Below are 56,025 nucleotides of genomic sequence, written 5' to 3'. Positions count from 1 at the left end.
GCCGGACCGCCGAATCCTGCCGCCGGCCCGGAATTCAGCACCCACCCACGTGTGGCAGGAGCGGGGGACCCAAGGTAAGTCCGCCGAGCCCGGAATTCCGGGACCGGCTCGGGGTTAAGTCGCGTCACCACGCGGCCGGGCATCTCCAGCCCGAACCCGACAGCTCACCTCGCAGGCGCCGGAGAGGAATTCGCCATGCCCGCCAAGGGTAAGCACCGCCGTCCCAAGTCCAGCACGCTCACGCGTGGTTTCGTCGCCGCCAGCACCGGTGGCGCGGCCATCGCCCTCCCGCTGCTCGGCGCCACCGGTGCGCACGCCGCGGAGCAGAGCGCCGCGCCGGCGACCGCTCCGCAGCAGGTCGTCGCCGCCGCGCAGACCACCCAGGCCGCCGCCAAGCCCGCGCCCCGTACGTACACCGTGGTCGCCGGCGACTACCTCGCCAAGATCGCCCACAACAAGAACGTCAAGGGCGGCTGGCAGAAGCTGTACAAGGACAACCGCGAGGTCATCGGCGAGGACCCGTCGCTGATCCTGCCGGGCATGGAGCTCACCCTCGGCGCCAAGGCCGCCCCGGCCAAGGCGAAGCCGAAGGCCGACGAGGACCGCAGTGAGGCCCGCGCCTCCCGCTCCGCCGCCAAGCCCCAGGCCCCGGCGGCCAAGGCCGCCCCGGCGCAGTCCGCCCCGAAGAGCAGCGCCTCGGGCTTCACCGCCCCGGTCGACTCCTCGATCACCACCCCCTACCGCGCCTCCGGCTCCATGTGGTCCTCCGGCTACCACACCGGTGTCGACTTCGCGGCCTCCTCCGGCACCAGCGTCAAGGCCGTCGGCCCCGGCACCGTCGTCTCGGCCGGCTGGAGCGGCTCGTACGGCAACGAGGTCGTCATCAAGCACACCGACGGCACCTACTCGCAGTACGCCCACCTCTCCCAGCTCTCCGTCTCCTCCGGCCAGAGCGTGAGCGGCGGCCAGCAGATCGGCCTCTCCGGCTCCACCGGCAACTCCACCGGCCCGCACCTGCACTTCGAGATCCGCACCAGCCCCAGCTACGGCTCGGACATCGACCCGCTGGCGTACCTGCGCCAGCACGGCGTCTCGATCTGACGCACCGTCGGCACACCGCCGATCCCGCCCCGCCCGGCACCGTGCCCCACGGTGTCGGGCGGCGGCGTATTCCGGCTTGGGTGAATCTTGACCGGTGGCGTATCTCACGCTACGTCAACCCCTCCTTACGGTCGCGTAGGTCACATGGAAGGAGGCAGGATGTGCTCCCGTGGCAGACGATTCGACCTTCAGAGACAGTGGCGTATTCGGGTCGTACGTGGCGATCGGTGACAGCTTCACCGAAGGCGTCGGAGACCCCGGACCCGACGGGACGTTCGTCGGCTGGGCCGACCGCCTGGCGGTGCTGCTCGCCGACCGGCTGCCCGAGCCCGACGACTTCCGGTACGCGAACCTCGCCGTACGCGGCCGGCTCCTCGACCAGATCGTCGAGGAGCAGCTCCCGCGGGCGAAGGAGCTCACCCCTGACCTGGTGACCTTCTGCGCGGGCGGCAACGACATCATCCGGCCGGGCAGCGACCCCGACGACGTGGCCGAGCGCTTCGAGCGGGCCGTCGCCGATCTGACCTCGGTGGTCGGCACCGTGCTGGTGACGACCGGCTTCGACACCCGCGGCGTGCCGGTGCTGCGCCATCTGCGCGGCAAGATCGCCACGTACAACGGCCATGTGCGCGCCGTGGCCGACCGCTACGGCTGCCCCGTGCTGGACCTCTGGTCCCTCAAGACCGTCCAGGACAGGCGGGCTTGGGACGCGGACCGGCTCCACCTGTCCGCCGAGGGCCACACCCGTGTCGCCCTGCGCGCCGGGCAGGTCCTGGGCGTGGAGGTGCCCGCCGACCCGGACCAGCCGTGGCCGCCCCTGCCGCCGCGCGGCACCCTGGAAGTGCGCCGCGACGACATCCAGTGGGCCCGCGAGTTCCTGGTGCCCTGGATCGGCCGCCGCCTGCGCGGCGAATCCTCCGGCGACCACGTCTCGGCCAAGCGCCCGGACCTGCTGCCGCTGTAGCGAGCCGGACCCGCACCCCCGGCTGTCACACCCCCCGCCCATAATGGGAGGCCCGAGCCCTGGAGGTGCCGTGACCGGCTCCGACGCCACGCCCACGCGACCGTCGTGGTCCCGGCCGCGCCCGCTGTGGCCCGCCGCCTTCGGCGCGGACCCGGCGGGGGAGCGCCTGGAGCGCATCCGCCGCTCGCCGCACTTCGCGGACGGGGTGTTCCAGAACCCCGTGGGCGCCCGGCACAGACCCTCCGGCTCGGCCGTCGAGTTCGCGAAGACGTACTTCGAGAAGGAGGGGCGCAGGCGCCGCTCGCCGGCGGGCACCATCCCCGTGCACCCCACCACCGTCGCCGACCTCGCCCGGCCCCCGGCGTCCGGGCTGCGCCTGACGTGGCTCGGGCACTCCAGCGTGCTCGCGGAGATCGACGGCGTCCGCGTCCTCTTCGACCCGGTGTGGGGCGAGCGGTGCTCGCCGTTCCCCTTCGCCGGACCCCGGCGGCTGCACCCCGTACCACTGCCCCTGGCCGCGCTCGGCCCGGTGGACGTGGTGGTGATCTCCCACGACCACTACGACCACCTGGACCTGCCTACCATCCGCGCCCTCGCCGCCACGGACACCCTCTTCGCGGTCCCCCTCGGCGTCGGCGCCCACCTGGAGCACTGGGGCGTGCCGGCGTCCCGCCTGCGCGAGCTGGACTGGCACGAGTCGACGGAGGTCGGCGGCGTACGGCTGACCGCCACCCCGGCCCGCCACTTCTGCGGGCGCGGCCTGCGCAACCGGCAGCACACGCTCTGGGCGTCCTGGGCGGTCGCCGGACCGGAACACCGCGTCTACCACAGCGGCGACACCGGGTACTTCCCGGGCTTCCGGGACATCGGCGCCGAGCACGGCCCGTTCGACGCCACCATGATCCAGATAGGCGCGTACAGCGAGTTCTGGCCCGACATCCACATGACCCCCGCCGAAGGCGTCCGCGCCCACCTGGACCTCCAGGGCGGGACCGCGGCGGGCGTGCTGCTCCCGATCCACTGGGGCACGTTCAACCTGGCGCCACACCCGTGGGCGGAGCCGGGGGAGTGGACGAGGGACGCGTCCGAGGAGGCCGGCCAGGCGGCGGCGTTCCCGCGGCCGGGTGAGCCGTTCGAGCCGACGGGGCGGCTGCCCGAGGAGCCGTGGTGGCGCGGGGTGTCCCACCCTGTCGCTCACCCGTGGCGCCGGCCCCGGCCGGCGAAGGCACCTTCCGAGGCACCCGGGCACGATCTCGACCTTGCGGGTGGTCGGTGACGCCGAGCGAGGGATGACCTCGGCGGGATCGTAGGCGCTGTTTCCATGGCGCTTCGGGGTCCAGGGCCACGACACGCACGGTGCCGCAGCCCCAGCCCCGCTGACCTCGGTTGCGCGCCCGGTCAGGCGATCACACTGAGGGAGCGGTACAGCGCGTAGAGGATCGCCGGTAGCGCTCCGATCAGACCTGAGACCGCCACGATGACCGTGGGGAGCCGGTGCGTGGCACGCAGCGACTTCACCAGGTGGGCGACGAGTGCGAAGTAGGCCAACGAAATGATCACGCCGGCCAGCAACCCTGCTGTCGAGCTCGTGACTTGCATGAGAGTGCGCTCTCCTAACGTCCGAATGCCCAGTCCGTGATGGCATCGACACGCTGTGGGAGAGCTGCGTCAGCGGACCCTTGGCTAGAGGACCCTCGGCACCCTGCAACGGCGTGACGATGCTCTGACGGTAGCTCAAAGCCGCCCGCTCGCAATAGAGTTGAGAGAAATTGGTACGCCAAGGACCCCGGGAGGCCATCCCGGGGTACCCTTCGCGACGCGTGATCCTCCGGACTGGGCAGTCTGGTGGTGGACGTCAGGTCAACCATGCTGGCCTTTGGGGATATACGAATGGTGTACGTCCTGCATACGGGCGGGGCGTCGTCGGAGGAACCGTGGTCCGAGACGATGTGACAGCCGCAGACGAGGCGAATCTGAGGTTCGCGGTGCTCGGCCCGCTCCGCGCCTGGCGCGGATCCGACGCCCTTCCCTCCGGCTCCCCTCAGCAGCGCGCCCTGCTCGCCGTCCTCCTCCTGCGAGACGGCCGTACCGTCACCGCGCCGGAACTGATCGATGCCGTTTGGGGCAATGACCCACCGGCGCAAGCCCTGGCCGTCATGCGCACCTACATGTCCCGGCTCAGGAAGACTCTCTCAAGTGCGCACCTCGTGACGGAATCCGGTGCCTACGCCCTCCGTCTTCCCCCGGGTTCGCTGGACCTCGGTGTCGCCCAGAGCCTCGCCGCCGAGGCTGAATCGGCCCGCGCGTCCGGTGACCGCGAGGCCGCCCGCATGCTGTTGGACCGCTCGCTGAGCCTGTGGGACGGCGAGCCTCTCGCCGGTGTGCCTGGTCCGCGTGCCGAAACCGAGCGTGCGCGGCTGGTCGAGTGGCGCCTGCAGTTGCTGGAGGTCCGCATCGAGCTCGACCTGGAGGTCGGCCGCCACGCGGAGGTGGTACCCGAACTCACCACTCTCACCGCCGCCTACCCGCTGCGGGAGCGGCTGCGTGAACTGCTCATGCTCGCCCTGTACCGCAGCGGCCGGCAAGCCGAGGCGCTCGCCGTCTACGCGGACACCCGTCGGCTCCTCGCGGATGAGCTCGGCGTCGACCCGAGCCCCGATCTGTCCAAGCTCCAGCAGCGCATCCTGCAGGCCGATGCGGACCTCGCCCGCGCTGAGGCACCGAGTACGCCTGCCGGCGCCGTCCGCGTACGACCCGCCCAACTGCCCGCAACCGTCCCTGACTTCACGGGTTCCTCCGGCCTCGTCGAGGAACTCAGCGACACCTTGTCCGCGGGCGCCGAGGGCCGGGTCATGGTGATCTCCGCGCTCGCCGGAATCGGCGGCATCGGCAAGACCACCCTCGCCGTCCACGTCGCGCACGCCGCCCGCCGGCACTTTCCCGACGGCCAGCTCTACGTCGACCTGCAAGGCACAGGACGTCGTCCAGCCGAACCCGAGGCCGTTCTGGGTGACTTCCTGCATACCCTGGGGGTCCGTTCAGCCGATCTCCCCGACAGCTTGCAGGCGCGATCCGCTCTGTACCGATCGCTCCTCGACGACCGTCGCGTCCTGGTCCTGCTCGACAATGCTCGCGACGCCGCGCAGGTCCGCCCGCTCTTGCCGGGCACCGCCGGTTGTGCGGCTCTGGTCACCAGCCGCGTGAGGATGGCGGGGCTGGCCGGGGCGCACCTGGTCGACCTGGACGTGATGAGCCCAGAGGAGGCGCTGCTCCTCTTCACCCGGATCGTCGGCGAGGAACGCGTGCGTGCCGATCGGCAAGCCGCCCTCGACGTTGTCGAAGCATGCGGCTTCCTGCCGCTCGCCATCCGCATCGCGGCATCCCGTCTCGCCGCCCGCCGCACCTGGACCGTCGCCGTCCTTGCGGCCAAGCTCGCCGATGAGCGTCGCCGCCTCGACGAGCTTCAGGCCGGCGACCTCGCCATCAAGTCCACCTTCGAACTCGGCTACGGCCAATTGGAGCCGGCCCAGGCCCGCGCCTTCCGCCTCCTCGGCCTCGCCGACGGACCCGACATCTCCCTAGCCGCCGCGGCCGCCATCCTCGACCTGCCCGAACAGGACACCGAGGACCTCCTCGAAAGCCTGGCGGACTGCTCCCTTCTCGAGTCGGTCACACCCGGCCGCTACCGCTTCCACGACCTCGTACGCCTGTACGCGCGCGCCTGCGCCGAACGTGACGAGCAACCGAGCAGCGAACGGGAGGCGGCGCTGGAACGCCTCCTGGGCTTCTACCTGGCCACCGCTACCGGCGTCTACGCTCTGGAACGCCCCGGCGACCGACTCCCCGCGCACCTGTCCGATCCCCGCTGCCCCGGACTGGTCTTCGCCGAGCCGCATGCCGCCCAGGACTGGCTCTATCGTGAGGCCCGCCCGCTGCTGGCGTGTGTCGAACAGGCCACCGGACGACCTGGGATGCTGCGCAGAGCCGTGGACCTACTGTGGGCGGCCAAGGACCTCGTTGAATCCGGAGCCCATTCCAAGCAGTACGAAGCCGTCGCCCTGGCCCTGCGCGACGCCGCCTGCGCCTCCGGCGACCGGGGTGCCGAGGGGCGCGCCCGCGCCGCCCTCACCAACGTCCACCTGGTCGCCGGGCGCTTCACCGAGGCCGACGACGAAGCGCGCCAGGCCATGGAGCTCGCCGACGAGACCAACGATCCCCTGCTCAGGTGCTGGGCTCCCAACGACCGCGGAATCATCGCCGTCTATCAGGGACGTTACGACGACGGCGAGCGCTACCTGCTGGATGCCGTCGACGGGTTCCGGGCTGATGCCAACACGGTGGGCGAAGCAAGCGCTTTGTGCAATCTCTCTCGCGTCCATGCCGCCGTGGGACGACTCGACAGCGCCATCGAACTCGCCGAGCAGGGCATCGCCATCTATGAGCGGATAGGCCTACCTCTGCGCCTGGCCAACGGCCGTTACGCGCTCGGGGTCGCCCTCACCCAGGCCGGTCGGATCGACGAGGCGACACATCAGCTCAGCGAGGCCTTGCCACTCTTCCGCGACGGTCACCAGCTTCTGTGGGAGGGCATGACGCACCTCCGGCTCGCTGAGGCGCACCTGGCGGCGAACCGGCCGTCTCCGGCTGCAGCACACGCTGAGCAGGCCCTCGTCCTGCGTGACCTCGGCGGGAAGTGGCGCCTGGCCAACGTTCTCGTCGTTCTCGGGAAGGCTCTCCATGCGATGGGCGCCGCTGATCGTGCGCGTGCCTGCTGGCAGGAGGCGGTGGACGTCTTCGACGCGATCAACGCCTCTGAGTCCGACCACGTACGTGATCTACTGGCGGCCGGGACCGGCCCGGTTCTTCACACGGGGACCAAGGCCGGTTGAGCCCGTCGTCCGCCGGTCTGCTCGCGGATCGGCGTCACGGTCCGCGCCTTGGTGTGGGACGGGGGAGTGCGCGTGATCGCTGAGGGGCGCGGAGCCCCCGCCGCCGTGCGGGTCGCCGGCCGATGAGATCCGCCTGCGGCGGTGTCACTTCAGTGGGTCGTGGCCCCGGTTCATCAGGGAGTGCCGCCACCGGGTGTCCCGCACGTCGCCCGAAGGGCGCTGGGCCAGGTGGCGGCGGACGTAGCCGACCACCTTGCGCATGTGCTGGTAGTCGTCGTCCGAGAGGTCCCCCTTCTTCGACCGGAGGATCTCCAGGATGTGGCGGCCTGAGGCATGTCCGGTGGACTCCGCCCCGTCCTTGTGCTGCCCGGCGCTGCGCGACTCGTCGGAGGCCAGCCACCGTTCCAGCTCGCCCGGAGCCATGTTCACCAGCTCACGGAAGTCGTCCCAGGTCTCCTGCCGCTGCTCGCCGTCCACCACCCGGTCTCACTTCTTCTTCAGGGCGGACGGCTTGTGCACCGCCGACTTGCCGGACTTCTCGCTGCGTACCTGGTACTGCGGGTCGTCCGGCGAGGCGTCCACCGTGCGGCCCGCCGCCTCCGTCCGCTCGGTGATCTTCTTCTCCACCTCGCCCTCCGCCTGACCGCCGTGGCTGCGCCAGGCGACCTTGTCGCCCTTCTTCAGGTTCTTGGCCTCACCGCTGCTCTTCGCCATGGCTGCGCTCCTCTCCCGTGTACACGTGACCATCCGGTGCCGCTCTTCCAGCCTGCGGGTTCTCCGCCCAGGTCGCAGCTCGCGGGCCGTCCACGCGAGTGCGACGCCCGGCGGGCCGGACCAGCGCGCTGCCGCACCGCCGGGACGTCAGCTCGCGGCGCCGTGGAGGTACTCGGTCAGGGCCTTGCCCGGTCGAAACGCCGCCGTGCCCTCGGCGTGGTCGAAGGCGCGGCCGCCGCACGTCGGCCGGGCCGTACGGGAGCGCCGACCGCGCGCGTACGGTTTCACGCTCCCCCGGCGGCTCGTGGCCCCACGGCGTCCAGCGCTGGGGCGATGACGGCGAAGGCCCGGTCCAGCAGCGCGGCCGGGTCCTCGGCGCCGTCGCTGTCGCTCCACCGCCGCAGTACGGCGTCGTAGGCGGCCAGCGCCATCCCCGCGGCCAGCCGCGGGTAGAGATCGGCCGCCAGGTCGAGCCCCTGGCGGCGCGCCAGCTCCGCCGCCAGGTCGTCGCGCCACTGCGCCTGGCGCTCCAGGAAGCGCGCGAGCAGAGCGGGCGTGCGCAGGATCAGCTGGACCACGCGCAGCGCCCTCTCCGCGTGGTCGGAGCGGTCGCCACAGGCGGCCATGGGCACCCAGACCGCGTGCCGCAGCGCCACCGACGGCGGCTCGCCGTCAGCACGGCCTGCCAGCTCTGTCCGTATACCGGCGCCCATATCGGCCAGGAACTGGACGACCACGTCCTCCTTGGACGCGAAGTACCGGAAGAAGGTGCGCTTGGACACCCCGGCGGCGGTCGCGATCTCGTCGATGGTGACCGCGTCGAACCCCTTCAGCGCCAACAACTGCAGCGCCGCTTCGGTCAATTCGTTGGCGACGAGCTGCCGCTTGCGCTCGGCCATGGTCACTTCTGGACGGGAACTCACCCGGCCATCGTAGCGCCATGCCGTACGTGTCACTGGGTGATGTCTTGACACTTGGTGCCATCACGGGCAGCGTGTGTCGCATGACAGAGCAGATGCAGCGCTGGGCCGCCGAGCGGATACCCGACCAGACCGACCGCGTGGTCGTCGTCACCGGAGCCAACAGCGGCCTCGGGCTCGCCACCACCCGGGCGCTCGCCCGCCGGGGCGCGCACGTGATCCTCGCGGTGCGCGACGAGGCGAAGGGGCGCCGCGCGGCCGCGGAGATCACCGCCGGGCTGCCGGCCGCCCGCCTGGAGGTGCGCCCCCTCGACCTGGCCGACCTGGACTCGGTACGGGCCTTCGCCGACCGGCTACGCGCCGACCACCCGCGGCTGGACGTGCTCGTGAACAACGCCGGCGTGATGGCACCCCCGAGGTCCCTGAGCCCGCAGGGCCACGAACTGCAGTTCGCCGTCAACCACCTCGGCCACTTCGCCCTCACCGGCCTCCTGCTCGACCTGCTGAGCGCTGGGCGCGACCCTCGCGTCGTCACGGTCACGTCCCTCAACCACCGCAAAGGGCGGCTGCACTGGGACGACCTCACCGGCGAGCGCGCGTACGCGCCCATGGGCTTCTACAACCAGGCGAAGTTCGCCAACGCCGTCTTCGGACGGGAGCTCCACCGACGGCTCACCCGGGCCGGCAGCCCGGTGCGCAGCATGCTCGCCCACCCCGGCTACACCGCCACCAACCTCCAGACCAGCGGCCCGGTCGGCCTGGTGAAGGTGCTCTTCGGCCGCCTCCTCGTCCCGCTCGCCCAGGCCCCGGCCCAGGGCGCGCTTCCGCAGTTGTACGCGGCGACCGATCCGGGCGCGGAGGGCGGCGAGCTCTTCGGCCCGGACGGCCGGGGCGAGTTGCGCGGCGCCCCCACGCGGGTGGCGCTGTCCCCGGCGGCCGCCGACGCGGAGACCGGCCGCCGCCTGTGGGAGGTGTCGGAACGGCTGACCGACGTACGGTTCGCCTTCCCGACCCCGGCCTCCTGAGGCCGCGTCAGACCGCGTCCGTACGAGCTGCGGGGTCGCCGGATCGCACCGGGGCCCTGCAGTTTTCGTCAACTCCGTGTTTTCGGGCTGGAGTACGAGGCCTCATACCAGAGCGGGACGCTTGGCGGGCAAGTTTGTCAACTGCCCATCGGACGTGAATGTATGCCGACTACCGTGTGTGGCCGGTGATCAACGGTGGGCTCATCGGACGCCTGAGGCGTTCGCCGCAGCGCCACGGTCGAACACCCGCAGCATCCGCACCACCACAGCACCACAGCACTCCACACACGCACGTCCGTACCTCCACGCCGATTCCCGGGGCCCCACGTACCAAGGACGCTGATGTCTCAACTTCGCGCACCCGCCGCGCGGCCGGACCGCCGTGAAGGCGGGCGGCACGGCCGGTCCGGCGCCCGCCCCCTGCCGCACCACGGGAGGCCGAACCCGCCCGGCCCGTCTCCCGAAGCCCGTATACGCTCCCGACTCCTGGGCGCCGCCGTGGCGCCCGCGGTCGTCGTCGCCCTCGGCGGCGTCGCCGCGGTGCTCCTCACCATCCGTTCCACCGGCGCCAGTCCGTCCCCCGCCCTGTGGGCCACGCTGACCGCCTGCGCGGCGCTCGCCGTCGCGGCCATCGCCGCGGCCGCCCTGAGCGCCGACCGCGTGGCCACCTCCGTGCTGGACCGGTGCGCCGTCCTGCGCCGCACCGCCGCACGCAGCCAGAACGACCTCCAAGCCCTGGTCGCCCAGCTGCGCCGCGGCGAGCGGCCGCCCCCGCGGCCGGGCACACCGCTGCCCGGCCCGGGCGCGGACGAGTTCGACGTGCTCGCGGCCGAGCTGACCCGCGCCCACGAGGCGGCGGTCACCGCCGTCGTACAGGCGTCCCAGCTCTCCAGCAGCGTCGGCAACGAACAGAAGGTCGAGGTCTTCGTCAACCTCGCCCGCCGCCTCCAGTCCCTCGTCCACCGCGAGATCCAGCTCCTCGACGAGCTGGAGAACCAGGTCGAGGACCCCGAGCTGCTCAAGGGCCTCTTCCACGTCGACCACCTGGCCACCCGCGTCCGCCGGCACGCCGAGAACCTCGCCGTCCTCGGCGGCGCCATCTCGCGCCGCCAGTGGTCCAACCCGGTCACGATGACGGAGGTGCTGCGCTCCTCCATCGCGGAGGTCGAGCAGTACCCGAGGGTCAAGCTGGTGCCGCCGATCGAGGGCACCCTGCGTGGGCACGCCGTCGCCGACGTCATCCACCTCCTCGCCGAACTCGTCGAGAACGCCACACTGTTCTCCTCGCCGCACACCACCGTGCTGCTGCGCGCCCAGTACGTCACGGCCGGGCTCGCCGTCGAGGTCGAGGACCGCGGGCTCGGCATGTCGGCCGACGAGCAGCACAAGATGAACGCCCTGCTCAACGACCCCGACCAGGTCAACGTCGCCCATCTCCTCCAGGACGGGCGGATCGGCCTGTACGTCGTCGCGGCACTCGCCCGGCGGCACGGCATCGCGGTCCGCCTCCAGACCAACATCTACGGCGGCGTCCAGGCCGTCCTCGTCCTGCCGCAGGGACTCCTCGGCGCCGATTCCGCCGCGGCCTCCCAGCCTGCCGCGACCCCCCAGGCCGCCTCGGCCACGGGAGCCGCAGCGGCGGAGGTACCGGCGACGGGCGGGGCTCCGGCGCCCCCCGCGCCGCCGGAGACCGCGCGCCCCGAACCCGTACACCCGCGGCCCGCGCCGCCCGCCCTACCGCCGCAGCAGCCGGCGCCGTACGTACCGGCGGACCCCGTGCCCCTGCCCGTACAGGAGGAGCACGGCGACCGGCCGCGCCTCCCCAAGCGGCGCGCGCAGGAACACCTGGTCCCGCAGCTGCGCGACGCGCCCGTGGCACGCCGCCACGACGACGACGTCCTGCACGACCCGGGCCTGATGGCGGCCTTCCGGCGCGGCATCGGCCTGGCGGAGCTCGCGCACGCCGACTCCGACACCGACCCGGCCCCCGCCCCCGCGCCCGATTCCGTACGACACGACGAAGCTCACAAGGAGTAGATGCACCATGGCGAGTGATGTGCCGACCGGCCATTCCTCGGATCTCGACTGGCTGCTCACCGGTCTGATCCAGCGGGTCCCCCATACCCGCAGCGCGGTTCTCCTCTCCTCCGACGGCCTGGTGAAATCCGTGCACGGCCTCGACGCCGACAGCGCCGACCACATGGCGGCCCTGGCCTCCGGCCTGTACTCGCTGGGCCGCAGCGCCGGCAGCCGCTTCGGCGACAGCGGTGAGGTCCGGCAGGTCGTCGTCGAGCTCGACAACACCCTGCTGTTCGTCTCCACCGCCGGATCCGGAACCTGTCTGGCCGTGCTGGCCGGGCGCGAGACCGACGCCGCCGTCCTCGGCTACGAGATGGCGATGCTGGTCAAGAGCGTACGGCCGTACCTCGTCACCCCGGCCAGACAAGCGGCGGCGGCACCGGGCGCCACGGGGCGCTGAGCCATGCAGTCCTCCCGACCACGGCAACGCACAGGGCAGTGGCAGGACGGGCCCTGGCTCGACGACGCGGCCGGCCGGCTCATCCGCCCGTACACGGTGAGCGGCGGCCGCACCCGGCCGACGGCCGCGCTGGACCTGCTCTCCCTCGTGATGGCCACCGGGGCGGTGCCGCAGGCCCCGCTCGGCCCGGAGCACAACCAGGTCCTCGGGCTGTGCCACGGGCCGACATCGGTGGCCGAGATCGCGGCGCACCTGCGGCTGCCCGCGGTGGTCACCAAGGTGCTGCTCTCCGATCTCGTCGACTGCGGGGCGCTGACCGCTCGGGCGCCCCGCGCGCACGACAACCCCACCGACCGTTCCTTGCTGGAGGCAGTGCTCCATGGCCTACGACGACGGCTCTGAGGCTCGAGACGGTTTCGACGACGACGTCTTCCCCACCGCCGTGAAGATCCTGATCGCGGGCGGCTTCGGGGTCGGCAAGACGACCTTCGTGGGCGCGGTCAGCGAGATCGAGCCGCTGAGCACGGAGGAGTTGCTCACCCAGGTGAGCATCGGCACCGACGACCTCGACGGCGTGGAGTCCAAGACCACCACCACGGTCGCCATGGACTTCGGCCGCCTCACCCTCGACCGGCGGCACGTGCTGTACCTCTTCGGCACACCCGGCCAGGAGCGGTTCTGGTTCATGTGGGACGAGCTCTCCGAGGGTGCCCTCGGGGCGGTCGTACTCGCCGACACCCGCCGCCTCCAGGCCTCCTTCTCGGCCGTCGACTTCTTCGAGCGGCGCGGCATCCGCTTCGTCGTGGCCGTCAACGAGTTCGACGGCTCCTTCCGGTACGCACCCGAGGAGATCCGCGCCGCCATCGACCTCAAGCCGGAGGTGCCGGTCGTGCTGTGCGACGCCCGGATCGCGAGCTCCGGGATCCAGACCCTGGTCACCCTCGTCCAGCACCTGCTGGCGACCAACCCCGCCCCGGCCCCGGCGCCGAGCTACGGAGCACCGTCATGACCTATGACCCGACCCGTCACCTGCTGTTGACCCCGGTCGACCGCGAAGCACCCCTGCGCGTACGGCGGCTGCGCGAACTCGGCCTGGGGGAGCGGCCCGACCCCGCCCTCGACGCGTTCGCCGCCAGGCTGGCGCAGGTGACCGGCGCGCCGTACTCGATGGTCAACTTCATCGACGAGAACCGGCAGTTCTTCGCTGGCCTGCACACCCCGGACGGCACGCACGCGCGCCAGGACCTCAAGTCCACGGCCGCCGCGACCGCCGCGGCCACGGGCGGCGTCAGCCGCTTCATGGCACGCGACCACGGCTACTGCCCGCACGTGGTCGTCCGGCGCAAGGCGCTGGTCCTGGAGGACGTCTGCGACTACCCGCGGTTCGCGGGCAACCCGGTCGTCGACGAGATCGGCATCCGCTCCTACCTCGGCGCGCCCCTCATCGACCGTACGGGCACGGCCCTCGGCACGATTTGCGTGGTCGACACCGAACCCCGGCCCTGGGGCCGGGCGGGCCTGGAGACGATCAAGTCGCTCGCGGCGGAGCTGGTGGAGCAGATCCACCGCCGCGAGGACGGCGGCCTGTGAGCCGCGCCCACCCCGTGGCGCACCGGCCGTGATGTCCCCGCACAGCACCACGCTCTCCACGCTTCTGGGGTCACTGCCGGTGGTTCTCTCTCGCTCTGGTGGCTCTTCCGGTTCCGGCGAAGGCCGTGGTGGGAAGCACGGTCTGCCGGAACCGCGCGTGCGTGCGTGAGGACGGCGGCCCGCTCCGCGGGGAACAGCCGAAGGATTCCCCGGCCGTTGAAGGCATGAACGGCGGCCGCGGACCGGTGGCCGGCGGAGGCGAGGGCAGGCAGCAGCGGGGGAGGGCTCCTCTGCCGCCGGCGGATCTGCGGACCGTCCTGGGGCCGGTGGACCCGTCCTGGGGCCGGTGGACCCGGCCTGGGCGCGGCTGGAGCGTCCGGCCGCCCGCCGACTGCTGGAGGCCGCCGCCCGCAACGAGCTCGCCCGCGTGATCGGTTTCGCCGGTCGTGCTGACGGCCCGCAGGCCCTTGCCGACCGGCTCGCCCGCCGTCTGGCCGACCAGATGCGGCTGGCCGATCAGGGACCCGGCGGGCTGGCTGATCGGCCGGGGCCCGCCTTAGCGCCGACTGTGCGCCGAACCCGGTGCGACGAGGCCGCTCTGCTCGACTCCGGCCGGGACTGCCCGCGCTGCGAGGACGGGCAGGAAGACCGCCGTGCCCAGCGCCGTGCGGCCGCGGCCGCACGCAGCGGCAAGTCGGTGGCATTGTCACCGTTTGACGACTGCTCACCTGATAGAAGCGATGTGACCCTCGGAGGAGGCCCGTCCGCGCCGAGGTGCTGTGGCGACGTCACGCCGGTTGTGTCGCAGCGTCGAGGTTTCCCTCGATGAGCGTCTGTACGATTTGCGGCCGGTCCCAGAGGGACAGGATCTCGTTGGCGATGGCAACGACGGGCAGGTGGTCCTGGTCCCGAACCGTGACGGCTGCGGCCTTCAGGGTGCGCGGGACGGCTCCGGCGTCGAGGAGGACGCGCCATTCGTGGGTGCCGAGTTCCAGAAACTCCAGTCCGGTGAGACCGGCGATCTCCATGGGCTGGGCCAGGGTGCCGGGCGAGGCGGTGAGAGTGCGTAGACGGGGGAGTTCGGCGACTGGCGCGAGGCTGAACGGCGGGCCGTCCCAGGCTTCGATGGACAGGACCTCCAGGGCGGGATGAGCGGCGTCCTGGACGGTCTCAAGACGACCGGTGCCAACCCTGGCTACGGCAGGGAGCTGATCTTCGCGGAGGTCACGGCGTTCCTCGCGCAGTCGGCCGAGAACGAAGTCGGTGAGGGAGTCGGCCACGAGGTCGGCACCGAGGCTCTTCTCGTGATCGACCAGGATGATCTGTCCGAAGTATCCGCCCGGGCCAGGAGTCAGGTCGACGGCGAACTCGTCGCCTCCGTTGCTCCCGAAGCCGATCCAACCCGGTGAGCCGGCCAGGCCCTGCACCGCGGCGTCGGGCGCTGTACTGACCGCGCCCTTCGCGTCCACATCCCAGCTGTGGTGACGGAGCGCTCCGTCGATGGCGTAGAGGTAGTCCAGACCGGAGAGCTCGCAGCCGACCGCGTCACCGGCGCGGTCGGCCTCCTCGAAGTCGTCGTCGTCGTAGTCCACCCGTGTCACCCGGTAAAGCACCTTCAGTTCGTCGGACAACGTGACACCGAGGCGTGCTTCGGCGGCAGCGATCTCCTCTTCAGTCGCGCCGACGGAGTCGGGCAGCCGTTCGCGGAGCGTCCGCTCCAGCAACCTCAGATCTGCCGTAGGTGCCGGTCTGGCCCCAGGCACCGGAGCGGGACTGCGGAGCCAAGGCTCCGGAAGGGCTCCATCAGCCAGAATGAGCACTCCCAGGTCCGGGTAGCCGATAGCCGGTTCCACGACCGGGCTCGGCCAGACAAGGCCGAGTGTGACCTTTCCGGCGGGCTGGACCTCCGCCCGAAACGCGACCTCCTTGACTCCACCCCGCGCGAGCGCCCGCTGAATGTCCTCGACCGCTATTCGCGCTGACGGCGACATCGATCCACGGTGGGCGAGGCTCCAGCCGTACTGGCTGATGCGTCCCGCCACACGCGCTCGCCGACCGGCAGGCCACTCGGTGTCGCCGGCCAACATGAACCGCAGTACGGGCTCCCAGGTCGCGAAATCGCATACCGATGACAAAGGGGGTCTCTGATCAACCATGCGTAGAACGTACGCGGAGCCTATGACAGCCTCAGCGTCACGGTCGTGGCCTTCAGGACGTGCTACCCCCGCCGGGCGCGGGGCGACCCCTCAACGTAGATGCCGGCCAGGGAGACCAGGGGGAAAACCCCCGCGCGCGGGAACGACCCCACCACAGCTTCTGCGACCGTCCTGCGGCCTGGGCTACCCCCTGCGGGGACGACCCGGCCGCGAGCCAGTGGACGGACTTCTGTACCGGACTACCCCCGGCGCGTGCGGGAGCGGCCTCCCCGACCGGACGGCTGCGGAGTGGTCCGAATCATCCCCGTTCGCTCAGGGACGACTCGACGTCGACCTCGCTAGTCTCCAGCCTCTACGGAGTAGCCCTGCGGGCGTGGGGACGACCGCGGGCAGTCGTCGCACGGCATCCGCCCGGGCAGCGGTGGGCCGGCGCAGCCAGACGTGGGACTACCCCAGCACTTGCGGGGGAGCGGTAGCATCGCGCCTCCGTTGGCCGCCGAGGAGAGGACTGTGGACGTGACACGACCCCGCGTGGGCGTCGCTGTGCTGACGATGGGCAATCGGCCCGACGTCTGCGGTTGCTGCTCGACTCCGTCGCCAAGCAGGATGAGCAGCCCACGATGACGGTCGTGGTAGGCAATGGCTCCTGCCTACCGCCGCTGCCCGCTGGGGTGACCGCAGTGGAACTTCCCCAGAACCTCGCGGTTTCCGGCGGCATGAACCCACCAGGACGCAGCGAGCCGTTGGGGTTGCCGTCCGGGTAGCGGAAGGCGACCCGGCCCTCCGCCTCCAGCTCGTCCAGCACACGCTCGTCGGCGACGTACCGGCCGTCGATGTTCTTGAGGGGTATGTCGTGACCGAGCACTCCACCGACGAGCGGACACGCATCCGTGCCGCCATGGACCGGCTACTCACCGGCCGGCCCACAGCCTCCGACGGCGCACTGACCGTCGTCGCTCTCGCGGCCGAAGCCGGTGTTCACCGCATGGCCCTCCAGAAGCGCCATGCGGACCTGAAGGCTGACTTCTACGAACGCGTCCGCACCGAGACGAAGCAACCCCCGGAATCGGAAAAGCGGCTCCGCAAGACCGTGTCCGACCTGAAGGAAACCGTTGCCGCGCAGAAGGCCGAAATCACGGCGCTCCGGCATCAAGTCACTCAACTCGCGCTCGCCAACGCCGTCCTCACTCGCCAGGGTCACAATCTGAGCGAGAGCTCGGCGGAGGCACCAGCCAATGTCGTACGCCTCCATCCGAAGGGAGAATGACCAGACGGGCACTTCCGAGCGCAGGTCTGGGCCACCTCTCTACCGATAGCACCTGGGCATCGAAAACCAGGAGCCATTCGGTAACGCTCCAGGCAGGATGCCTCTGTGAACCATGTTCTGTGCGGGCTTGCCGCCAACGTAAGCCTGCCGTCCGAGCTGGTCGACCGGCTGATCGCGGTCGCGGACTCCGAGATCGCTGCGGACCTCGCGCATCGGGTCGACCTCAGCCACGCGCAAGCGGTGGTGCTGGCTTCTCGTGTCGAGGAAGGCGCTGTCTCGCTTGCGTATGCAGGCCTGCTGACCGCCGCAGACGTTGATCCCGCGACGCAACCGGACGTCGCGCTCGCACTGCTGGCCGAGCGTGCGGGACGCCCGGAGTGGGCGCGCCTCCTCGCGGAAGATCCAGTCGTCGAGCGCCGGGAGAAGCTGGCCGCCTGCTCCGGCCTTCCTCTCGATGTGGTGGAGATGCTGGCCACCGACTCGGACGTACAGGTCGTCGCGGAGCTCGCGTTGTGGGCGGCACCGGAGACAGCCACCAGACTTGCGGCGCATCCGCACGCCGAGGTCCGTCGCGCGGTGGCGGCCAACGAGGCGACGCCACCGGCCGTACTGGCGGCGCTGCTCACCGGCGAGGGCCTGCCACCCGCACAGCGGTGCCTCGTCTGCGACCGTGAAGAGGCGCCGTTCGTGCACGATCCGCAATGCTCGCGACTCGACTGCGATCTGCCGTCCGGTGCCTCCTGCGACGGCTCCCACGCGTCCACCAGGCACGACATGCAGCAGATGGCGATTCGGAACCCGGCCACACCCACGGAAGCCGTCGTCGGCTTCGTCAGCCACCCTTCGCTGCTGTTGCGCTGGGCGCTCGCCGGCCGCCCCGATCTGCCATCGGAGGTCTGCGCTCGGCTCGCCGTGGATCCGAATCCCGGTGTTCGAGCAGACCTCGCCGAGAATCCGGCGATCGAAGACGCCTTGATCCGCGCACTGGCAGCCGACCGTGACCACGAAGTGCGGCGCAGGCTCGCACACAACCCGCTCGTACCGCTCGACGTGCTGACCGACCTGGCCAGCGCTACCAGGATCGGCGCCACTCTGCTGCCGCGGATCGCCTCGGCATCTCCCGACGAGGTCGAGAAGCTGGCCGAATCACAGAACCCAGCCGCGCGGATGCTCGTAGCCCAGCGCCGCGATCTGTCACCCGCTATACGCGACGCGCTGGCCGCCGACTCCGACGCAAAAGTGGCCAAGTCCATCGCTCCACACCCGGGCCTCTCGGAAGGCCAACTGCGCACCATGCTCGACCGGCACGGAGTCCGAGTCGTCGCTAAGGTGGCCGCCAATCCGGACGCGACTCCGGCACTTCTGGAAGACCTAGCCCGGCACGAACCATCGGTGCAGAAGGCGTTCCGCGAGATCGCCCGGCATCGCAATGCGTCGGCACCGGCGCTGCTCGCCTGCCTGGCAGACGCACAGGCGAGGCCCATAGCCGCCAGTCATGCGGCACTTCCGCCGACGATCATCGAAGAGCTACTCACCGACGCCGACTGGCAAGTGGTGGAGGCGGCAGCCGCCAATCCCTCGCTGTCCCCCGCTGTCATGTCGGATCTGATACCCCGGCTGTAAGCCCTGGCCGCCAATTGAACTCTCTGCCCCGCCAGTCACATCCTGGGAGGCCCTTCGAAGGACCTCCTATTCTTGAACACAAGAACGTGACTGGGAACACCCCTCCGTCGGGTAGTTCACGAGGCCAGCAGCGGACAGAGCGGCGGCCAGAGCGACCCGGTTCGTCCAGGCGTGGCTGCTGATCGAGGTTGCATGCATGTAGCAGGCGCCGTCGGATTCCTCCGGGCTGGCGTTCGCGCGCGTGCCCATGTCCAGCGCCTCGGCGAACGGGTAGAAGTTGGGGCCGCCGGCCCGGTTCCTGGAACGGCAGCCAGTTCGCCACCAGGGTCGTCGAATCGGGATGGTCGGGGCTGACGAACGCGTACACGTCCGATGTGTCGAACGGCGGCTGCCCGGATATTGGAGGCGCCTCGCGGTGGCTCGTCGCGGCCGCCGTCCGCGGCTGAGCATGCCGGCCCCGGCGGCGGCCAGGCTCGCGGCGGCCAGTGCGGCACAGGCGAGCCGAGTGATGTTCCTGCGCGGCCGTGCTCCTCGCCCGGTACGCCTACTCTGGGGGGTTGCGGTCGTCTCATCCGGCCGCGTCGGACACCGCGTGGCGAGCGTCGCGGTACCGGTCGTTCACCCGGCCGGATCGGAGGTGGTGGCGGTCGGCGGGGGCACCGATCCGAGACCCGTCGCCACGAGGGCCCCCAGGGCCAGCACACCGGCCGACCACAACACCGACCGGGTGCCGAGGCCGTCCGCCACCCTGCCTCCCGCGAAGGCGCCGAGAGCGATGGCACCGTTGAACACCCCCACGAGCAGGGCCGTCGCGCCCTCCCTCGCTTCCGGCGCCGCCAGGGCCAGCCACGTCTGGGTGCTCACCGACACACCCCCGTAGGCCAGGCCCCACAGGATGAGCAGGATGCAGGCGCCCGCCACAGACAGCCCGAGCAGCGGCATCAGCAGCACGGATGCGGCCAGGGCGGTGCTGATCACCAGCAGCGGGCCGCGCACCGACCGGCCCAGCCGGGCGCCGGCCAGGAAGTTGCCGGCGACACCGGCGATTCCGTATACCAGCAGCAGCGTCCCGATCAGCGAAGCCCTGACGCCCGAGACCTCCTCGAGGAGTGGCCGCACATAGGTGTACGCGGCGAAGTGGCCGGTCACGAGGAGGGTCACCACCACGAGCCCGGTCGTCACCTGCGGCTTGCCGAGCAGCCGCAACACGCCGCCCAGCGCGACCGGTTCGTCGGCGGGGAGCGGCGGCAGCGACACGGCCATGGCGGCGGTCACGAGCGCGGCCAGTCCGCCGGTGGCGAGGAACGCCGCGCGCCATCCGGCGAGTTCGCCGACGTAGGCCCCGGCCGGCACGCCCACCACGGAGGCGATCGCGATACCACTGAAGATCATGGAGGTCGCGGGTCCGGTGGACGTGGCCGGTACCAGCCGCACTCCGAGTCCGCCGGCGAGCGACCATACGCCTCCCATGGCGACGCCGATCAGTACGCGGGCCACCATCATGACCGCGAAGTCGGGCGACCAGGCCGCGAGCACGTTGGCGGCCGCCAGGAGCGCCATGAGGGAGCACAGGACCACGCGGCGGTCGGTCCGGCCGACCGCCGCGGTGATCAGCGGGGCCGACAGCGCACCGATGAGGCCGGTGACGGTGAGCGTCAGCCCGGCGGTTCCCTCGCTCACGTCCAGTGAGGTGCTGATCGGTGTGAGCAGCCCCACCGGCAGCATCTCGGACGTGACCACGGAGAAGGTGCCGGCCGCAACGGCCGTCACCGCGGGCCAGCCGCCCTTTGCAGAGGCCGAGGGGGCGGGCTTTGGTGCCCGCCGGTTGTCCACGTTCGTCATGGCTCCACACAACTGCGGCCCAGGGAGCGGAACAAGCGCGAACTTCTCATGCTTCCATGAGGTGGACTCATCGATGACGCCGCATACGCCACGCGGTGCCGGATGGAAGCGGGCCGGGCGGAGGAGCATTGCCATGACAGTCACGAGCCGCGACAGCACGGGCGGACGGCGGTCACCGGCGAGCACGGTGGAGATCCGCGAGTTGGAGTGCTTCCTGATCCTCGCGGAGGAGCTGCACTTCGGGCGGACCGGGGAGCGGCTGTACGTGTCCCAGAGCCGGGTCAGCCAGTTGATCCGCGGCCTGGAGCAGCGCATCGGCGGACGGCTGGTGGACCGCACCAGTCGGCGCGTACGGCTGACCGTGCTCGGCGAGGACTTCCTCGTCGCGCTCCGCCCGGCCTACGCCGCGCTGCGCGCCACGGTCGAGGACGCCCGGGCGGCGGCGCTCGGGCTCAGCGGGACGCTGCGGCTCGGGTTCCAGGGAAGCGTGGGATACGGATTCATGGAGGTGGTCGGGGAATTCGAGGAGCGGTATCCCGGCTGTGCCACCCGGATCACCGAGTTGCCGCTGTGCGACCCCTTCGGGCCCGTGCACCGCGACGAGGTCGACATGGCGGTGGTGCTGCTGCCGGTCGAGGAGCCGGATCTCGTGCTCGGGCCCGTTTTCTCCCGCCAGCCTCAGTGCCTCGCGGTGTCCCGTAGGCACCCGCTGGCCGCCCGGGCCGCCGTGGACGCCGAGGAACTGGCCGGGACACCGCTGGTGGGTGTGGCCGCTCCGGCGCCGGACTACTGGCGCGAGGCGCAGGCGCCCACCCGTACGCCGTCGGGCTCCGCGGTGCCGCAAGGGCCGGTGGTCGGCACCCTTCAGGAGGGCCTGTCGCTGGTGGCGGCCAACCGGGGTGTGATGCTGCTCTGCCGCCCCACCACCGAGTACCACCACCGCCGGGACGTGGCCTACGTTCCGGTGACCGGACTGCCCGACTCGGCGCTCGGACTGGTCCGGCGCGCCGACCGCGACAACGCGCAGGTCCGGGCTTTCGCCGAGGCGGTGGCCGCTGCGGACGCAGCGCACCGGCTGTAGGCGTCGGTGGTGGCACCGGCTGCGCGCGGCGGCTCGGTCCGTGATCTGGTGGGCGCGGACGTGGTCGGGGCGGCTGGTGAGCTGGCCGAGGGCGTCGTGTCCCATGACGATGTCGGGCTGGAAAACCCGGATGTGGGCGACGAGGCGGCCGACTGCTTCGTCGAGGATCACGCTCAGCGTGACGAGCTCGTGCTGGCCGGCCGACCCGGCCGACGCCGCCGACGTTACCGCCCACGTCCGGGTGTCGCTGAAGACGGACATCGAGCGCGCCCGGCGCGAGTTCCTGGAGCCGGGCGAGCCGGACCCGGACCCGGCTGCGGCGGCGTCCGCGCTCGCCCTCGCCGCGCTCCAAGCCGTCGAGCCGGCCCTGCCGGAGGGCCGCAGCAGCGCTCTCGGGCGGCTGGGGCGGACTGAGGAAGCCAAAGCGGAGGCCCGGCGGGCGTACAAGACCGAGCAGGTCCGCCCCTGGTTCCAGCCCACCCGAACTGCGCGGAAGCCGTCGAGGCGGCGACGAACGCCGCTGACGCGGCCCGGGTGCGGTCGCCCGCGCCGCCGGGGTCTCCAACTGGCTCTTCTACGCCGAAGATGTGCGCGAGCACATCGAGGCCGCGATGAAGGGCCAGGCCAAGGCGGAACGGCGAAAGGGTCAGGGCGGGGCCAACGCCTCCGCGGCGAGCCTGGCCACCGACCTCACCCTGGTCCGTGAGGAGAACAAGGCTGGCGCCCAGTTGGGCCAGGCCAGGACCAGGGACCTGACCGCCCGGATCGACGAGCTGCTGGCGGCCGTGGGACGGCTCACCCTGGAACGCGACGAAATACGCGCCGAACGCGCCGAGCTGAAAGCCAAGCTCGCCGAGACCGAGGACGACCTGGCCGCCGCCCGCGAGGCCGGCCGACGAATGCTGCGGCACGTCAACCGCACACCATAGGAGGTCCCACTCCAGGTCGGTGACTTCGCGGCGGCTTATACCGCCACCTTGATCCACTACCTAACGATCCCGAAAGGCGGACGCTGGCTCACCCTCATCCGCAACAAAGATCGCCCTGTGAGGAGAACGCACGGGAATGGCGGGCGTGCTCAGGCAGATCGGCGACAGCTGCACCGACCCGGACGAAGATCAGATATGTACCGCATTCCTACGACAGTGCATATCTGTTAGGTTCGTGATCGATTCGGTTGAGCGCTGCTGACCCCAGTGCGTGCCGAAAGGTGAGGCGGCCTTGGAACAGGGGGAAGGGCCATGCCCGAGACCGGGGAAGATGACGTGTTCGGCCGGACACATGCAAATGCCCTAACCACGACAAGCACTCGAACGTCGCCGTCGACTACTTCTGGCACTCGTCGGTACCCAACAACCGGCGTAATAAGGACTACACCCTGTACGGGAACTGCACCTTCCGCGTGAAGGTGGGCGGTAAGACCGGAACGGCAAACCTAGGCTTCCGTTTCACCTACTCGCTGTTCGACGGGATCAGCACGTCATTCTCGGCGCAAGATGGGCCTGCCGCCGAAGACAGCACCGCCTTCTCAAGCGATCTCGACATCGCGTACGACTCCTGACGCGCACCGGCTCTCCGCGCATTGCCCTACGATGCCCGGAGAGCCGTGGTCGAGCCGGCGCCTGATGCAGGACGGCGCACGAACCTGTGGCGGCGGTCTTTTCTGCCGGAGGATGCTGCGGCACGTCAACCGCCTCCCGGGGCGGTGGGCAGCGCGAACTTTGTCGACCACCGCGTCCCCAGAGCCGCCCGGACAGCAACCTGACGCGCGCTGGTCAGGCCTCGCCGCCTACAAGGGGGCGGGTCCAGCGCGAGAGCACGGTCAGGCCGACGGTGTTGGTTGGTGCCCGTCCTGTTCATCGGCGTGGCCCAGCGGAGGGCGTGCCTGCGTTGTCCAACCTCGCGTCAGCGGGAAGCGCGCGCCACGAGTCCGGTCTCGTTCACGAAGCGCGCGAACTCCTCGATGAGGCGGTGTGACGCGGTCCGCATCGCGACCCGGGTCGTGCCCGCGACGTGCGGGGACAGGGTGCAGTACGGATTGTCGGCGAGCACGGAGGAGAAGCGCGCTCCCTCGGACTCGAAGACGTCGACTGCGGCCCGCGAGGGCCCGGAGGCGGGGTCTCGCAGCGCACGATCGAGGGCCTCCTCGCGTACGACACTCGCACGCGCCGTGTTGATCAGGACCGAGCCCGGCCGCATCAGCCGCAGCTCCTCCGCCCCGATAAGGCCCTCGGTCTCGACGGACGCCGGCACGTGCACCGACACCACGTCGCATCCGGCGAGCACGTCGGCCAGGGTCTGCACCCTGCGGCCTGGCCAATCGGCTGCCCGTTCCCGGGTGAACCGCGGCGATCCGAAGACCCACACCTCGGCACCGAACGCGCGCACGAGCTCGGCGGTGCGCCGCGCGACGGCCCCGGAGCCCACCAGCCCCACCCGTGCGCCGTCGAGACTGCTCGCGGGCAGGCCTTCGACCGCGGCGCTCCACGAACCCCCGCGCAGGTCCCGGTCGCGTCGGGCGATCCCGCGCAGCGCGTCCAGCATGAGCGAGACGGTCAGTTCCGCCACGGCGGCTGCGTTGGCGCCCGGGGCCATCCGGATCGCGACTCCCAGGCGCTGCGCCGCCGCGTGGTCGAAGGTGTCGGATCCGGCAGCGGCCCGCCCCACCAGGACCAGGCGGCGTCGCAGGCCGCCCGCGGTCGCGCGCTCCAGCACGTTCCGGGTGAGTGGAATGCCCGCATGGCACTTGAACGCCTGGTAGCCGCGCCCCTCGTCCTCCAGCCGACGGGTCAGTTCCTCCTCGGAGAAGCCGTCGAAATCCACGGTGTCCCAGTCGGCCTCGATCCGGGCGCGCAGCGCAGGGTCTGTCACGCGCCGAAGGTTGACCGTCGGCACCAGGCCCAGGGCGCTGAGGGCGGTGAGCTCCGTCAAGGCCTGTTCGCCCAAGGCCGGGTCCACGACGAGGACCCGGCAGGGTGCGGGATGGCCGTGCGTCGCGCTCACTCGCTCCTCCCGGCTGCCTCGAGGGGCGGCTCCCGAGCCCCTCGAGGACCTTACGCGTTCCGGCGGCACCGTTACAGGGCGGGTTCCATGCGTACGACATCGGCGAGCCGCTCCGACCACTGGCCTTTCGACGCGCCCAGCGCCACCTCGGCGAGGCGCAGCAGCTGGACGTCGGAGGTGCCGGCCGGGGCGAAGATGTGGTGCGCGTCGCGCAGGTAGCGCTCGATGGGGCGGTCGGTGAAGAGCCCGGCGGCGGCGTGGATCTCCATGGCGTCGCGCGCGGAGTCCAGCGCCGACTCGACGTTGACGAGCTTGGCGTTCATCAGCTCCGCGTCACAGGGCAGCCCCTGGTCGAGCAGGTGCACCGCGTGGTAGGCGGCCAGCCGCGCGGTCATCAGCCGGGACTGGATCCGGCCCAGCTTGAGCTTGACGGACGGCAGTTCGTGCAGCGGGGCGCCGTAGCGGTGGCGCTCCCCGCAGAAGCGGGTCGTCTCCTCCAGGATCGCCCGGTGGATGCCGAGCGAGACGGCGGTCAGGTTGGCCCGCCCGTACAGCACGCTGGAGGAGTAGGCGACGGCGAGCCCGTCCCCCTCGTCGCCGAGCCGGTTCGCCGCCGGAACGCGGCAGTCGTCGAAGAACAGCTCACCGAAGCTGAAGCCGTGCAGGCCCATGGTCGGCTTCTGGTCGCCGACGCGGAAGCCCGGACGCCAGGGCTCGACGAGGAAGGCCGTGAGCCCCTTCGCACCGGGTCCGGTGCGGACGACGACACCGTGCAGGTCCCCGACGTGGCTGTTGCCGACGAACACCTTCCGGCCGTTGAGGAGGTAGTCGTCGCCGTCCCGTACGGCGGTGGCGTTCATGCCCAGGACATGGCCGCCGGACTCGGGCTCGGTGACCGCGATCGTCGGCAGGCAGTCACCCGCCGCGATCGCGGGCAGCCAGGTCTTCTTCTGCTCGTCACTGCCGAAGTGCACGATCTTGGCGGCGCCCAGCTGGGAGGCCTGCACCATGGCGCCCATGGCACCGCTGACCCGGGACAGCTCCTCGATGATGATCGTCTTCCCGAGGTGGCCGACCCCCATCCCGCCGTAGTCCCTGCCGATCGTCGCGCCCAACCAGCCCTGCCGGGCGATGAGCCGGGACAGCTCGTGGTGCACCGTCCGGGCCGCCTCCATGGCGGGTATGAGTGGCTGGACCTCGGTCTCCGCGAAGTGCCTGACTTCCTCCCGTAGTTGGTGATGGAGTCGACTGGCGACATACCCGTCCATGCGAGCCCTCCTCTGCGAAACGCCTGCTCGCGGGGTTGTGAGAACAGGTGGTGCATCGGTAGTGGTCCCGTCCCGAACAGGCCGACCACCTCATGGTGCTGATCGTCTCCGACCCTTCAGCGCGATGCTCAACTTTGTCCAGAACACGGTCGGTTGACGTTTCACGAGGACTGTGGTTCCCGTGGTACTGGCCTGTCCGGTCCTATCCGGGGTCCATTCCCCCTGCGCTTCTTTCTGCCACATGCCAAGGGCAAAGCTTTCGCGGGTGTCTCGCCCGAGGGGTGGATGCCGACCTCTGCATTCACAGGGGCCTCAGGTGTACAGCGGGGGCGGATCGATTCGGCGCGGGGCCGACCGAATCCCTACCGTGGATGAGCGGGATCTGCGCTTCGTTGCGCGGACGCGATGGCCCGGGGGAGGGGTGTGCGCACCCTCCGGCGTGTGGGGGCGCACTGGGGCGTACGTCGCGTGACGGGGTCTCCCACGGGATGCGCGGGGGCGCGCGGAGGTGGGACACGCGCGGGGTGGTGCCCGTTTCGAACGTGTGATCGATCTGGAAAGCGGTTCGTGATCACCGCTCGGAGTGCGGTATTGTTCTCATGCACGCCGGGCCGGGGGAAACCCCAGGTCAGACGGGCATCGGGACGTGGCGCAGCTTGGTAGCGCACTTGACTGGGGGTCAAGGGGTCGCAGGTTCAAATCCTGTCGTCCCGACTTTGCGAAGTCGCAGGTCAGGGGCCGCTTCAGAGCGATCTGAAACGGCCCCTTGATCGTTTTTGGGGACCACTTGGGGACCAATGCGCCTTGACCGGGTCAGCGGGCGACCACGATCGGGCTCGGCAGGGACCGGGGAGCGCGGAGCACGCTGAGGTGGGCGGTGAGGGCGGCGCCTGCGGCGGTGATCTGGCGGACGTCGGGGTGCAGGTACCGCTGCGTGGTAGTCAGCGAGCCGTGCCCGGCGATCTTGCGCAGGACGTGCACCGGGACGCCGGCATCGGCGAACCAGGTAAGGCCGGTGTGGCGGAGATCGTGGCGGCGCAGGTGCTCGTACCCGAGTTTGGTGACGACGTCGTCCCAGTGGGTGGCGTCACGCAGGACCGCGGTGGAGATGCGGCCGCCCCGAGGCCCCGTGAACAGGCGGGCGTCTGGATCGGGGCCGGCGGCCAGAACGCGTTGGGCGACGAGCGGGCGGATCTCCTCGATGATCGGGACTTGGCGGGCCCGCTTGCCCTTCGTGCCCTTGTCGACGAGGCCGCCGGGGGCGGGCGTGGTCTGGCGCCGCACGGTCCAGATCCAGTTCGTGGTGTCGATGTCCCCGATGCGGCAGCCGGACACCTCGCCAATGCGGGCGGCGGTGCACGCGGCGAAGAGGACGACATCTCCCCAGCCCTGGTATTGGCGTGCGAGGCAGCCACGAGGGCATCAGCCAGCTCGACGAGCGTCTCCCAGTCGGGCAGGGCCAGCGCTCGCGGGTCGAGGAGCTCGTCCTCAGCCTGCTTGTAGAGCTTCTGCCACCCCGTCACGCGAGCCGGGTTGACCTTGATGATGCCGTCTCGGACCGCCTGCTCCATGACGCGTACCAGGACGGCGAGGGTGTTCTTGACGGTCGAACGGCCGGTCGCTCGCATCTCGGGGTGTTTGCCAAGATGCTGCGGATGCGGGGGCTCTGGACAGGCCGTCGAATGCCGCTTGCACTCGGGGCGATGACGCATGATGTGGAGTGCGTGGCGATTCTGGAGCACGCCTCAAAGGGGGCCTGGCCGGCGGTTTTGTCAATGCGCATTATGGCTGGTCAGGTCACCTGAAGAGCGGCGTTGGTGGGCGAGGAGATCTTCTTGAAGTTGTCTACCTGATGGCGCTGACCAGCGTAGATGAGGCTGTACCCGTCCCTGACCTGGGCAGATGAGCTTTCAGCGTCTTTCAGGTTCGTGCTGCGTTACGCGGTCGATTCTCCCCACGCGCTCCCCAGCATCGTCGACACTCCCCAGATTCTCCCCAAGAGGTGCCGTCGCGGCGGCCTGTGGTGGCATGGGAGGGCAGCCCATCGGAGGTACTGCGTCGGGCACGCTGCGTAACTGCCTGCGGGGCAGGGTGCAACCTGGCGCCGAGCGGATGAACATAGGGCATGGGTTTGACGCCGCTTACGCCCTCGAACCCCGCGCTGCTAGGAGCCGACGTCTATCCGATGACGCACCACGTGTAGTGCGTCGCGATCCTTGAGCAGACCGCGAGGGACTCCCGGCCTGCGGTTTTGTGCGTGCGCATTATGTGCGATGTGGGCGTTACGGGCGATATCTTGACGCTGGAATGACGTTCACGACGCTCATTTGACGCTCGTTCTGATCGAGTGTCAGGCGCCTGTACGGGAAGGTCATGAGGCCCGTCCTGCATGGTTGATGGCAGTGCATTTTGAAGAAAGTGGCCGCTCGGTGGGCGAGTTCCGTTGGGGTCATTTTTCGCGGAAGAGACCAGCGAACCTCGTGACCGGCCGCGTTGGGTGGTTACGAGGTTCGCTGACCCGTGTGGAATGGCCTTTCCGCTATTTCACGCTCGTGCCCGACAACACCGCGTCGGCACCTCGCGCGGCCAGGGCGGCTTTCAGATGCGGGACGCCGAGGTCCTTCAGCTCGTCGGTCTTCTTCGCGTTGCCCTCGACGGTGGAGCTGACGAGGCGGTTCTTCGCGATGACGGCCGGGGTGCCGGTCTCGGTCTTCACGCTGTCCACGCTCCGGGACCTGGCCGCCTGCTGGATAGGGAGCAGGAGTCGTTCTGGAGCCCGCATAAGGTGACAGATTTATAGCGGAATCGGCGTTATGGGATTCCCGCTGTGCCAGCCGCTGGCACATCAGCTACGGATGCCCGTGTCTTGACGTGCGAGGCGGGCCGACCCGCGGCTCACCCCCGCGGTGGCGATGGGCCCCTCCAGTGCCGGGTTCGACTCAGTGGTGGTGGCTGTCTTCGTGCCCGGGCTGCTCGTCGCCGTGGACGTCCTTCGAGGGCGCGGCGGGCGTCGGGGGCGAATCTGAAGGGGCACCCTCAGCAGGCGGATTCAACTCGGTGGGGCGGCTGCCAGGACTGCTGTCCTGTCCTTCGCGGCCGTCGTGTTCCGTGGTGACGCCACCGTGGTGTCCGCTCTCGGGCATGGTGGAGGCGATGTGCCGAAGGCCCACGAAGCTCAGCGCCGCGACCACGAGGACCGCCAGCCCAACGGGGCCGAAGATGCGCCGCCACGGTGCCGGCTCCTCCTTCAGCGTGTAGGCGACGTAGGCGAGGACGATGCCGAGCGGAATCAGCGTGGCGCTGCGCTCGGGTACGTCGGCGAAGTGCTGCAGGCCGCCGCTGAGCATGCCGAGCCCGAAGGACAGCACCGTCGATGTGGTGATCACCTTCAGAACCTGCGGCAAACCGGGCCGCTCTCGCGTGAGGACGAATTCGTTGAGGGCGGTAGCGGCGAGGAAGACGAGCACGCCGTAGCCGGCGATCAGCGAGTAGCGGGCCGGGTCCATCGGATGGTGCACGACCGCGCCGCTGATGAGTCCCGCTCCGACGTAGTAACCGACGTAGCCGAGGAAGCGGGCCGGCAGAGGGGTGCGGCGGGGGGTTTCGGAGGAGGCGGCTCGCCGCCTGCGGGCACGACGAGGCGCGGACGTGTCCTGCTGTGAGGTCGGCGCGTGGCGACCGGCGAGGTCAGAGGGGACGGACAAAGGAGTACCTTCCGAGCAAAAACGGGTTCGATGGGGAGACACGCACGGTCCGGCCGTGTTCGCGGCACCGAAGCGCGCACGAGGAGGCTGTGCGGTGATGAGTCGGAGGGAGCCGATCGGACTGGGACAGCCGACGGCGGGTCGGTTGCCGCCTGTCGCCTCCGCCATGGCCGACAGCGAGCAGCAGTGGCTCAGCCGTTGATGCGGTGCGGGCGGCTGATGCGGTGCGGGCGGCGTCGGGCATGCCGAAGGAAGGGACGGCGGTTCGTGACCGGGGAGACGTGACCCGAAGGATCTAGATTCGGAGGATCGCCGAACCGGTCAAAGGCGGAGACAGCCAAGGCGTGGCGGCCCGTCCCGCAGAGGTCGGCTCGCATGTACGGGGCGGCCGAACCGCCTCCAGCAGGGCCTCACCCGGGGCGGGCAGCGCCGCGCCCTGCTCGGGCTGGCCGGATGCGCACACATGCGCCGGATGCGTGGATCCCGAGTCACCATGCCGCTCGGTCGGCTGTCCGTCCGCATGCCGGTGGGGCGGGTGATCGCCGTGATCGGCCGCGGTGGTGTCATGGGCGTGGATAGCGAGAGCCACCGGTGCGCTGGCACCGTGGTGGGCATGTCTTGCGGCGCTCTCCCCGCTGACCCCATGGGTGTGGATCAGCGCGAGGAGCAGCGTGGCCAGCCAAAACAGCCGCAACGGACCCGCCTTTTGGGAGCGGGACCGGAGCACGCTGAAAACCGGCCGGACCGTCATCACGGCGTGAGCCTAGCGGTACCGCGGCGGTGCGGGGCAGCGGCCCCTGGGGGTGCCCTTGCTGCGGGGCGAAATGTGGCCTTGAAAGTCGTTCTCACTTAGCGTGGAAGGTGATCCTGAATTGCGGATCCGCCCAGGCTGATCCTGTTCGATTGAGGAGACCGCCGCAGATGAGCACCGCAGCGCCCCGCAAGCCGGCACGTCGCCGAGGGGCCCGGGCGGCCGTCGGGGCCCTGGCCATAGCGGCCATAGTGGCGGGAAGCGCCTGTTCCAACGGCGCGACCGGCGCCAATGCCTCGCTCGCCGCCCAGCCCACCGACGGGGACGGTGATCCGATCCGCGTCGTGGCGGCGGAGAATTTCTGGGGGAGCCTCGCCGAGCAGCTCGGCGGAGACCGGGTAGAGGTCACGAGCATCATCGACAGCCCCGACGCGGACCCGCACGATTACGAGCCGACGGCCGCCGACGCACGGGACGCTGCCACCGCCCGGTACGCGATCGTCAACGGCGCGGGCTACGACGCCTGGGCGGAGAAGCTGCTCGCATCCAACCCGGACCCGGACCGTACCGTGCTGGACATCGGAAAGCTCGTGGGCGTCGAGGAAGGCGGCAATCCGCACCTCTGGTACTCGCCCGACTACGTCCACCGGGTCATCCACCGGATCACCGAGGACTACAAGGAGATCAGCCCGGCCGACGCCGCGTACTTCGACCGGCAGAAGAACACCGTGGAGACCAAGGCGCTCGCGCGCTACGACCAGCTCGTCTCCGAGATCAGGCAGAAGTACGGGGGCACACCGATCGGAGCCTCCGAGTCGATCGTGACGCCCCTTGCCGAGGGGCTGGACCTCAAGGTTCTGACCCCGGAGTCCTTCCTGGACGCCATCAGCGAGGGCGTGGACCCCACCGGCAGGGACAAGGCCGTGGTCGACCGCCAGATCGCCGAGAAGGAGATCAAGGTCTACGTCTACAACAGTCAGAACTCCACGCCGGACGTGCGCGCCCAGGTGGAGGCAGCCCGGGGCGAGGGCATTCCGGTCGCGACGGTCACCGAGACCCTCACACCGGCGGGCGCCTCCTTCCAGGAATGGCAGGTCGCTCAGTTGCAGGTGATCCGACAAGCGCTGGCCGAGGCCACGGGGAGGTAGGAGAGGGGAGAGCGTGAATCCCATCGCCCGCATACGCGAAACGGTGCGCCCGGGCGGACCGCCGAGGGCAGCGATGCCCCCGGACACGCGCGGCGCCGATGCGGATGCGCCGCGGACGATCGCCCCGACCGGGTCCTCTCCATCCGAGCCGTACTCTGACTCGGCCCGGCCCCCGGGGCAGCTCTCGGAACCCGTCGTATCACTGCGTAACACCGCTGTCCGGCTGGATGGGCGCGTCGTGTGGTCCGGGGTCGACCTCGACGTGCGTGCCGGGGAGTTCGTGTCGCTGCTCGGCCCCAACGGGGTCGGCAAATCCACCCTCGTCAAGGTCATCCTCGGTGTCCAGCAGCCTGCCGCCGGGGAGATACGCGTGCTGGGGCGACGGCCTGGCCGGGCCAACCATGACGTCGGCTACCTGCCGCAGCGGCGCAGTTTCGATTCCTCGCTGCGCGTCCGCGGTATCGACATCGTCCGGCTCGGCTGGGACGGCGATCGCTGGGGTGTGCCGCTGCCGGGAGCGGCACGGTTCACCGCTCGGGGCCGTGCGGCCCGCGAACGTATCGACGAGGTCATCGACCTGGTCGGCGCCGCGGCCTACGCGAAGCGGCCGATCGGCCAGTGCTCGGGCGGTGAGCAGCAGCGGCTCCTCATCGCGCAAGCCCTGATCCACCGCCCGAAGCTGCTGCTGCTGGACGAGCCGCTGGACAGCCTGGACCTGCCCACCGAGGCGGCTGTCGTGACGCTCATCGACCGGATCCGGCGGGAGGAGGGCGTCGCGGTGGTGCTGGTGGCGCACGACGTGAACCCGATTCTCCCCTACCTCGACCGCGTGGTGTACCTCGCCGAGCGGGGCGCCGTCGCAGGAACTCCCGCCCAGGTGATCAACTCCGAGACGCTGTCGCGCCTGTACGGCACGCCCATCGAGGTGCTGCGCGCTGCCGACGGTCGCCTGGTCGTCGTCGGGCAACCCGACGCGCCCGCCCTCCACACCGACCGGCACACCGGTCCAGGGCCCGGAGTAGGGGATGGCGACGGCTGACGTCGGCCTGCCGGCACGGCCGTGGCACCTGGGCGCCGACCTCGGGGAGATCTGGTCCTACCCGTTCATGGTCAACGCGTTCCTGGCCGGTACCGCCGTCGCCGTCCTCGCCGGAGCGATCGGCTGGTTCATGGTCCTGCGACGGCAGAGTTTCGCCGGCCACACCCTGGCGCTGGTCGGCTTCCCGGGGGCCGCGGGCGCGACCCTGCTGGGCATCGGCGCCGTCTTCGGGTACTTCGCCTTCTGCGTCGCCGCCGCATTCGTCATCGCCGCGATCCCCCGAACCGGCCGGGGCGGCAGCGGCCAGGAGTCCGCGCTCATCGGAACCGTGCAGGCATTCCTGCTGTCCTGCGGCTTCCTGTTCATCGCTCTGTACGAGGGGTTCCTGGGCGGCGTCAACGCGCTGCTGTTCGGCAGTTTCCTCGGCATTACGACGGCGCAGGTGTGGACGTTGGTGGCGGTGACGGCCGGCACGCTCGCTGTCCTTGTGGTCATCGGGCGGCCGCTGCTCTTCTCCTCCACCGACCCCGATGTGGCGGCCGGACGCGGGGTACCGACGCGTGCGCTGTCCACGGTCTTTCTGGTGCTGCTCGGAGTGGCCGCGGCCGGGACGAGCCAGATCACCGGCGTCCTGCTGGTCTTCGCCCTGCTGGTGATGCCCGCCGCCACCGCTCAGACGCTCACCGCGCGCCCCGCCCTCGGCATGGCCTTGTCGGTGCTCATCGGCGTGCTCGTCACCTGGTTCGCGCTGATCGTTGCCTACCACTCGACGTATCCCATCGGGTTCTTCGTGACGACCTTCGCCTTCGGTACGTACGTCCTCGCCCGGCTCGGCGTCCTCGCGCGCTGGGGTCTGCGGGACGCCGTCTCGCGGAGCTCCGCGGTACGGGCCGCCGCCGCGGGAGACCTGCCGTGACGCCGCTCGCGGAGGCCGGGTGGGTGGTTGCCTGGCTGGGCCCTGCGTTCTTCCAGAACGCGTTGCTCGCGGGAACGGCCATCGCCGTGGCAGCCGGGCTGGTCGGCTACTTCCTCGTCCTGCGCGCCCAGGTGTTCACCGGCGACGCGCTCAGCCACGTCGCCTTCACCGGCGCGCTCGCCGCCCTGGCCTTCGGTTACGACGCCCGCATCGGCCTGTTCACGGCCACCATCGCCGTGGCGCTGCTCCTGGGCATGCTCGGCCGCCGGGGCTGGGCCGACGACGTCGCCATCGGCAGCGTCTTCTCCTGGATCCTCGGTCTGGGCACCTTCTTCCTCACCCTGTACATCACCACCCGCAGCACCGCGGACAGTGGCGTGGGTGTGAAGGTGCTGTTCGGCTCGATCTTCGGTCTGTCCGCGGACCAGGCGCGCACGGCCGCACTGATCGCCGCCAGTATCTGTCTGGCGATGCTCGCCATCGCGCGCCCCCTGCTGTTCGCCTCGCTCGACGAGGCGGTGGCGACCGCTCGGGGCGTTCCCGTACGCGTACTGGGCTTCGCTTTCCTTGCTCTCGTCGGTGCTTGCGCGGCGCAGGCCACGCAAGCGGTCGGCGCCCTGCTGTTGCTCGGCCTGCTCGCCGCCCCGGCAGGTGCGGCCATGCGCCTGACCGCCCGTCCCTACCGCGCGCTCGTTCTGTCCGCCGTCCTCGCCGTCGCCGAGATGTGGGCCGGGCTCGGCCTCAGCTACGCGGTACCGAAGCTGCCGCCGAGTTTCGCCATTATGGCCGCGGCCACCGTCGTGTACGCCGCGGCCGTCGCCCTCGGCCGCCGACGGGCCGTAGCAGGGTCCGTGGTCGTGCGCTGATTGCCGCGTACCTGTCCAGAGGGTCACAATGGAGACAGGTTGGGCGTAGGGGCTCACTCTCCGAAGGAGCGCCCGATGCATCCCGCTGCTCTGGCCGGTGCGGCCGCCGGCCGCTTGGCCCATTTCGCCGTGTCCGGCGTGATCGGTGGACTGATCTTCCGCGGTGCGGCCAAGGCCGCCCCCACCGTGAAACCCGTCGCTCGCAAGGCGGTCGTCGGCGGCCTCGCGGGCGGAATCGTGGCGGGCCGGTGGCTCGGCTCCGCGGCCGAGGAGGCCCGGCTGAAGGCGGGGGACATGCTCGCCGAGGCCCGGTCGTCCCTGGGTGAGGAAGCGCCGCCGCCCTCCGCGGTCAGCGTCGAAGGCCACGACCACGACCACGAACACTGATCATGTCCGACATCGTCGTGCGCTCCGTGGCCGCCGGCCGTGTACGCCTCACCGTGCCGTGGCTGCGAGCGCGGCCCGGCTGTGCCGGGCTGGTCGATGACCGGCTCGCCGACCTGCGGGGCTTCCGGGCGCTGCGGATCTTCCCCCGGACCGGGAGCGTGGTGGTCTGGGTGGCACCCGACCACCTGGACGTGGACCGGCTGGTGGCCGCCCTGGACGAAGCACCTCCGCCGACCGCCGTGGCCAAGCCGAGCCGGGCCGTCCCCGACTCCTCCACGGGCGAGGTCGCCCGGCTGGTGGTCGGCGGAGCCGTCCTCGCCCTCGTCGCCGTACACCGGCTCCTGCTGCGCCGCCCGCCCTGGACGGTCGGCGCGCCCCTCGGCTTCCTGCGCGTCGCCACCGTCTTCAGCGGTCTGCCCTTCTTCCGCGGAGCCTTCCACACCGTCCTGGGACGCCGATATCCCGGTACGGACACCCTGGTCACCGCCGCCACCCTGATCTCGCTGGTCCTGCGCGAGAACGTGGTGGCCCTCACCGTGCTGTGGCTGCTGAACATCGGCGAGTTCCTCCAGACCCTGACGCTGCGCCGCACCCGCCGCGCCATCGAGGAGTTGCTGAGCGTCGGTGAGGAGCGGGTCTGGCTCGTACGGGACGGCGTCGAGGTGGAGGTGGCGCTGGAGGACGTCGAGACCGAGGACCTGGTGGCCGTCTACGAACACCACAGGATCCCCGTCGACGGCACCGTCGTCTCCGGCGAGGGCCTCGTGGACCAGGCGGCGATCACGGGCGAGGCCCTCCCCGTCTACGTACGCGAGGGCGCGGACGTTTACGCGGGCACCATCGTCACCAACGGATCGCTCACCATCCGCGCCACTTCCGTCGGCCGCGACACCACCGTCGGCCGCATCATCAGCCGCGTCGAGGAGGCCCAGGCCGACCGCGCGCCCATCCAGACCGTCGCCACCCGCTTCACCCGCCGGTTCGTGCCGGTCTCCTTCGCGCTGGCGGCAGGTACGTACGCGCTCACGCGTGACGCCCGCCGCGCCATGACCATGCTGCTCATCGCATGCCCGTGCGCCGCGGGGCTCGCCACCCCGACCGCGATCAGCGCGGCCATCGGCAACGGAGCCAGGCACGGCACCCTGATCAAGGGCGGTACGCACCTGGAGGGCGTCGGGCGCGTCACCGCCGTGGTCTTCGACAAGACCGGCACCCTCACCCTCGGCCGTCCGCTCGTCACCAGCGTGGTCACCTTCCACGAGGAGTTCACCGCCGACGAGGTGCTCAGCCTGGCCGCCTCGGGGGAACTGCACGCCCGCCACCCGCTCGCCGAGGCGATCGTCCGCCGCACCGAGGAGCAGCACCTGCACATCCCGATCCACCAGGCGTGCGAGGTGGTCCTCGGCATGGGCATGCGTGCCGAACTGGACGGCAGCCGCCTGCTGGTCGGCAGCCCGGCCCTGCTGCGCCGTCACGGCATGCATCTGCCCGACGAGGCACAGACGTGGACCGAACGCCTGCGCTCCCAGGGGGAGACGGTCATCTGCCTGGCGCACGACGACGATCTGATCGGCATGCTCGGCCTGTCCGACGCTGTACGCGGCGGAGCGCACACCGTCGTACGCCAGCTGGAGGACCTCGGCGTACAGCGCATCATCCTGCTCACCGGCGATGCCCCGGAGACGGCCCAGGCGGTCGCCGACGCCCTCGGTATCACGGAGGTCCACGCCCACGCGCTGCCCGAGGGCAAGCTCCAGCTCATCCGCGACCTCCAGGACGAGGGCCACTTGGTGGCCATGGTCGGCGACGGCACCAATGACGCCCCCGCCCTGGCCCTGGCCGACGTCGGCATCGCGATGGGCGCCCACTCCTCGCACGTGGCGCTGGAGACCGCCGACATCGCGCTCGCGGGCAACGACCTGCGGCAGGTGGCCGCCGTCGTCGAACTGAGCCGCCACACGCTGCGCGTCGTACGGCAGAACTACGGTCTGGCCATCGGCGTCAACCTGCTCGGCCTGGGCGCCGGCGCGGGAGGATCCATCAACCCGGTGGTGGCCGCCCTCCTGCACAACACGAGCAGCATCGCCGTCGTCGGCAACTCGGCCCGCCTGGTCAACCACACCCCGCGTCTGCCGGGCGAACACGGTCCCGCCCTGTACGCGGCGCCACTGGAGGACCGCCGCGTGATCTGACCTGACCTCCGACCCGGCCTCCTATTTCGCGGACACGGGACGCCCGGCGCGCTGCTCGCGTCGCTGGTCGTCCTGCTTACGCCAGCCGTACCGAGTCACTCCTCGCGGCTTGAACACCGAGAGGCCCAGCGCGGTGAGCAGGACCACCAGTCCGCCTACGGAGTGGGGGAGCGTGCCGGGCAGTCCGCGCGGATCGGAGCTGGACGCCGCGAGCTCCGCGAGGTGGCTCACCGTCTGGACCTCGATCAGCAGGACGGTGGCGGCGAGGAAGGTGAGCAGGAATTTGACCAGGACCCAGTAATGCCGGAACAAGCCCCATGGGGTGCCCAGCGCGTTGACGATCCCGATGAAGACCGACGCGAGGGCCAGCGGGACGATGGCGTAGAGGGCCGTCAGCTCCATCGCGGTGTAGGCGCCCCGCACCGTCGCCACCTCCTGGCCGGTCACGGCGGTGACGTCAAGGGCGAGGTACGCGCAGACCGCGCCGAGCCAGCCGACCGAGGTAGCGACGTGCAGCGTGAGCACGACCTTGCGGAGGCGCGGCGGCATGGTCATCGGTCGCCGGCCTCGACCTGCTGTGCCTGGGTGACGCCGACGCCCATGTGCCGGCCGGGGCCGTGATCGCCGCCGAGGCCCGTGAGCATGAGGATCGCCAAGAGCAGCACGAGGATGCCGACGACGATCGCGGACACCTTCACCCAGCGCGGCGCCTTGGGAGGTGCGGTGCCGCCGTTGTCGGCGGGGGAGTGGGGTGAGTCAGTCATGGAAGTGCTCCGTGCGCGTGGTCGGCGGATTACTCCGAACACCATCATTTATGAGACAGAGTGTCACGGTGGCGTCAATGCGTACAATGCACGAGTGCCGAAGCTGTGGAACGAGACGATCGAGACCCACCGAAACGCGGTCCGTCAGGCGATCCTGGAGACCACCTGGGCGCTGGTGACCGAGCACGGGCTGATGTCGGTGACCATGTCCCAGATCGCCGAGAAGGCCGGCATCGGCCGGGCGACGCTGTACAAGTACTTCCCGGACGTCGAATCCATCCTGACCGCCCACCACGAACGCCACGTCGCCGCCCACCTCGCACATCTGGCCGAACTCCGGGACCGGCCCGGCACCCCCGGGGAACGCCTCGAAGCAGTGCTGGAGCGCTACGCGCTCATCTCCCATCACCGCGGGCGCCACGGCACCGAAGAACTCGCGGCGCTCCTGCACCGCGGCGAGCCCGTAGCCCAAGCCCAGCGGCAGCTCACCGACCTGTTCCACGGCCTGCTGACGCAAGCCGCGACGAGCGGCGACATCCGGGACGACATCGCACCCGACGAGCTTGCGAACTACTGCCTCCACGCCCTCGGCGCCGCCAGCGCCCTCCCCTCCGAAGCCGCGGTCCGCCGTCTCGTCGCGGTCACCCTGGCCGGGCTGCGCCCGCCGCGCTGACCACGGGCGCGGACGAAGTCAGTGGTAGGCGTGGACGACGGCATGGCCCTTGCCGCGGCCGATCATCCACTTGTTCAGCGGCGTGGTGATGACGAACGCGACGGCGAAGCCGCCGAGCAGCGCTCCCCAGAACAGCCCGTCGGACAGGTGGGCGTCCAGGGCGCCGGGGGTGAGGGCGATGATCAGGTTGTCCACCAGCTCCATGACGGCGATGGACACGGTGTCGGCGGCGAGCGCGGTGCGAACGGCGGCCTTCAACCCGAGGCCCGCCCTGCGCACCGCGTACATGGTGAAGGAGTAGCCGAAGAGGAAGGCGAGGCAGATCGCCAGCACCATGGTGGGAGCGTTGCCCCAGCGCAGGGCGGTGCCGATGACCATGCCCAGGATCTCGCCGAACACGCACCCGGTGAGGCAGTGCGCTGTCGCCCGCGCCGCGGTACCCCAGGAGGCGCCGCCCGCCCCCGCATGTCCGGCGTGATCGTGCCCAGCGTGCCCCTGCGGCCTCGCCCGGCTGCTGGGAGCGACGTGATGAGCGTTGTGGTCCATGCGGTCCATGACGTCTCCCCTCTCACCGTCCCAGTGTCGGGCCAGGGGGAGCCCGGCACCACGGGAGCGCATCACGGCAGGTGCAGCAGGCAGAGTTGGTACTCCTCGACCTGCGGCAGTCGCTGTGCGGCCAGCCCGGCGAGCATGTCCTGATAGGCGGCGGGCTCTGTGGGGGCAGGCTGCTGAGCGTGTGCGAGGCGAGCAGGCGCGTTCCGGGGCGCCACTGGGCGACCTCGGCGGGGTCCGCGCAGGCCCAGCGCATCCGGGCGTCGACCTTGCTCAGCGCGTCGTGGGTGTCCTGGGTGCTGATGATCGTCGGCCCGGCGGTGTCCAGGGCCAGCAGGGATCCGGGGAACCGTTCGGCGATCAGGTCGACGACGTGCCGCACCTCGTGCTCGTCGAGGAAGGGAAGCACTGCCTCGGCGCTGAAGAAGTACGGGCCCGCCGCCGGGCGTGGCCACCTCCGCGGTCCAGGAGTCGTCCGTCACGGAAGCGGCGATCATCTTCCGCCGCGGCTCGTCCCGGAAGAATCGTCGGCGCAAGGCGATGACGTCGGGCAGATCGAGGTCGAACCAGTGAGCTTGGCCGTTGTCGACGCGTTCGAAGCGGGTGTTGAGGCCGGTTCCGATCTCCACGACCGTGCCGCGGGGGTGGGCCCCTAGGAAGTCGGTGACCCAGCGGTCGAAGAGGGCGGTGCGCAGCACCGTTCCGATGAGGCTCGGCAGGTTGTCGAAGCGTGTGAAGTCGTACGGGATCGAGGCCACGATCTCCTCGGCGCGCGCGTCGCGCAGTGCCGCGTCCTTCTTGCGGTTCTCGATTGCCCGGCCGTACAGCGGGATGAGAAGGGTCTCCTGGACCGGGCCGAGGTCCAGGCGTACGTGTCGCTCGGTCATGGCAACCTCTCTCGGTGGCGTCGGTACGTTCCGGGCTGGGCAGTGCCGTGGCTGCGACCACTGCCCAGCCCGGGGTCTTCTCACCGCGGCAGGAGTCAGCCGCTGGGACTGACGGCCGGGGTGCGGGCGGTGGCCGACGACCGCAGCCGCGCCACCAGCCCGTGCCTGGGTGCCAGCAGCCACGCCACGGCGAAGAATCCGGTCAGGACCACGACGACGGAGCCGCCGGCCGCCAGGTCGTAGGCGTAACTGACGTACAGACCCGCGAGGCTGCCAGCGCAGCCGAATGCCGAGGCGAGCAGCGTCATGGCCCATAGGCGTTCGGTCAGCAGCCGGGCGGTGGCCGCCGGGGTGATGAGCAGGGCCAGGACGAGGATGTTGCCGACCGCCTCCAGGGACATCACGATCGTGGCGGTCACGACGACGTACAGCGTCAGGTCGAGGCGAGGGTCTGATCTCCGGGTCCTGCGCCTTCTTGATCTCCGCGGCCAGTTTCTTGACCTCGGCGGGTTGTCGGGAGGTGCCTTTCGACGTGCGGGCAGGACGTGGCGGTGGACTACTAAGGGTGCGCGGGATCGCCGGTTTGGCTAACCGGCGATCCCGCGCTATGTTGCCCCGCTCTGCCGCGACGGCGGTCAGCGCGAACGGCTGGTTGCGGGGCTTGGCCGCGACCGTCGGCATGGCCGGCGGGGTGGTGCCGAGAGTTGTCGCCCGGTCGCGGCCCGCGGTCTGGGGGCGGCGAGTTCCGGTTCCGTGGGCGAGGGTCTCGGAGAGGTCGGCCCGCAGCGAACTCGGAGTGTGCGGGGACGCGGTGAGGGCCCAGGTGGGTCGGTCGGATGCCGGGCCGGCCCAGACGGTCCAGGTGGCGAGGGTCTGGTTCGGATGGTGGGCGGCGAAGGCGTCGAACTGGACCCCGGCGTCTCCGGTGGGGGATGTCCAGCCGATCCATCGCCCGTCCACGGTGTGCTTCCACCCGGCGTCGGAGAGGGGCTTCGTGGCGGTGGTGACGATCTTCTCGTCCACCGGGGCGTCGATGGCTGTGTCCCAGCCGTTTCCGTCGGCGAGGTGATCCAGCAGGGCCTGCAGTACGGGGGCTGGAGTGGCACCGGTCGCGGTGAGGACCCACATGCGCTCTGAGACGGGTGTCTCGTACGCGGCTACGGTCCAGGCGGTCTCGTGGGCGGGGGCTTCGTGGACGCGCTCGATGCGCAGGGTCTGGGACTCGTGGATCGCGTGGGTCGTCTCGTCGGACCAGGTCCGCCACTTCTCCCAGTCACCGTGGGCGTCGAAGAACGCGTCCAGCAGGGCATCGTGGTCGCCGGCATCAGCTGCGTACGCGGGAACCGTTTCCGGCTCGGGGCGTGAAGGCCCAGGTTCAACGGCGGTGACAGCGAGGGATGTTCGGGCTTGGGCGGCGGCGCGCTCGGTGTCGGTCATGGGCGCCGGGCCGGGCCGCATGGCGGCGCCGTGAACCTTCTCGAAGGCGACCAGGGCCTGTGCGGGCGAGTCGAAGGTGTCGGCGACCTGCCGAAGATGGTTCTCGCCGTGGAGATGGACGCTCTTGCCGCTGCCGAGGTAGGTGCCGACCGCGACGGTGGTGTGGCCGTCCTCGGCGTGAGCGTGGATCAGGAGCTGGCCATGGCGGATGTCGTCATAGATCTTCTGGGCCGCGTCGGAGACCTCGTGGATCTCGCTGCGGGTGCACCAGGGCATCGGATAGTCGGCCCACATCCATTCTTCGTCCATGGCTTCCCGGAGCCGCGGGGTGATCTCGACGCTGACCCCGTCAGCGGCCAGTTCCTGGGCCGCCTTTTCGGCCCAGTAGGGCTCCTCGTGATCGATGCGAACCAGGACCAGCGTGTTCTCGGCCACGGCGGTCCAGTCGGCGGCCTCCAGGCCCACGTGGGGAATGTGGGCCTGGGAGCCGGTCAGGACGGCGGTCACGGCACTGGGATGGGTGGGGTGGACGTCGAGGCGGACGTGCGCGTCGACAGGGGTCGTCACGAAGGGTCTCTCTTCTGCCGGTCGCCGAGTCGCAAAGGGCCCGACGACCGGCGGGCTGGGGTTTAGCGCGAACTGCGTACGGCGGGTGGGGCGGTGGTCCGGGGCGGGCCGGCCCGGGGGACGCCCGTGGACTTGACGCGTCCGGGCCTGTCGGCCGGCGCCGGTGAGGGGGAGGTGGCGTGCTGCCATCGGGTGCGGACGGCTGACAGGTCGGCGAGCGCGCGGCGGCTGCCGACGACGAGCTGGTACGGCGTGGTGGCCGGGTCCTGGGTGAACGCCTCGATGCCCCGGCCGGTGTGGTGAGCGGAGGCGAGGACGGCGCGCTGCAGGACGCGCTCGCCCCAGTGTTCGGGGGAGCCGACCGGTCCGGCCAGCAGGTCCAGCAGCTCACGCGGGTCGGCGCGGGTGCCCAGGAGGCCGCGGTGCTGCGCTTCCCAGAGGACGGTTACGGGGTCGACGGGCGTGCCGCGGCGGATCAAGGTGGTCAGGCACTGCCACAGCCCGCCGTGCAGAGGCTGCGTGAAGTCGCCGGGGGTCAGCCACCGCATCTGCTCGATGCCGCTGGGGTACGCGGTCGCGGTCGCGAGGAGCAGCCGCTCCTCGTCGGCCGCTTCCTCGTCGTGGGGTGTGGTTGGCACGGGTACGGGGATGCGGGGCAGGGAGCCGGCGTGTGGTGGGAACCGGGCGGCGATGTCGTCCACCACGGTGGCGAGGGCGTCGGCCGCATCGAGGGTGGTGGCGACGCGCTGCGGGAGTGAGGTGTCGCGGGCGGTGTGCATGAGCCGCTGGGCGGCGGTGGCCAGACGGCGTCGGCAGTGCTCGGCCTCGATCATGCGGGCGTACGCGGGCGCGTGCCGGGGCCATGGGCAGACCTGGATCAGGGTGTGGAGGTAGGGGGCGTCCAGGCCGCGCGCCGTGCTCGCGGGCGGCGGTGAGTACGGCGTCGAGCCACTGCGTGCTTTTGGCGTGTTCGGCCGTGTCGGGGGCCGGCAGGGAGCGGATCGCGGCGAACAGGGCGGCGTGAGCTGCGGTGGAGAACGACTCCGGGCCGATGCCCGCCACATCGCTCAGGCGCTGCGGTTCGAGCAGGAGAGCGCCGAGGAGGGCCTGCTCGACATGGAACACCGCCTGCGGCGGCGGGATCGCGTCGAGGCCGTCCTCGTCGGGATCGGGTATGTGCGGCATCAGGCGGCTCTACCTTCTTGATCGGGTTGATCGAGCCACTCGTAGGGTCGGGTCGCCCAGAGGTGCTGGGTGTGGCTATCAGGCGGCTGCCGTCTCGTGGTTTCCCTGGCTTCGCCGCCCAGCGCCCCACGACGACTCGGCCGCCGATTAGGAAGTGCGAACAAGTCACTGTGTAGAGCAATGCCGGCGAGGTCGTCCGTGGCACGTACAGATCGAAACGCACGTCAGGAGCGCGATGAGCCGGATATGGGCGGGGATCGACAGTGGCAAGGGGCACCATCACGGCCTCGCCCTGGACGCGGACGGCAAGACGCTGCTGTCGCGACGGGTCGCCAACGACGAGCCCGAGCTGCTGAAGCTGATCGGGGATGTCCTGGATCTGGCCGACGGCCGTGAGGGCACCTGGGCGATTGATATGACCGGCGGCGAGCCCGCGCTGCTGCTGGCTCTGCTGGTCAGCCACGGCCAAGAGGTCCTCTACATGCCCGGCCGGCTGGTCAACCGGGCCTCCGACGGCTACCGCGGCGAGGGCAAGACCGACGCCCGCGATGCTTACGTGATCGCCGACCAGGCGAGGATGCGCCGGGAGTTGCGGCCCATCCGCCCCGGCGACGAAGCCGCCGTCGAGCTGAAGCTGCTGACCGGCCGCCGGGCCGACCTGGTCGAGGACCGCACCCGCGTGGTCAACCGCCTGCGCGGCACCCTGCTGTCCACGTTCCCAGCCTTGGAGAGGGCCCTGGACATGACCAACACCGGCCCGCTCAGGCTGCTGACGGGCTACCAGACTCCGGCCGCGATCCGCCGCGCCGGGGCCACTCGGCTGACGAAGTGGCTGGCCAACCGCAAGGTCCGCAACGCCAGAGCCTTGGCCGAAGCGGCCGTCGAGGCCGCCGAACGCCAGCACACCGCCGTCCCCGGAGAGAAGACCATCGCCAAGCTGGTCCACACCTGGCCGAGGAGGTGGTGGCCCTCAACGAGCACATCGCTGAGCTGGACAAGCTCATTGAGGGCCGGTTTCGCGAGCAAGAGCTCGCCGACATCGTCCTGAGCGTCCCGGGCATCGGCACGACTCTCGGAGCCGAGTTCCTCGCCGCCGTCGGGCGGCAGCCTGGACGAGTTCGACTCCCCGGACGCCTTGGCGGCCTTCGCCGGTGTCGCCCCGGCGCCTCGCGACTCGGGCAAGGTCAGCGGTAACCTCCACCGGCCGCGCGTCTATCACCGAAGGCTCCAGCGGGTCTTCTACACCTCCGCCCCTGGTCAGCGTCCGCTGCGACCCGAACTCGCGGAGGTTCTACGACCGCAAACGAGCCGAGGGGAAGAAGCACGTCCAGGCTGTGCTCGCATTGGCCCGCCGACGTGTCAACGTCCTTTGGGCGCTGATCCGTGACCGGCGGCCCTACCAGGTCATACCGCCAGTTGCTGCAATCGCTTGACTTGGACCTGCGACTTCGTCCGAAAGCGATCAACGGGTTGTTCTCTGTCCTGCAAGATGGCAGCGGCCGTGTGGCCATCGCCTTGATTGGAGAACGCTTGTGTCCGATATCCCTGCCGATCTGCGCTTCGCTCAGAGCCACGAGTGGGTACGCCTTGAGAGCGACGGCACCGTATCCGTCGGCATCAGCGACCACGCGCAGGAGGCGCTTGGCGACATCGTCTTCGTCGAGCTGGCCGAAGTCGGGAAGGTCTTCGCGGCCGGCGACGCAGCCGGGGTCGTGGAGTCCGTCAAGGCCGCCAGCGACATTTACGCCCCCGTCGGGGGAGAGGTTCTTACCGTGAACGAGGACCTTGCCGGCAGCCCCGAATTGGTAAACGCAGACCCATACGGAGCGTGGATCTTCAAGCTGAAGCCGTCGAACGTGCAAGAGCTCGACATGCTTCACGACGCCGCGGGCTATCAGGCAGCCATCGGCGAGTGAGGGCTGGAGCCGCCGCTCCAGCAGGAGCTCCAGGCCAGGCCCTGGAGCGAACAACGATCGCTCCAAGACACATTGACAACAGCATGAGTCCCGATCTTTCGTAACGGTCCGTCGGTTCTTTCGGCGGGCCGTTTCGGCTGTTCGGGCTGGTGGCAGCCAGGCTGATGGCCCGGCTGTCGCGTCGGGTGGGCGCCGGGTTCCACGGCTCCGGTCGGGGTAATGCTGCTCGCAGGGACGGGAACGTGCTGCTCAGCCGGGGTTCGGGAGAGCTTCGAGCCGTGCCAGGGCGTCGGTGATCACGCCGGTCCAGGGCCAGTGGCGGGCGAACCGCAGATAGCGGCGGCGGGCGGTCGTGACGATCTGGGCGGCGGCAGAGAGAAGGCGGAACCGGAGGCGGCGGGGCTCCCACCTGCGGATTTCGCCGGTCAGAGCGAGCATCGGCATCCAGGCCAGCAGGTCCAGGGCGAGCTGGACGATCTCCAGCCAGATCCGGTTCTGCGCGGTGTCGTGCAGGGGCAGGTTGCGCAGGCCGGTGGTCCGCGCGGCCCGGATGCGGTCCTCGGCCCGCGCCCGCTGGCGGTGTCGTAGCTCCAGTGCCGCGATCGGCATGACGGTGGTGTTGGTGGCGAAGCAGGTCAGCCGCAGTCCATCGGCGTCGGTGATCCGCAACTGGACACTGGGGTGGGGCCGTTCCTTGCGGACGATCAGCCGCATTCCCTTCGGCCAGCCCTTCAGGCAGTCGCCGGACAGTTCGGCGACCCAGGCGCCGTCGCGGATCTCGCCGCCGGGCGCGATCGCTGCCGTCCAGGCCGTGGCGGGAACTTTGAGGACGGCCTGGTGGATCTGATCGGTGATGGTCATGCCGACCGAGTACGACAGCCACCGGCCGCGCTGGGCGAGCCAGGCGACGAACTCGTGGGTTCCGCCTCCGGAGTCGGTGCGGATCAGGGTCCGGCGTCCGCGCCGGTACTTCTTCGGCAGCTGGGCCAGGGCGAGTTGGGTGGTGGTGATGTGGTCGGTGGCGGTGTTGCTGCCCGCGTTGCCCGGCCTGAGCAGGGCGGCCACCGGCTCCCCGCTCCCGCCGCTTCCGTGGTCGACGAAGGCCATCAGAGGATGGTGTCCGAAGGTCTTCTTCCAGGTCGCGGTGGCGTCCTGCTTCTCGGAGTGAGCCAGCACGAGCACCCCGTCCAGGTCCACGATCACCTGCCCCGCGGCATCCGGCGCCGCAGTGCCGGCCAGCTTCCACACGTGCTCGCGCACGCCGGCCCGAGCGGTCCTGATCGCGGACAGGGCCTTCGGCCCGGATGCGGCGAGGGCATCGACGAGCCGGGAGACCGTGGGGTCGGGAGCCACCGGCCCGAACACGCCGGGCTCGGCCCGCAGCATGCCGACATCCGCGAGGCAGTCCCCGCCCAGCGCGACCGCGAGGGCCACGTCCAGGAGGACCTTGCCTGGATCGTGCACCGCCCGCGGCCGTCGCCATGGCGCAAGCGCCGCTGACATCGCCTGGTCCAGCCCGGTCTTGCGGACCGTCTCGACCAACAGCACGGCCCCGGCCTGGGACACCACCCCACGGCCACCGCCCTCGACGCGGACGCGTTGGTAGGACCCGATACGCTTCTTCACCTGAGAAGTGCCTCCGGCGGTGGCAGGAACAAGGACCTCGACTATCCTCATTCTTGCTGGTCAGAGGCATTTCTCGCTTACCTGCCCACCCGTCGGACAGCCCGCTTCATGAAAACGCGAGGCTAGCGTGGTGCACGCGCCAGTTACATTCAGGGAATGCACAGAAGCGTGTGAAGTGGCAATTGCCAGCGCCCGGACAGGGGTCACCGGGCGCGGGACTGGGGGCGCAGGCTACCGGGCAGGGGCGCCTCTCGCGCCTCTGGCTGCGCGTCGCACCCCGTCGGCCTCAGCGGCATCAGGCCAAGGGTGGAAGACAGTTTGTCTTCGGGTTCGCGCCGTCTCAGTCGGCGGCCGGGAACAGGGGTGGCGTGGGCAGCCCTTCCGGCGTGTGTCACGATCTCCCCCAACCTGTGGGGGGTGTTGCTGAATGGCGCAGGACATTGCGCTGCGGCCGGTGGTGGATCCGGCCCTCGAGGACTCGGAGCGCGCGCTGCTGGAGAAGTCCGCCGACGGACTCTTCCCAGCCACGCTGCCGCTGCCCGAGGAGCCGGGGCTGGGCGGCCGTACCAAGGCGGACATCTGGACGGCCCTGGGGGTCTCCGCGGTGTGCGCGCTACTGCCGGTGACGATCCTGTGGGCGCTGATCGGCGTGTGGGCCGGCCTGGCCGTCGGGCTCGCGGCGCAGGCGGGGCTGATCTGGGTCGGGGTCCAGTTCGGGTTCGAGGCGTTCATCCTGACCGTCGTGGGCGTGCACCTGCTGGCCTGGCTGCTGATCGTCGTCCTTGGCTGCGGGACCGACGAGCGGCAGCGGGTGGCCCGGCTGCGCCACGGCCGCTACTACCTGGCCGAGGACTTCGGCGACGACTCCCTGCGCGAGCTGCTGGGCCACTCGCCGCTGCGCCGGATGGAGCGCGCCCAGGCCGCCGTGACGGCGGTACTCCAGTCGCAGGTCGACCGGGACGGGCTGCTGGACGACATCGCCAACGACGTGACGCTGCCAGCCCAACAGTACGAGATCGCCCAGCGCCTGGCCGAGCTGACCCGGCTGGCGCGGAAGGTGCGCACCGCTGCCGGGGACGCCTCCGGCTCGCGGGTGGAGGAGGTGCTGCGCACTCAGCGGCAGGCGCTGCGGCTGTCGTCGAGCGCGCTGGAGGAGCGGGTGGAGGCGCTGGAGCGGTACGCAGAGAACACTCGCGCGGCGGACGCGGCGTACCGCGAGTGGGAGGCCGTACGAGAGCTGGAGCAACTCGGCGAGGACATGCACGAGCTGGTGGTGAACACGGTGCGCGACGAGCTGGCCGTCGCCGAGATCGAGGGGCTCGCCGACCGGTCCCGGCTCCAGGACCTGCACCGGATGCTGGACGAGGCGCGGGAGGCGGGGCTGCTGGCCACGCGGTTCACCGACGAGCCGGCCGACCGCCGGTCCGGCGACAGCGGCCGGGCGTGAGGGGGAGGACGACATGACGCAGACATCCCAGCCGAGACGCGAGTTCCACTCCGGCCGCGGCAAGAAGACCTTCGACCGGATCCCGGGCGGGTTCTACCTGGTCGGCGCCCTGGTGATCCTCTTCGAGGTGATCACGCTCGGCGCGGTGGGCCTGGCCCTGGCCGTCGGCGACCCGAGCGACGACGGGGCATCCCCGGACAAGGAATCCCGGCGGGTCGAGGTCACCTACATCGCGACGGGCGACCACCCCTCGGTGAACCTCACCGTTGGGGAGGCGAACGGCGACCACGAGCCCCACGGGGTCGTCATCCTGCCGTACCGCAAGACCGTCGAGCTGGCGGCGGGCGCCGACTTCTATCTGGACGTCAGAAGCCGCGAGGACCAGGAAGGGGGCACTCTCACGTGCACCGTGCTGGTCGGCGGCAAGGTGGTCCAGCAGGCGCACAGCACACCGGACTCCTCGTCCGCCACCTGCGCGGGCAGCACCGCGGACGCCCCGCAGCGGGGCATCCCCGTGCCCACTCTCACCCCCGGCGCCTCCCCGCTGCCCGAGGAGCGGCGGCTCACCGGGACCGTCAAGGTGCCGGACTACCCGGGCGAGGGCTCGCCGGTCATCGGCACCGTCACGGACTCCTCCCTGGAGTACGCGGAGCTGGGCGGCACGTGGGACCGGAGCAAGACGCTGGATCCGGTCTTCGATGGCTTCACCCGCAAGCAGGAGGGGCGCCAGCGCGCACTCGTGAAGTCCACGCAGGTGGACGAGGACATCATGGCCGCGGCCGGCGGCACCGGGGAGCTGCGGAGCGTGGCGGGCGCGGTGATGGACGAGCGGCGGCGCTACGAGTACCCCCGCGACCAGGCGATCCTGGTCGACGTCGCCTCGCAGCCGCTGAAGGTCGACGGACATGACGCCTGGCTACTGGTCAGCGAGATCCACTTCCACAAACGCGGGGTGCCGTCCACGATGGACCTGAACGCGGTCCTCGTGGTCGACACCGGGCGGGTCCGCCCCTCGGTGCTGTGGGTCGTACTGCCGGAGACGAACAAGAAGCTTTGGCCGGACCTAAACACTCTGGTCGCATCCGTTCAGGTCCGCTGACCTGCACCGATACGGGACGGGCCCGGGCGCGCGACGCGTCCCGGGCCCGTCCGGTAGAGCGCGACGCTGGCCGGGCACGGCATCGAGTCGGCGGCGACCAGGTCGACGAGCGTGCCCGACGCACGGGTGCGGTGCCAGACGATCGTGCAGTGGCGCGAGCGGAGCCACTGCTCCACGTGCTCGTACGTGGTGGCGGTGGCTGGCCATCCGTAGAGGCGTGCGACGTTCAGGCGCAGCACCTCGCGGTCGCGCTGGGCGGGGACTGCCTCGCGGATGTCGGCATGCTGCGGGCCGAGCCCGGCGTGTTCGGGCCGGTGGCTCCCGACCCCACGGTCTCCCGGCTCGTCGATGCCCTCGCCGCATCCGGGCCGAAGGCCCTGTCCGCGATCAGGACCGCTCGGGCCGGCGTGCGCGAGCACGTGTGGAAGCTGGCTGGCACTGCGGCGCCGGATGCCGCGGGGCAGGTGATCGTGGACCTGGACGGGGTGCTCGTGCTGGCTCACTCCGAGAAGCAGGACGCCACCGCGACCTGGAAGAAGACCTTCGGACACCATCCTCTGATGGCCTTCGTCGACCACGGAAGCGGCGGGAGCGGGGAGCCGGTGGCCGCCCTGCCCGTGGTCGACGAACCCCATCAAGGGGTGGTGCCCGTAGGTCCGCTTCCACGTGGGTACGGCGTCCTCCTTGTCGGAGTGCGAGATCACCAGCACCCCGTCGAGGTCGACGGTCACCGTCCCGCCCGCATCAGGTGCACTGCCCTCGGCCAGCTGCCAGACCCGCTCGCGGGATTGGGCCCGTGCGGAACGAGTCGCCTGCAGGGCCTTCTGGCCGGAGGCGGCGAGGGTGTTGATCAGGCGGGAGACCGTCGGATCGGAGGCCACCGGCCCGAACACGGCCGGCTCGGCCCGCAGCATGCCGACATCCGCGAGGCAGTCCCCGCCCAATGCGACCGCCAGGGCCACGTCCAGCAGGATCTTGCCCGGATCGTGCACCGCCCGAGCCTTCCGCCACGGCGTGAGCGCTGCTGATATCGCGGTGCCCGGCGGGACGTCCACCCACCGGTGGCCGTCGTACGGTCACCTCCGTCTACGAGCTGTTCGCGAGTGCCGAGGTCACCAGGGGCTGAGCCCGGCCGTCAGGCCGTCTCACGGCGCTCCGGTCCCTCCTCCGCGTCGTCCGCCGTGGTGGGCCGGGGAAGGGGGATGCGGGTCTGGCCCTCGATCGGCGCCGGGGTGCGCTCGCCGAGCCGGTCCTCCAGCAGTCGAAGCCTGGTACGCGTCTCCTCGGTCGTCATGTTCCCCCTCCCCCTCACCGCTGCCGCGGACCGGCATCCGACGGACGGTCCTGCCCCTGCGCCGCGGCCGCCGATGCCACGGTCCGGGGATCCTCGCCGGTGAGTTCGACGATGCGGTGCGGCGGAACCCCGGCGGCCGTGGCCCGCGCCAGCAGGGCGTCCCGCTCGCCCGCGCAGTCGCGGTAGGCCAGCAGCTCCTTCTCCACGCGGGCGAGGGCGCCCGGCGCCAGCGCGTGGCGCAGCCGGTTCAGCTCCTCGTCGCTCAACGGAACGGGCAGCTTCTCCGCCCCGTCGGGGATGGCGCCCGTCTCCTCCGGCGGCAGCAGCCGGACCCCCGCGGAGGCGGCGGTCACCTCATGCGCGTCGAGCCAGGCCCGTACGGCGGGCGTCTCCAAGCACGCCAGCTCCCCGACAGCGGCGACGGATGCGCCCAGCGGGGTCGCCGGGTCGTCCACGAGGAACAGGTAGGCGTCGTCGGTCATGCTCGTCTCCTTCGCAGACGCGATGGTCGTGTGCTGTCCTCACCTACCCCCTCCGGCGGGAGCCACCGCCCGGCTCACGTCACCTTCGCCCACGTGGCGCCGGTGCCGCGCACGCCGCCGCCCCGCCCGGCATCCGGTGCCGGTTGTCCGCCACCAGCCGGTAGACGGCGTGGGCGACCCACCGCGCCGGGGGCAGCATGAGCAGCGCGCCCAGCAGCGCCCAGCCCCGGCCCGTGTACAGCAGGATCTTCGCCACCGCCCGGGCACCGCCGTACACCAGGCCCGTGGGGGTCACCCAGAGCACTTCGTGTGCGGCGCGCTCCGGCGTCACGCCCAGCGCGGCGAGATCCGCGAACTGCCAGGGGACGGTCTCGCAGCCGGGGCGGAGGCGGCGTTCGACGAACGACACGCAGGACGTGCAGAAGCCGCAGTCGCCGTCGAAGACGAGCACCGGTCGGGTTCGCATGACTCCATCATGCCGAAACGGAGCCGAACCCTCCGTCCGCGAGGCCGGGTGCGGATGCGGGGGGATGTCCGGCGGTTGAGGGGGCACACGGGCACATGGTGCTCGCAACCACGCTGCCGGGCACGCCATCGGCAGCACACGCGTGGGCGGGCGGACGACGGCAGGTGACAACAGGACGCAGGGAGCGCAGTGATGAAAGTCCGCTCGTGGCCGATCCGGCCGGACCTCCGGCTCACCGCCCACGTGGTGGCCGGTCGTTACCGGCTCGACGACCTGCTGGGCCGCGGCGGCGCGGCCGACGTGTACGAGGGCGTGGACCTGCGCCTGCGGCGGCCGGTCGCGGTGAAGGTCTTCCGCCCGGACGGTGCCGCCGACACGGAGGAGCGGTTCGACAGTGAGGGCCGGCTGCTGGCCCAGTTGCAGCACCCCGGCCTGATCACCGTGTACGACTGCGGCCGGGACGACGGAACGCCCTACCTGGTGATGGAGTTGGTCAGGGGCACGACGCTGCGCCGGCGGATCACCGCGGCTCCGCTGGCGCCCGCCGAGGCGTGCCGGATCGGAGCCGCCCTGGCCTCCGCCCTGGCCCATGTGCACCGGGCGGGCGTCGTCCACCGCGACGTCAAACCCGCGAACATCCTGCTGGACGAAGCGGGCCTCCCCCACCTGACGGACTTCGGCATCTCCCGGCTGCTCGGCACCACGGCCCAGACCGTCCCGGGCGCCCTGGTGGGGACCGCCGCCTACATGGCCCCGGAGCAGGTGCTGGGCCGGGGCGCCGGGCCGGCGGCGGACATCTACAGTCTGGGACTGGTGCTCATCGAGTCCATCAAAGGGGAACTGGAGTACGACGGGGCGCCGCTGGAGGCCGCGATCGCCCGCCTGCACCGGCCCCCGGTCATTCCGCCGGACATACCGGCGGAGCTCGTCGAACTGCTGGCGGCCATGACCGACGCGGAGGAGAGCCGCCGACCGGACGCCCGGGCCTGTGGGCGCGCCCTGGCCGCCCTGGCATCGGAAGGCCCTGCGGGAGCGGCCGACGTGCCCACGGGATCCCCCGTGCTCGCGGCTCCGCCCGTGAGCGGCGAGGACGACGCCGGCGAGCGGAACCCGGACACGCTGAGGTCGCACGGGGCGGGCGCCGCGCTGCGGACCGTCGGCGCCGAGGCCGCCGTCTCCGCGCACGGCGGTCCGGTGCCCGCGCGATCCGCCTCCGGCCGGCCCGCCGCTCGCCGGGCCGGCCGGATCCTGCTGACCGCCGGCGCGGCCATGACCGTCTTCGGCGTCGGACTGGCCGGTTCGGTGGGCGGGCCGTCCGCCGAGGCGGAGAACGCCGCGTCCGGTCCGCCCCGCCCCGCCACGACCGAGCCGGCCGCGACCGAGCCGGCCTCGCCGGGCGCGAACCGGTCGAGCGCGTCCGCCTCCTCCCCGTCCGCGACCTCCCCCTCCGTCTCCTCCCCGTCCGCGTCGGCCTCCCCGACCCCCTCGCCCACCCCGTCGGCCGGAACCGCCGCCGTCTCCGCGTCCGCGCCGCGGTCCCCCTCGTACACCGTGAGCCGGCGGGTCACCGGCGCCGAGGAGACGGCGGTCGACAGCGGTACGCCGTCGGCTTCCGGCAGCTGGGAGCGCCAGCGCGACCGTGCGACCGGTCCCGGAGCAGCCGGCCCGGCTCCCGAGAAGGACGAGGCACGGGAGGGAAAGCCGAAGCCGGCGAAGGGCAGGCACGCGCGGTGACACCCAAGGGCTCCCTGGCGTTTACGCCGCCCTGACGGGGCACCAGACAGGCAACTCGCCGCCCCCGCTCGGGGTGCGGCGGCGGCCGGGTGGCGGCAGGCCCTGAACGGAGCGGTGGTGTCATGACGATCGGTGTACCCGCGAGCGGCTCGGCGCCCGGTCGGAGCGAGCACGGGGCGTACGCCAGGGCCTTGGTCCGTACACCGGTCGCCGTCTGGGAGGACGACCTGACCGACTGGGCGGCGGCGCTGACGTACTACGCGGTGCTGGCCGTCTTCCCGGCCCTGCTGGTGATGATCTTCTCCATCGCGCTGCTCGGCACGGACTCCCCGGAGGAGGTCGTCGCGCAACTGGCCGCCTTCGTGCCGAAGGCGGCCCGTCCGGTCCTCGCCCAGGCCCTGAGCAGCCCGCAGGAGGACTCGTCGGTCCGCTGGCTGCTGCTCGTGGTCACCGCCGGGGCCGCGCTGTGGTCCGCCTCCAGCTACCTGGCCGTCTTCCGGCGGGCGCTGCACGCGATGTACGGCGTTCCCGACTGCCGCCCGGCGTGGCGGACGTTCCCCGCCATCCTGCTCAGGGCGTTGACCGTGCTCGCCCTGCTGGTCAGCGGGGTGCTGACGCTCACGGCCGCCGAGCGGGTCGCCCGGGCCATCGGCCGGGGCACGGGCACGGACCATCAGGCCGCCCTCGTCTGGGCGGGCTTGAAATGGCCGCTGCTGTTCACGGTGGCCGTCGCCCTGGTCCTGCTCCTCTTCCGGTCCGGGCCGCCGGAGACCCGCGGTGTGCGGCAGACGCTGCCCGGCGGAACACTGGCGGTGCTGCTCTGGCTGCTGGCGTCGGCGGGCTTCGCCTTCTACGCGTCGCACATCGCGACGTACAACCGTCTCTACGGCTCCCTGGCGGGTGTGGTGGCGTTCCTGGTATGGCTGTGGCTCTCCCATGTCGTGCTGCTGGCGGGCGCGCAGTTCAACGCCGAACTGGCGCGGGACGGGCGACCGGAGCGGCCCGACCCCTGCTCCTCGCCCACCTGAGGCAGTCGCGCCGCCGGCCTCATCGGCACCACCGTCGACGCGTCACGGCGTGGGGGAGCAGGTGAAGCCGTCGGCGGAGTCGGGGCTGCCGGTGCCGGTGTACCGCGGCCAGGACGGGTGGGCGCACAGCGGCCGGGTGCGGCCGTTCGCCGCGGGGTTGGCGTCGCTGACGACCGGCCGCAGAGGGGCGGTGTCCTTCTCCACCCACGTCTCCAGGGCGGTCAGTGAGTCCCAGCTCGCCGCGAAGGACGCGTCGACGTTGACGTGGTTGGCGCCGGGGACGAGGTAGAGCCGGGCGAAGGCGTCGGTGGCGCGCTCGCCCATGTGCTTCCGTACGCGCTGGAAGTAGTCGACCGTGGAGCGGTGGCTGACGAGTTCGTCGGCCGTGCCGTGCACCATCAGCAGCTTGCCGCCGGCCTCGGCGAACCGGCGCAGGTCGGGGTTGTTGACGTCCTGCAGCGCCGACAGCTCGCTGATGCGCCGCTGCCAGGCGCCGGGGCGGCGCGGGTCCAGGCTCAGGGAGTCGTACGCGGGATCGCGGGTGACGAAGTAGCGCACCCACTGGTCCCAGAACTGCACGCTGTAGCCGCTGGTCTTGGGCATCGGGTGGCCCGGGGGCTCGGTGCCCATGCCCAGCAGGGGCGTGGACATGTCGGCACCCGAGAGGAAGGGGAAACCGGGATAGCCCTTCTCCCCACTGGCGAGGCGGTACGGCCAGCGCAGCGGCGCGGACAGGTCCCGTACGGCGCGGATCTGGGCGTCGGACAGGCAGGTGTCCGATGTGTCCCGGCCGTGCGGGCAGCGCAGTGTGCGCGGGTTGAAGTGGCAGCCGCGTTCGTGGGAGACGACGCCGTCGCGCAGGCCGTCGTCGCCGTCGCAGGCCGCGAGGACACCGCGGTGGAGCAGGTGCTGCTCGGCCGGGTTGAGGAAGGCCCCGGGGCGGGAGAAGACCTGCGCCGTGTAGCCGAAGAAGAGGTCGAGGCTCGCGGCGTTCCAGGCGGGGTAGGCGGCGATGACGCCGTCGAAGTCCGTGGGCCAGCGCTGGGCCACGGCGAGCGCCTCCCGGCCGCCGCTCGATCCCCCGGCGAAGAAGCTGTGCGCCGGAGTGCCGCGGCGGTAGTGCGCGCGCAGGATGAAGCGTGCCGTGTCGCTGGTCTTCTTCAGGGCGTCGCCCGCGAAGTTGCGTACCGCTTCGTCGTTGAGGCCGAAGGACCCGTCGAGCGAGGGCGTCGGCTTGAAGCCGGGTGCGGCCTGATGCCCCGAGTCGCCGGCGAAGACGGCGTAGCCGCGGCTCAGCGGCCGGGGCTGGTCGGTGGGCCCGAACGGCACGTTGGCCGTGACATCGGGGATGGTCCCGTCGTAGCCCCCGCCGCCGAACATCATCGCTTTCCCGTTCCAGTGCTCCGGCAGGGCCACCCGCAGGGTGATGTCGGGCGCCTGCGGGTCCACGGGGTGGATGGCGGCGTCCACCCGGCAGTAGGCACCAGTCGCGGCCGTGCCGCTGCCGGCCGCCGGGACCGGTCGCGCGGCGGTCACCTCGCCGCCCGTGGTGGGCAGGCCGATCGCGGAGGCGGGAATCCGCAGGCCGAGCAGGTCACCGCACGCGGCGGGGGCGCCCGGGGCGGACGCGGCAGGCGGGCTGACGCCGCTGACCAGGGTGAGCGCGAGGCCCGAAGCGGCGATGATCTTCTTCATGGTCGGTCTCCATGCGTGCGCCGAGGGGGGAGCGGGCGCACAGGCTATGGAGCCCGTCCCCCTGGGCACTATGGCCTCGGCACACACTCCTGCCGCTCGCGTGGTGTGGAACAGGCCCTAGGGAGTGTCCGCAAAGTAGCGTCGTCCGCCCGAAGGGCGGGCCTGGCGGCGTCTGGTGCGTGCGATCGCAAGGCGGAGGATGGAGCCACTGCGGAGCATTGGCGACTGACGACAACGCGGCGAGCGTG

Annotated in this window: 47 protein-coding genes, 1 tRNA gene, 10 pseudogenes and 1 riboswitch; of the genes and pseudogenes, 31 read left to right on the top strand and 27 right to left on the bottom strand. The window is 71.1% G+C overall.

Going from position 1 to position 56,025, the window contains the following annotated elements; genetic code table 11:
• Positions 1 to 32: 32 nt before the first annotated feature.
• Positions 33 to 191, top strand: a riboswitch (cyclic di-AMP (ydaO/yuaA leader).
• 4 nt (positions 192 to 195) lie between these two features.
• The 3 genes from AB0A69_RS04615 (at position 196) to AB0A69_RS04605 (ending at position 3,341) form a co-directional block, all read left to right on the top strand.
• Positions 196 to 1,101, top strand: a complete 906-nt coding sequence (locus tag AB0A69_RS04615; protein ID WP_361415312.1) for a LysM peptidoglycan-binding domain-containing M23 family metallopeptidase — start codon at positions 196 to 198, stop codon at positions 1,099 to 1,101.
• Between the two features lie 169 nt (positions 1,102 to 1,270).
• Positions 1,271 to 2,065: an SGNH/GDSL hydrolase family protein gene (locus AB0A69_RS04610; protein ID WP_361415310.1), complete on the top strand. Its 795-nt coding sequence runs from the start codon at positions 1,271 to 1,273 to the stop codon at positions 2,063 to 2,065.
• Positions 2,066 to 2,189: 124 nt separating this feature from the next.
• Complete coding sequence (locus tag AB0A69_RS04605) at positions 2,190 to 3,341, top strand: MBL fold metallo-hydrolase (protein ID WP_361416770.1); 1,152 nt, start codon at positions 2,190 to 2,192, stop codon at positions 3,339 to 3,341.
• Positions 3,342 to 3,463: 122 nt separating this feature from the next.
• On the opposite strand, the gene AB0A69_RS04600 is transcribed toward AB0A69_RS04605, so the two are convergent.
• The gene (locus AB0A69_RS04600; RefSeq protein ID WP_361415308.1) at positions 3,464 to 3,625 is read right to left on the bottom strand and encodes a hypothetical protein; all 162 of its coding nucleotides are present in this window, start codon (positions 3,623 to 3,625) and stop codon (positions 3,464 to 3,466) included.
• A gap of 374 nt (positions 3,626 to 3,999) precedes the next feature.
• Here AB0A69_RS04600 and AB0A69_RS04595 point away from each other — a divergent pair, with 374 nt between their 5' ends.
• On the top strand, positions 4,000 to 6,954 hold the full coding sequence (locus tag AB0A69_RS04595) for a BTAD domain-containing putative transcriptional regulator (RefSeq protein ID WP_361415306.1): 2,955 nt from the start codon (positions 4,000 to 4,002) through the stop codon (positions 6,952 to 6,954).
• Between the two features lie 144 nt (positions 6,955 to 7,098).
• On the opposite strand, the gene AB0A69_RS04590 is transcribed toward AB0A69_RS04595, so the two are convergent.
• From AB0A69_RS04590 to AB0A69_RS04575, 4 genes are all read right to left on the bottom strand, one after another.
• Complete coding sequence (locus AB0A69_RS04590) at positions 7,099 to 7,431, bottom strand: DUF3140 domain-containing protein (protein ID WP_361416767.1); 333 nt, start codon at positions 7,429 to 7,431, stop codon at positions 7,099 to 7,101.
• 9 nt (positions 7,432 to 7,440) lie between these two features.
• A complete protein-coding gene (locus AB0A69_RS04585; protein WP_361415304.1) occupies positions 7,441 to 7,668 on the bottom strand; it encodes a DUF2945 domain-containing protein in 228 nt (75 codons plus the stop codon).
• A 147-nt stretch (positions 7,669 to 7,815) separates the two neighbouring features.
• Positions 7,816 to 7,956, bottom strand: a complete 141-nt coding sequence (locus tag AB0A69_RS04580) for a hypothetical protein (protein WP_361415302.1) — start codon at positions 7,954 to 7,956, stop codon at positions 7,816 to 7,818.
• Positions 7,953 to 8,567, bottom strand: a complete 615-nt coding sequence (locus AB0A69_RS04575; RefSeq protein ID WP_361416764.1) for a TetR family transcriptional regulator — start codon at positions 8,565 to 8,567, stop codon at positions 7,953 to 7,955. The genes AB0A69_RS04580 and AB0A69_RS04575 overlap by 4 nt, the downstream gene beginning before the upstream one ends.
• A 104-nt stretch (positions 8,568 to 8,671) precedes the next feature.
• Between AB0A69_RS04575 and AB0A69_RS04570 the strand changes: the two genes are divergently transcribed.
• From AB0A69_RS04570 to AB0A69_RS04545, 6 genes are all read left to right on the top strand, one after another.
• Positions 8,672 to 9,613: an oxidoreductase gene (locus AB0A69_RS04570; protein ID WP_361415300.1), complete on the top strand. Its 942-nt coding sequence runs from the start codon at positions 8,672 to 8,674 to the stop codon at positions 9,611 to 9,613.
• A 342-nt stretch (positions 9,614 to 9,955) separates the two neighbouring features.
• Positions 9,956 to 11,650 carry an ATP-binding protein gene (locus AB0A69_RS04565; protein ID WP_361415298.1) on the top strand — a complete coding sequence of 565 codons (1,695 nt, stop codon included), beginning with the start codon at positions 9,956 to 9,958 and terminating at the stop codon, positions 11,648 to 11,650.
• Between the two features lie 7 nt (positions 11,651 to 11,657).
• Positions 11,658 to 12,092, top strand: coding sequence for a roadblock/LC7 domain-containing protein (locus tag AB0A69_RS04560; protein WP_361415296.1), 435 nt, complete (start codon positions 11,658 to 11,660; stop codon positions 12,090 to 12,092).
• A 3-nt stretch (positions 12,093 to 12,095) separates the two neighbouring features.
• Complete coding sequence (locus tag AB0A69_RS04555; RefSeq protein ID WP_361415295.1) at positions 12,096 to 12,494, top strand: DUF742 domain-containing protein; 399 nt, start codon at positions 12,096 to 12,098, stop codon at positions 12,492 to 12,494.
• Positions 12,472 to 13,101, top strand: a complete 630-nt coding sequence (locus AB0A69_RS04550) for an ATP/GTP-binding protein (RefSeq protein WP_361415293.1) — start codon at positions 12,472 to 12,474, stop codon at positions 13,099 to 13,101. Before AB0A69_RS04555 ends, AB0A69_RS04550 begins: the two co-directional genes overlap by 23 nt.
• Positions 13,098 to 13,682: a GAF domain-containing protein gene (locus tag AB0A69_RS04545; protein WP_361415291.1), complete on the top strand. Its 585-nt coding sequence runs from the start codon at positions 13,098 to 13,100 to the stop codon at positions 13,680 to 13,682. Before AB0A69_RS04550 ends, AB0A69_RS04545 begins: the two co-directional genes overlap by 4 nt.
• Positions 13,683 to 14,470: 788 nt before the next feature.
• Here the strand turns inward: AB0A69_RS04545 and AB0A69_RS04540 are convergent.
• Positions 14,471 to 15,838: an SMI1/KNR4 family protein gene (locus tag AB0A69_RS04540; RefSeq protein ID WP_361415289.1), complete on the bottom strand. Its 1,368-nt coding sequence runs from the start codon at positions 15,836 to 15,838 to the stop codon at positions 14,471 to 14,473.
• 552 nt (positions 15,839 to 16,390) lie between these two features.
• Here AB0A69_RS04540 and AB0A69_RS04535 point away from each other — a divergent pair.
• Positions 16,391 to 16,560: pseudogene (locus tag AB0A69_RS04535) on the top strand (glycosyltransferase family 2 protein); the annotation flags it as partial.
• Between the two features lie 8 nt (positions 16,561 to 16,568).
• On the opposite strand, the pseudogene AB0A69_RS04530 reads toward AB0A69_RS04535, so the two are convergent.
• Positions 16,569 to 16,688 (bottom strand): annotated as a pseudogene (locus AB0A69_RS04530) (phosphoribosylformylglycinamidine synthase subunit PurQ); the annotation flags it as partial.
• 48 nt (positions 16,689 to 16,736) lie between these two features.
• On the opposite strand from AB0A69_RS04530, the gene AB0A69_RS04525 reads away from it, so the two are divergent.
• Both AB0A69_RS04525 and AB0A69_RS04520 read left to right on the top strand, forming a co-directional pair.
• Positions 16,737 to 17,105, top strand: coding sequence for a hypothetical protein (locus AB0A69_RS04525; RefSeq protein WP_361416761.1), 369 nt, complete (start codon positions 16,737 to 16,739; stop codon positions 17,103 to 17,105).
• A gap of 105 nt (positions 17,106 to 17,210) precedes the next feature.
• Positions 17,211 to 18,728 carry a hypothetical protein gene (locus AB0A69_RS04520; protein WP_361415287.1) on the top strand — a complete coding sequence of 506 codons (1,518 nt, stop codon included), beginning with the start codon at positions 17,211 to 17,213 and terminating at the stop codon, positions 18,726 to 18,728.
• A gap of 102 nt (positions 18,729 to 18,830) precedes the next feature.
• On the opposite strand, the pseudogene AB0A69_RS04515 reads toward AB0A69_RS04520, so the two are convergent.
• The 3 genes and pseudogenes from AB0A69_RS04515 to AB0A69_RS04505 all read right to left on the bottom strand — a co-directional run.
• A pseudogene (locus AB0A69_RS04515) lies at positions 18,831 to 18,983 on the bottom strand (dipeptidase); the annotation flags it as partial.
• A gap of 3 nt (positions 18,984 to 18,986) precedes the next feature.
• A pseudogene (locus AB0A69_RS04510) lies at positions 18,987 to 19,214 on the bottom strand (DUF4331 family protein); the annotation flags it as partial.
• A gap of 132 nt (positions 19,215 to 19,346) precedes the next feature.
• Complete coding sequence (locus tag AB0A69_RS04505; RefSeq protein WP_361415285.1) at positions 19,347 to 20,498, bottom strand: MFS transporter; 1,152 nt, start codon at positions 20,496 to 20,498, stop codon at positions 19,347 to 19,349.
• A gap of 205 nt (positions 20,499 to 20,703) precedes the next feature.
• Here AB0A69_RS04505 and AB0A69_RS04500 point away from each other — a divergent pair, with 205 nt between their 5' ends.
• The 3 genes from AB0A69_RS04500 (at position 20,704) to AB0A69_RS04490 (ending at position 23,212) form a co-directional block, all read left to right on the top strand.
• Positions 20,704 to 21,651, top strand: coding sequence for a LysR family transcriptional regulator (locus AB0A69_RS04500; RefSeq protein WP_361415283.1), 948 nt, complete (start codon positions 20,704 to 20,706; stop codon positions 21,649 to 21,651).
• A 587-nt stretch (positions 21,652 to 22,238) separates the two neighbouring features.
• Entirely contained in the window at positions 22,239 to 22,580 is a 342-nt protein-coding gene (locus AB0A69_RS04495; RefSeq protein WP_361415281.1) for a hypothetical protein, read from the top strand.
• 479 nt (positions 22,581 to 23,059) lie between these two features.
• The gene (locus AB0A69_RS04490; protein ID WP_361415279.1) at positions 23,060 to 23,212 is read left to right on the top strand and encodes a hypothetical protein; all 153 of its coding nucleotides are present in this window, start codon (positions 23,060 to 23,062) and stop codon (positions 23,210 to 23,212) included.
• 344 nt (positions 23,213 to 23,556) lie between these two features.
• On the opposite strand, the gene AB0A69_RS04485 is transcribed toward AB0A69_RS04490, so the two are convergent.
• Together AB0A69_RS04485 and AB0A69_RS04480 are read right to left on the bottom strand one after the other, a co-directional pair.
• Complete coding sequence (locus tag AB0A69_RS04485; protein ID WP_361415277.1) at positions 23,557 to 24,654, bottom strand: NAD(P)-dependent oxidoreductase; 1,098 nt, start codon at positions 24,652 to 24,654, stop codon at positions 23,557 to 23,559.
• Positions 24,655 to 24,725: 71 nt separating this feature from the next.
• Positions 24,726 to 25,922, bottom strand: coding sequence for an acyl-CoA dehydrogenase family protein (locus AB0A69_RS04480; RefSeq protein ID WP_361415275.1), 1,197 nt, complete (start codon positions 25,920 to 25,922; stop codon positions 24,726 to 24,728).
• Between the two features lie 640 nt (positions 25,923 to 26,562).
• Here AB0A69_RS04480 and AB0A69_RS04475 point away from each other — a divergent pair.
• Positions 26,563 to 26,636 (top strand) — tRNA-Pro (locus AB0A69_RS04475).
• A gap of 99 nt (positions 26,637 to 26,735) precedes the next feature.
• On the opposite strand, the pseudogene AB0A69_RS04470 reads toward AB0A69_RS04475, so the two are convergent.
• The 3 genes and pseudogenes from AB0A69_RS04470 to AB0A69_RS04460 all read right to left on the bottom strand — a co-directional run.
• A pseudogene (locus tag AB0A69_RS04470) lies at positions 26,736 to 27,535 on the bottom strand (site-specific integrase); the annotation flags it as partial.
• Between the two features lie 926 nt (positions 27,536 to 28,461).
• On the bottom strand, positions 28,462 to 28,638 hold the full coding sequence (locus AB0A69_RS04465) for a hypothetical protein (RefSeq protein ID WP_361415273.1): 177 nt from the start codon (positions 28,636 to 28,638) through the stop codon (positions 28,462 to 28,464).
• A gap of 223 nt (positions 28,639 to 28,861) precedes the next feature.
• Positions 28,862 to 29,626, bottom strand: coding sequence for a hypothetical protein (locus AB0A69_RS04460; protein WP_361415271.1), 765 nt, complete (start codon positions 29,624 to 29,626; stop codon positions 28,862 to 28,864).
• Between the two features lie 921 nt (positions 29,627 to 30,547).
• On the opposite strand from AB0A69_RS04460, the gene AB0A69_RS04455 reads away from it, so the two are divergent.
• From AB0A69_RS04455 to AB0A69_RS04430, 6 genes are all read left to right on the top strand, one after another.
• Positions 30,548 to 31,525: a zinc ABC transporter substrate-binding protein gene (locus AB0A69_RS04455; protein ID WP_361415269.1), complete on the top strand. Its 978-nt coding sequence runs from the start codon at positions 30,548 to 30,550 to the stop codon at positions 31,523 to 31,525.
• A 238-nt stretch (positions 31,526 to 31,763) separates the two neighbouring features.
• Entirely contained in the window at positions 31,764 to 32,564 is an 801-nt protein-coding gene (locus AB0A69_RS04450) for a metal ABC transporter ATP-binding protein (protein ID WP_361415267.1), read from the top strand.
• The gene (locus tag AB0A69_RS04445) at positions 32,551 to 33,480 is read left to right on the top strand and encodes a metal ABC transporter permease (protein WP_361415265.1); all 930 of its coding nucleotides are present in this window, start codon (positions 32,551 to 32,553) and stop codon (positions 33,478 to 33,480) included. Before AB0A69_RS04450 ends, AB0A69_RS04445 begins: the two co-directional genes overlap by 14 nt.
• Entirely contained in the window at positions 33,477 to 34,346 is an 870-nt protein-coding gene (locus AB0A69_RS04440) for a metal ABC transporter permease (protein ID WP_361415263.1), read from the top strand. Before AB0A69_RS04445 ends, AB0A69_RS04440 begins: the two co-directional genes overlap by 4 nt.
• Before the next feature lie 75 nt (positions 34,347 to 34,421).
• Complete coding sequence (locus AB0A69_RS04435) at positions 34,422 to 34,733, top strand: DUF1490 family protein (RefSeq protein ID WP_361415261.1); 312 nt, start codon at positions 34,422 to 34,424, stop codon at positions 34,731 to 34,733.
• A 2-nt stretch (positions 34,734 to 34,735) separates the two neighbouring features.
• Positions 34,736 to 36,925 carry a cation-translocating P-type ATPase gene (locus tag AB0A69_RS04430; protein ID WP_361415260.1) on the top strand — a complete coding sequence of 730 codons (2,190 nt, stop codon included), beginning with the start codon at positions 34,736 to 34,738 and terminating at the stop codon, positions 36,923 to 36,925.
• Between the two features lie 21 nt (positions 36,926 to 36,946).
• Here the strand turns inward: AB0A69_RS04430 and AB0A69_RS04425 are convergent, their stop codons facing one another.
• Positions 36,947 to 37,480 (bottom strand): hypothetical protein, encoded by a 534-nt coding sequence (locus tag AB0A69_RS04425; RefSeq protein WP_361415258.1) that lies wholly within the window; start codon positions 37,478 to 37,480, stop codon positions 36,947 to 36,949.
• The gene (locus AB0A69_RS04420) at positions 37,477 to 37,689 is read right to left on the bottom strand and encodes a hypothetical protein (protein WP_361415256.1); all 213 of its coding nucleotides are present in this window, start codon (positions 37,687 to 37,689) and stop codon (positions 37,477 to 37,479) included. Before AB0A69_RS04420 ends, AB0A69_RS04425 begins: the two co-directional genes overlap by 4 nt.
• Before the next feature lie 94 nt (positions 37,690 to 37,783).
• Between AB0A69_RS04420 and AB0A69_RS04415 the strand changes: the two genes are divergently transcribed.
• On the top strand, positions 37,784 to 38,362 hold the full coding sequence (locus AB0A69_RS04415; protein WP_361415254.1) for a TetR/AcrR family transcriptional regulator: 579 nt from the start codon (positions 37,784 to 37,786) through the stop codon (positions 38,360 to 38,362).
• 18 nt (positions 38,363 to 38,380) lie between these two features.
• Here AB0A69_RS04415 and AB0A69_RS04410 read toward each other — a convergent pair whose 3' ends face one another.
• The 4 genes and pseudogenes from AB0A69_RS04410 to AB0A69_RS04395 all read right to left on the bottom strand — a co-directional run bounded on the left by AB0A69_RS04410 (position 38,381) and on the right by AB0A69_RS04395 (position 42,990).
• Positions 38,381 to 38,908, bottom strand: coding sequence for a DUF4396 domain-containing protein (locus AB0A69_RS04410; protein ID WP_361416758.1), 528 nt, complete (start codon positions 38,906 to 38,908; stop codon positions 38,381 to 38,383).
• Between the two features lie 988 nt (positions 38,909 to 39,896).
• Complete coding sequence (locus AB0A69_RS04405) at positions 39,897 to 40,202, bottom strand: metal ABC transporter permease (RefSeq protein ID WP_361416755.1); 306 nt, start codon at positions 40,200 to 40,202, stop codon at positions 39,897 to 39,899.
• Between the two features lie 406 nt (positions 40,203 to 40,608).
• A pseudogene (locus tag AB0A69_RS04400) lies at positions 40,609 to 41,238 on the bottom strand (DUF317 domain-containing protein); the annotation flags it as partial.
• 629 nt (positions 41,239 to 41,867) lie between these two features.
• Positions 41,868 to 42,990, bottom strand: a pseudogene (locus AB0A69_RS04395) (DnaB-like helicase N-terminal domain-containing protein).
• A 235-nt stretch (positions 42,991 to 43,225) separates the two neighbouring features.
• On the opposite strand from AB0A69_RS04395, the pseudogene AB0A69_RS04390 reads away from it, so the two are divergent.
• Positions 43,226 to 44,423, top strand: a pseudogene (locus AB0A69_RS04390) (IS110 family transposase).
• A 99-nt stretch (positions 44,424 to 44,522) separates the two neighbouring features.
• Positions 44,523 to 44,906, top strand: a complete 384-nt coding sequence (gene gcvH, locus AB0A69_RS04385) for a glycine cleavage system protein GcvH (protein WP_361415252.1) — start codon at positions 44,523 to 44,525, stop codon at positions 44,904 to 44,906.
• 249 nt (positions 44,907 to 45,155) lie between these two features.
• Here gcvH and AB0A69_RS04380 read toward each other — a convergent pair whose 3' ends face one another.
• The gene (locus AB0A69_RS04380; protein WP_361415250.1) at positions 45,156 to 46,532 is read right to left on the bottom strand and encodes an IS1380 family transposase; all 1,377 of its coding nucleotides are present in this window, start codon (positions 46,530 to 46,532) and stop codon (positions 45,156 to 45,158) included.
• Between the two features lie 427 nt (positions 46,533 to 46,959).
• On the opposite strand from AB0A69_RS04380, the gene AB0A69_RS04375 reads away from it, so the two are divergent.
• From AB0A69_RS04375 to AB0A69_RS04365, 3 genes and pseudogenes are all read left to right on the top strand, one after another.
• Positions 46,960 to 47,979, top strand: coding sequence for a hypothetical protein (locus AB0A69_RS04375; RefSeq protein ID WP_361415248.1), 1,020 nt, complete (start codon positions 46,960 to 46,962; stop codon positions 47,977 to 47,979).
• 13 nt (positions 47,980 to 47,992) lie between these two features.
• Entirely contained in the window at positions 47,993 to 49,078 is a 1,086-nt protein-coding gene (locus AB0A69_RS04370) for a hypothetical protein (RefSeq protein ID WP_361415246.1), read from the top strand.
• A gap of 242 nt (positions 49,079 to 49,320) precedes the next feature.
• Positions 49,321 to 49,692 (top strand): annotated as a pseudogene (locus AB0A69_RS04365) (transposase); the annotation flags it as partial.
• Here the strand turns inward: AB0A69_RS04365 and AB0A69_RS04360 are convergent.
• The 4 genes and pseudogenes from AB0A69_RS04360 to AB0A69_RS04345 all read right to left on the bottom strand — a co-directional run.
• A pseudogene (locus tag AB0A69_RS04360) lies at positions 49,684 to 50,109 on the bottom strand (transposase); the annotation flags it as partial. The pseudogenes AB0A69_RS04365 and AB0A69_RS04360 sit on opposite strands and share 9 nt — an antisense overlap.
• A gap of 104 nt (positions 50,110 to 50,213) precedes the next feature.
• On the bottom strand, positions 50,214 to 50,372 hold the full coding sequence (locus AB0A69_RS04355) for a hypothetical protein (protein ID WP_361415244.1): 159 nt from the start codon (positions 50,370 to 50,372) through the stop codon (positions 50,214 to 50,216).
• 14 nt (positions 50,373 to 50,386) lie between these two features.
• Positions 50,387 to 50,854 carry a DUF6003 family protein gene (locus AB0A69_RS04350; RefSeq protein ID WP_361415242.1) on the bottom strand — a complete coding sequence of 156 codons (468 nt, stop codon included), beginning with the start codon at positions 50,852 to 50,854 and terminating at the stop codon, positions 50,387 to 50,389.
• Between the two features lie 79 nt (positions 50,855 to 50,933).
• Positions 50,934 to 51,320, bottom strand: coding sequence for a DUF393 domain-containing protein (locus tag AB0A69_RS04345; RefSeq protein WP_361415240.1), 387 nt, complete (start codon positions 51,318 to 51,320; stop codon positions 50,934 to 50,936).
• A 192-nt stretch (positions 51,321 to 51,512) separates the two neighbouring features.
• Between AB0A69_RS04345 and AB0A69_RS04340 the strand changes: the two genes are divergently transcribed.
• Positions 51,513 to 53,054: a protein kinase gene (locus AB0A69_RS04340; RefSeq protein ID WP_361415238.1), complete on the top strand. Its 1,542-nt coding sequence runs from the start codon at positions 51,513 to 51,515 to the stop codon at positions 53,052 to 53,054.
• Between the two features lie 122 nt (positions 53,055 to 53,176).
• Entirely contained in the window at positions 53,177 to 54,082 is a 906-nt protein-coding gene (locus tag AB0A69_RS04335) for a YihY/virulence factor BrkB family protein (RefSeq protein WP_361415236.1), read from the top strand.
• Positions 54,083 to 54,124: 42 nt separating this feature from the next.
• Here AB0A69_RS04335 and AB0A69_RS04330 read toward each other — a convergent pair whose 3' ends face one another.
• A complete protein-coding gene (locus AB0A69_RS04330; RefSeq protein WP_361415234.1) occupies positions 54,125 to 55,777 on the bottom strand; it encodes a tannase/feruloyl esterase family alpha/beta hydrolase in 1,653 nt (550 codons plus the stop codon).
• Between the last annotated feature and the right edge of the window lie 248 nt (positions 55,778 to 56,025).

The sequence above is a fragment of the Streptomyces sp. NPDC045431 genome, assembly GCF_040646655.1.
Lineage (GTDB): Bacteria > Actinomycetota > Actinomycetes > Streptomycetales > Streptomycetaceae > Streptomyces.
The sequence above is the reverse complement of the archived record's forward strand: the minus strand, read 5'-3'. Positions and strand labels throughout refer to the sequence as shown.

What these genes read in the sequence shown, in the direction of transcription:
- AB0A69_RS04615 (WP_361415312.1), top strand. Translation starts at nt 196, where the DNA reads ATGCCCGCCAAGGGTAAGCACCGCCGTCCCAAGTCCAGCACGCTCACG.
- AB0A69_RS04585 (WP_361415304.1), bottom strand. Translation starts at nt 7,668, where the DNA reads ATGGCGAAGAGCAGCGGTGAGGCCAAGAACCTGAAGAAGGGCGACAAG.
- AB0A69_RS04575 (WP_361416764.1), bottom strand. Translation starts at nt 8,567, where the DNA reads ATGGCCGAGCGCAAGCGGCAGCTCGTCGCCAACGAATTGACCGAAGCG.
- AB0A69_RS04570 (WP_361415300.1), top strand. Translation starts at nt 8,672, where the DNA reads ATGACAGAGCAGATGCAGCGCTGGGCCGCCGAGCGGATACCCGACCAG.
- AB0A69_RS04565 (WP_361415298.1), top strand. Translation starts at nt 9,956, where the DNA reads ATGTCTCAACTTCGCGCACCCGCCGCGCGGCCGGACCGCCGTGAAGGC.
- AB0A69_RS04560 (WP_361415296.1), top strand. Translation starts at nt 11,658, where the DNA reads ATGGCGAGTGATGTGCCGACCGGCCATTCCTCGGATCTCGACTGGCTG.
- AB0A69_RS04555 (WP_361415295.1), top strand. Translation starts at nt 12,096, where the DNA reads ATGCAGTCCTCCCGACCACGGCAACGCACAGGGCAGTGGCAGGACGGG.
- AB0A69_RS04550 (WP_361415293.1), top strand. Translation starts at nt 12,472, where the DNA reads ATGGCCTACGACGACGGCTCTGAGGCTCGAGACGGTTTCGACGACGAC.
- AB0A69_RS04545 (WP_361415291.1), top strand. Translation starts at nt 13,098, where the DNA reads ATGACCTATGACCCGACCCGTCACCTGCTGTTGACCCCGGTCGACCGC.
- AB0A69_RS04540 (WP_361415289.1), bottom strand. Translation starts at nt 15,838, where the DNA reads ATGGTTGATCAGAGACCCCCTTTGTCATCGGTATGCGATTTCGCGACC.
- AB0A69_RS04525 (WP_361416761.1), top strand. Translation starts at nt 16,737, where the DNA reads ATGGACCGGCTACTCACCGGCCGGCCCACAGCCTCCGACGGCGCACTG.
- AB0A69_RS04500 (WP_361415283.1), top strand. Translation starts at nt 20,704, where the DNA reads ATGACAGTCACGAGCCGCGACAGCACGGGCGGACGGCGGTCACCGGCG.
- AB0A69_RS04480 (WP_361415275.1), bottom strand. Translation starts at nt 25,922, where the DNA reads ATGGACGGGTATGTCGCCAGTCGACTCCATCACCAACTACGGGAGGAA.
- AB0A69_RS04455 (WP_361415269.1), top strand. Translation starts at nt 30,548, where the DNA reads ATGAGCACCGCAGCGCCCCGCAAGCCGGCACGTCGCCGAGGGGCCCGG.
- AB0A69_RS04445 (WP_361415265.1), top strand. Translation starts at nt 32,551, where the DNA reads ATGGCGACGGCTGACGTCGGCCTGCCGGCACGGCCGTGGCACCTGGGC.
- AB0A69_RS04435 (WP_361415261.1), top strand. Translation starts at nt 34,422, where the DNA reads ATGCATCCCGCTGCTCTGGCCGGTGCGGCCGCCGGCCGCTTGGCCCAT.
- AB0A69_RS04430 (WP_361415260.1), top strand. Translation starts at nt 34,736, where the DNA reads ATGTCCGACATCGTCGTGCGCTCCGTGGCCGCCGGCCGTGTACGCCTC.
- AB0A69_RS04425 (WP_361415258.1), bottom strand. Translation starts at nt 37,480, where the DNA reads ATGACCATGCCGCCGCGCCTCCGCAAGGTCGTGCTCACGCTGCACGTC.
- AB0A69_RS04420 (WP_361415256.1), bottom strand. Translation starts at nt 37,689, where the DNA reads ATGACTGACTCACCCCACTCCCCCGCCGACAACGGCGGCACCGCACCT.
- AB0A69_RS04410 (WP_361416758.1), bottom strand. Translation starts at nt 38,908, where the DNA reads ATGGACCACAACGCTCATCACGTCGCTCCCAGCAGCCGGGCGAGGCCG.
- AB0A69_RS04405 (WP_361416755.1), bottom strand. Translation starts at nt 40,202, where the DNA reads ATGTCCCTGGAGGCGGTCGGCAACATCCTCGTCCTGGCCCTGCTCATC.
- AB0A69_RS04375 (WP_361415248.1), top strand. Translation starts at nt 46,960, where the DNA reads ATGGCGCAGGACATTGCGCTGCGGCCGGTGGTGGATCCGGCCCTCGAG.
- AB0A69_RS04370 (WP_361415246.1), top strand. Translation starts at nt 47,993, where the DNA reads ATGACGCAGACATCCCAGCCGAGACGCGAGTTCCACTCCGGCCGCGGC.
- AB0A69_RS04355 (WP_361415244.1), bottom strand. Translation starts at nt 50,372, where the DNA reads ATGACGACCGAGGAGACGCGTACCAGGCTTCGACTGCTGGAGGACCGG.
- AB0A69_RS04350 (WP_361415242.1), bottom strand. Translation starts at nt 50,854, where the DNA reads ATGACCGACGACGCCTACCTGTTCCTCGTGGACGACCCGGCGACCCCG.
- AB0A69_RS04345 (WP_361415240.1), bottom strand. Translation starts at nt 51,320, where the DNA reads ATGCGAACCCGACCGGTGCTCGTCTTCGACGGCGACTGCGGCTTCTGC.
- AB0A69_RS04340 (WP_361415238.1), top strand. Translation starts at nt 51,513, where the DNA reads ATGAAAGTCCGCTCGTGGCCGATCCGGCCGGACCTCCGGCTCACCGCC.
- AB0A69_RS04335 (WP_361415236.1), top strand. Translation starts at nt 53,177, where the DNA reads ATGACGATCGGTGTACCCGCGAGCGGCTCGGCGCCCGGTCGGAGCGAG.
- AB0A69_RS04330 (WP_361415234.1), bottom strand. Translation starts at nt 55,777, where the DNA reads ATGAAGAAGATCATCGCCGCTTCGGGCCTCGCGCTCACCCTGGTCAGC.